The sequence below is a fragment of the Ruegeria sp. YTSC199 genome (genome assembly GCF_059609725.1).
Map to the genome: position 1 here is coordinate 1 of NZ_JBXWMF010000003.1, position 57,671 is coordinate 57,671.

Here is a 57,671-nt window from a genome sequence, read left to right on the forward strand (position 1 = left end):
TCTGATGGTTACGATGAGCCTGAAATCCTCCGCTACGCAATCAACCTAGTCTGTTCCATGGGTGCTGATGGCAGACAGTACCGGATAATCCGAAACCGTGTAGATACAACAGCCGAGCGTCAGGTAACAAGCACCGAAACCACCAGGGACAATTCCCCACCTGCTGCGAGAAAAGACCACTCGCATTTGCCAGGGCCGCTTGACTAACTGGATGCCTATCAAAACGTGGAAAAGTTCCTGATCGGAGACTGTCGCCAATCAGGAAGCACAATAAGACCGGTCCATTCAATCGGCTGGGCAGGTCTGGCGTGAAGACCAACTGCAATTGAACGATGCAACTGCCACTACGTTTTGCAGTCCCTCGCGTCCGGGCGATCTCGCCCACAATCTATGAGAGTTGGATAGGGTTTTTTGCCAGCTTAAAATTATTCGACATCCGCGCTCGATTTAGCATTCTGCACATTGGGTTATTGCTTGATCTAAGAGGCAACGCGGCATCCTGTAGCCAGGAACCCACCACACGGTTGTGAACGGCCAATGCCAGCCGTTCACTCACGGCGCTGGTGTCGCACTGCGACCCGTCATTCCTGACATTCGCTGCATCTGCACATTCTGGTCAAGTGTAAGTTCACACATCGATTCCACGTGGTCGATCCGGCTTTAAGAGTGGATTCCATTAATTCGAGTTCTCGGGTAATACGTACTGATGGATATCGTCGTCACTACGACCGTCATAACTTCTCTTTTTGTTGTAATCGGCGTGGCGGAACCCCTCGCCGCACGGTTGCGCCTGCCTTACAGCGTTATCCTCGCCGTCCTGGGGATAGTGATCGGTCTTGGCGCAACGTTCTTTCTCGACACTGACCTGACGGATGCATTGAACCCGGGGGCGCAGGCGATTATTGATCTGCCGATCCGGTCGGACGTCTTCCTTTATGTTTTCTTGCCAACGTTGCTGTTTCAAGCGACACTCGGCATGAACCTGCGCAGGATGCTGGATGACTGGATGCCCATCCTGATGATGGCCGTTGTCGCAGTGATTGTCGCGACCCTCTCCATTGGCTATGCGCTGAGTTGGGCAAGTGCGCTGCCTCTGGCCGCCTGCCTGCTGATCGGCGCTATTGTATCGACAACGGACCCCTCGGCGGTTGTCAGCATTTTCCGGTCGATTTCGGCACCGCGCAGGCTGTCGCGAATTATCGAGGGTGAAAGCCTTCTTAATGATGCTGCTGCGGTTGCTCTTTTCGGGCTTTTCATGAGCTTTGTCATGCTGGGCAGGCCCGATCCGCTACTAAGTGAAGCCGTAGGCCAGTTTCCGCTGTTGATCGTAGGCGGAGCACTCACCGGTTGGCTAATGGCGCGTATGGCGGTTTGGATGATGGCGTTTGTAGACCGTTGGGATATGGCGCAGATTTCCATTTCCATCGCGCTGCCATACCTCGCCTATATTGTTGCAGAACAAAGCGTCGGGGCTTCGGGCGTCATCGCGGTGGTGGCCGCAGGCCTTACGCTCAACCTCACAGGCCCCGGTCGGTTGTCACCGGTCGCCTGGACAAATCTGCAAGAAGTTTGGGACCTTTTGGCACATTGGGCAGGCGCGCTGATCTTTATTCTCGCAGCATTGCTGATACCGCGATTGCTGGAAGAGGTGCGGCCGTCCGACTTTGGCCTGCTGGTTGTGGTGGTTCTGGCCGCCATGTTCGCGCGAGCGGCAATTCTGTTCGGGTTGCTGCCATTGCTTACGGCAATCGGTCTGTCGCCAGCTGTCGAACGCCCCTATCGCACCGCAATATTGTGGGGTGGGCTTCGTGGCGCTGTGACGCTGGCGCTGGCGCTGGCAGTCACCGAAAGCACGCATATCCCGCTTGAGACAAAGCGCCTGGTCGGCATCCTAGCCACTGGGTTTACGCTGTTTACACTGATTGTGCAGGGAACAACCTTGCGCACGGTGATCACGAAACTGGGGCTCGACAGGCTTTCTCCGCTTGATACGGCTCTTTCACGCCAGGTGGTCGCGGTCGCCTTGCAATCGGTTCGCGAGGATGTGTCCCGCACCGCAGAAAACTATAACCTGACCCACGATATCGTCAGAAACGAAGCCAAACAGTTTAGCGAACGCCTCGACGAGGCTGTAAAGGCCGCCGAAGACAGTGCGCAGATCCTTGATCGTGACCGGGTCACGCTTGGCCTTATTGCGCTGGCAGGTGCAGAGCGGGATTCCGTCTTGGCGCGGATGCGGGAACGCACCATGTCATCGGTTCTGAGTGAGAAGATTCTGTCCGACGCCGATCGGCTCATTGAAGGCGCACGGACCGGTGGGCGGATCGGCTATCAGCGCGCATCAAATCGGTCCATTAATTACGGCAGATCTTTTCGGATCGCTGTGTTTCTGCACAACCGGCTTCGAATTTCGTTCCTGCTCACTCGTATAACGACGGATCGGTTCGAAAGATTGCTGATGCAACGCCTGATCCTGCAGGACCTCGATGGATTCGTCCGTGGCCGCATACGCCGGATCCACGGACGACGGGTTGCGGAGTTGCTTGATGAAGTGTTGGCACGCCGGTCCGAGGCGGTTGAGACAGCGCTGGACGGTCTGCGGCTACAATATCCAGGTTATGCCGAAAAGCTGGAGCGGCGATTCATCCGGCGGACCGCGCTGCGACTGGAGGAGCGTGAATACGCGGTCATGCGCGAAGACGGTCTGGTGGGCGAAGAACTCTATTCGGTGTTGATGCAGGAAGTGGCGGCACGACGCGCATTATCTGAAGGGCGTCCGGTACTGGACATTGCCCTCAAAGGACGGGATCTTGTCAGGCAGTTTCCGCTTTTCTCCGATCTCGACAAAGCTTCGCTGCGGAAACTCAGTAGAGCTCTGCGTACCCGCTATGCCAACGCGGGTGATACCATCATTTCCAATGATGAACTCGCCCGGAGTGTATTCTTCATTGCTTCTGGGGCAGTCGAAGTGGAATTAGGCAGACACACGACGCGGTTAGGGCGTGGCGAAATGTTTGGGCAATTGGCCATGCTATTGAAACGGCCCCGTCGCGTAAACGTGCGGGCGTTGGCACCCTCAACTCTGCTTATGCTCGACGAAGCGCGTTTTCGGCGATTGCTCCGGCGAAGTAAGGCCATGCGGAATTCTGTCAAGATGAGCGCTGACAAGCGTATGATCGACCCAGCGGTGCTGGACCTGGATGAGCCCGCAGGATCCTCTGAAAAAAGGGGCATTTCTTGAGAGATCACCAGTTGGAATGGAGCCGTGGAAACAACGGTGTTGTGTCACGGGCTCCAGACGGGTTCGGTTTTGTTGAATGCCTGCTCCCATCAGAAGCTTGGTCACTCGAAAAAACCGTCACTACTTTCAACATCTCGGACAATCGCCCCAGTTTCCGACCTCCCATTTTAACAGCGTCAATTAAAAAGTGCAGCTGCATGAGACGGCTGGATGCGCGACCGGCAATATATTCGGCCCAGAACCGACATCCAGCCGACAACCGAGATGCTGCGATCGCCGACCGCTTTGCCGCCATTCGCTGCACCGGCGAGATGGGAGGCCTGTAGAACCCACACATTGCGCATCAAAGCAACCGTTAGCTGCACCACAGCGGCCCGAAGCTAATTGCTCGTCTACTCTGCAGACAAATCCGACTTTATCCTTATCCATCCGAAAACCAATAAACGAGATGGTTGGAAATGGTTCAGCTTGATAGGACGGTAATCTGGCGGCCATAAGTGTGCCGCAAGAAAAACGACTTAGTCTGTTTGTCACGCGGGACGAAAAGCAATCACTGACAAATCATCCATGCGCTCTTCATTCTTCGTATAGTCTTGGAAGGCAGCGTCAATGGCCTTCGAAAGCTCTTCCGAGTTTGACCAGCTAGCTTGCTCACCTATCGCAATTAAGCTTTTGAAAGCCAAGGGAGAAACGCTTGTTGCCACCCAATTGGTCAATCAGGCCGTCAGTGGAGACAATCAGGTCCGTGACTTGATCCAATTGGACTTTGTGCTCGACGAACTCTGGCTCATTTGGGGTGTCCGCACACCCAACGCTCAGCCTGTCACCCCGGAATCGATCGACACCGGCCACCGATTTAACCAACAAAGACATGTGCGCTCCTGCAAACTTAGCTATCCCTTTCCTTGAATTGATCTGGCATATAGCGGCGTCTATGCCGTCATTAGAATTCGCGCCTTTAGTGTCCGGATTTAGGAGCGCGCGAGTAAAGTCGCTCAGCTTCGACAAAGCCGAAGCGGGGGTGAGCGTATCGTTTTCAAAGCAAAGCCGCTCGAGAGTCGCGATTGCTAGCATGGTCATGAAGCCTCTGGGGAAGCCGTGTCCAGTACAGTCAATTGCAGTGAGTGTCGAAATCCGGCCTTCTGATCTGACCCAGTAGTTGTCGCCACCAACTAGATCGCGAGGTTCACATTTAACCGCGAAATCGGCAAAGGCAGCTTGGCACAGTCTTGCTGCCGGCATTCATTCATGCTGTCGCGTACGTTTCACACTGCCTGCAAGCTTGACGTTCGTCTCATTCCGACACCCAATTATGATCGAAGGCATTGGAGGGGTCCGTATGAAATGGCGCCGAGTTCTTCCAACGATCCGCTTTGGCACCGAACGCTATCCAGAGAAGGTCGCGCGGCGGCTCCGCGTGGTGAACGCGACCGCATTTGCGCTCGTGGTGATTTCTTTGGGATTTGTCGTCGCCCATATGATCAACCCCAACCCCGGCCTGTGGCCGCCATCGCTCGTCCATCTCGGTGCCGCGCTCGGTTTTAGCGCTGTCCCGTTAATGCATCGGTGGGGGCCGTCGCTGGGAGCGTCCCTGCTTATCGCGGTCGGGTTGGCTGACATTTCCGGACTATGTCTGATCTTTGGAACCGGATCGGGTTTGCACTTCTGGGCCCTGCTGGTTCCCGCGCTTCTCATTCCGTTCTTCGGAGAGATACGCCTCCCGGTTGCAGTCGCATTGGTCGCGTTGGCCGCTACGGTCACGATCGTTCTGGAGGCCGTGACGCCGGTGAACACTGGGCTGCGGCCGCCGCACCAGGTCTTCGTTGCGAATTTTATTCCCTCTGTCGTACTGAGCTTTGCGATCCTGTTTTCGATCGTACTCTATGCGATGCGTCAGATCGCGCACGCCGAGGCGGCGGCTGAGCATGAGTTCGAGCGTTCCGAGGCATTGATCGCGAACATCCTACCTGTCAGTGTGGCTGCACGTCTCAAGGAGAGTGGCGGCGAAGTAATTGCCGACCGATACGATCAGGCCTCTGTTCTTTTTGCCGACATGGGGGGTTTCACCGCGCGGGCAAGCGACACGGAGCCAGAGGATCTCGTTCGATTCCTCAACGACGTCTTCAGCGATCTTGACACGCTCGTCGAGAAGCATGGCCTCGAGAAGATCAAAACCACCGGCGATGCTTACATGGTTGTAAGTGGCGTGCCCGAGCCGCGGCAAGATCAAGTTGAGGCACTCTCAGATCTCGCACTCGAGATGCGCGACGCGCTCTCTGACCTCGTTGATCCGAAAGGACGTGCGGTGCCAATTCGCATCGGTATCGCCAGCGGTCCGGTCGTAGCAGGGGTCGTAGGCAGGCAAAAGTTCTTCTACGACGTTTGGGGCGACGCAGTTAACATGGCGGCGCGAATGGAACAAACCGGCGAGCCTGGTCAAATCCAGGTGACATCGGACGTTCATGAACGCCTCATGAACCGATTCATCTTCGTCGAACGCGGTTTGATAGAAGTTCGAGGCAAAGGCATGATACGCACCTGGTTGCTGAACGGTAGGAAGAGTGGATGAAAGGACAGGACGAGCGAACTACTCCAGCATCGGTCTTTGTCTAAATGACGAAACTGTCATTGTGTCCGTTCCTGGCACGAGGCGAAGTTAGCCCCAAGGGCAACAATAGGGCTGGACCGGACCTTCGGAGTATTGTGCTAACGGCAGGTTTGTCCGCGTCTCGCTAATTGCTTGACGAAATTTCGCTGCGCCCGGCACGAATGGCCTCTCTTTATGCTGCTTTGCGTGCGCACAGAGAGAAAACCAAATTCACAGAATGGGCTCTTCGCGGCCATTCTCTGCGTGCTACACGAAGGATTGCTTGCCAATAGTTCAACTAGAAACTAGCGAATTTCAAAGTCTCAAAAATTTAAATCGCTAAGTATTTGATTTTGCTCCGACCGTAGTCTCAGCAATAAAGTGATCCGACATGACCTGTACAAACCTGTTAAAAATGAGACCCCTATTTTGAGGTTCGATACTACGTGCTTTATCGTCTGAAAGCTAAGCTGCTCAAAAAGATAAGAAAACGGCCATTGCTCTCCCTCGTTCAGCAGCATGGAAAGTGTTGAATGGATCCCTGAGGTGTTGGGATGCGTAGCCAACTCTACTTATGCTGGGAATTGCGAACTGTTCCAGACACAGAAAGTTTAGTATCTATAGAACTTCCCAGAGGATACGGTGTTTCTTGCCTTCGACTGATTTGACCCTCAACATTGTTTAAGAAACGCTTCGGACCGCGTCAGGTTCTGCCACGACCGATTCAGACTTGGGTTTTCCGATCAGCCCTTCGCATGGGCATTTCTGACAAAATCAAAACCGCGAATTGCGTCCAGGGGCGCGAAGCATTTGTGGCAGACCAACACCAGTTGTTTGCCGTATTGAGCAAGATCCGGGGTCGCTACGATACTAAAACAGGATTGGCATCGTTCAATCAAAGGTCTGGACTGGAATTTGCACATGGTGACAATGGACAGGGACCAATCGAGACGAAGATAACGATCCGAGCCCCCTGCCCTGTCCTCCATCGGACACAAAGGGCACCAACTATAGCGTAGTATTCCACTCAGAACAGTTACGAGCTTGTTATGATCATAGGCCATTCCCGTCCAGATTACATGCTGCTCGTCAAGCATCGGATATACCTGTGGGAGGATCATCCGGTTCCGATCATCCGCTGGTATCCATGATCCGACGAAGTCGAGAACCCACGCCCAAAAACTTTGGGTAAGAACAACCCGGCTGCAATTTTGTTCGGGATGCACGCGTTTGACAGGCGTTCGATCTCGCGATTGCAGCGAATGTCAGCTATGCGGGTGCCGATGCAACATCCGGCGCCGATGCCAGACGTTGGCTTCGGGCGGCCCCTGCAGGCCGCCCGAAGGACTAGTTTTCGATTGCTTCAGTAATAGCCAGCACTTCCTACAGTTCAACACCCAGATACCGGACAGTGCTATCCGTCTTGGTATGCCCCAGTAGGAACTCAACAACTCCAAGATTGCCGGTCTTCTTGTATATCTGGGTAACCTTAGTCCGCCGCACCGAATTCGTGCCGCATGCACTTTCCTCCGAACTAATTGACGTAAACCAGCCACGGAAAATCCGAGCATATTGACGCGTCGAGATGTGAAGGCGCTCTTGGAAGCGACCTGGCCGTGGTAACTCTGAGCCGGCCATGATCTCGCCCTCCATCCACCTCTCAACAAAGGCCCATGTACCTTCGGAAACCTCGAACCGCACCGGTTTCTGTTTCTTGCTCTGTAGGACCGATGCCCGTTCCTTGAATTGACCTGACGCCATGACGTCGACGACTTTCATCTTTACCAAGTCGCAGCCGCGCAACTAGCTGTCGATTGCCGTGTTGAACAGTGCGAGGTCACGAGAGCTCTCAGCCAATTCAAGCTGTACTCGGATTACCCAGACGTGCTTTGGTTTCAATGGTCGCTTCTGGCCGACAAGCCGGCCCTTGTTTCAAGCGGGGCGAAGCGCGCGAACGGCTGGTAAGTTTGGTGTTTCAATGACTTATCCTCCGATCCGCTATGCCCGCCAAAGCGACAACCCGACGTTGACCTGCCCACTGTATCACAAGATGTTGCGCCGCATCCGAGGTCAGCAATGAGTCCAGAGTGACAGATGCTGCACTAGCCGGGAATGGCAGCGGTGCGCCAATGTTGACTCTGCAAAGTTTAAACGAACGGCGACATTGAACTTAGACCACAGTCTCACCCACTGCGGCGCAGAATTCTCCAAACCGGTCGATGGTCGGATTCGCAGCTGGTAAAAAAATTTCAGGTTTTGACTGTCATTTGAGGCATTAGTCACTCGGTCAAAAGAGCCGAAAGCTCACTCGCCCCTTTTTGCAGAATGCCCAGAAACGACATCAGACTGTGTACGTCATGACGTTGTGTCGGCGCGTGCACCGAAAGCGTGCCCACCAATCGGCCTTGTCCATCCTGAACGGGTACTGCTAGCGCAGTCATTCCGGTCATGAATTCCTCGTCATCGGTGGAATAACTATTCTCAGAGATACGTTGGATCTCCGCTCGCAACGCCTTGGGATCGGTCAGCGAGCGTTCGGTTTGTGGTCGCAGATGTCCTGCCGAAAGAAATCCATCCAGCTTTTTCTGCCGTAGTGTGGACAGGTACAACTTGCCGCTGGCGGTGCAGTGGAAGGGCACCTGAGTCCCGACCGGGAGTTGAATTCGCAGAGGCCATTTGGTTTCCACCCGGTCGAGATAGATCATACCCTCGCGGTCTGGAATGGCGAGATTACAAGTCTCACCAACAGTTTCAGCCACACTGCGCAAGATTGCCAGCCGCGCAGTGCGTAGATGCTCGGACGACATGGTATTGACCGAAAGCAATCGCAACCGGTGTCCTGGGCCATATGATCTGCCATCTAGATCTCGCTGCAGGAAACCTTCGGCTTCGGCGGTTTGCAGCAGACGATGAATAGTTGGCTTGGCCAGACCCAATGCCTCAATCAGGTCCGATGGTTTGACGGAAACGCCCCGCCGCGCCACCTCCTCGAGGATCAGAAGAAGGCGCAAGTTGGTCGGGATTTGAGTTTCTCGATCTTGTGTTTCCGTCTCGGCCATCCTGCAACAGTCTAGTTATTTGGCAGCAGGATCAAGGCCAGATCAGGCACGAGCGACACTAAAATCCAAACCGACAGAAGCGCCACCAGATAGGGCACCGTATACCGAAGCAATCGGAAATAGGGTACACCTGTCACTCCCGAGGCCACATAGAGGTTTAGCCCATAGGGTGGAGTGATGAACCCAATGGACGCGCCCACAAGGAAGATCACCGAGAAATGGATTGGATCAATCCCAACCGAGGCCGCGATTGGTGCAAGAATTGGGGCGAGAATTATGGTTACAGGCAGGCTTTCCAAAACCATTCCAGAGAAGAAAACGATAACCATCGATGTGAACAATACCGCGTAGTACCCGCCCATCGAGGTTACGAAATCTCCAATGGTTTGCTGCGCGCCAAGCAATGACAGGATCTGCTGCATCACCACCGAAATTGCGATCAGCGGCGCAAGGATACCAGTGATCTGGGCCGAGCGGATCACGATCGAAGGGATCTCGGGGATCGTGAAGCCTTCAACCACGAACATCTCCGCGAAGGTTTTTTCTGTGGGCGGAATATCGTTTCGGGCACCCATGATCCGGTTGATAGGATAGCTGACCAATCCGGCGATTACGCAGAAACCTACAGTCACGCCAGCGGCCTCGGTGGGTGAGAATTTGCCGGTATAGATGCCCCATAGAACCAGACCGATGGCGAAAAAACCCAGCCACGCACCGAACGCGGTTTTCAGAACCCGGTTCAGTTGCAACGGGATAAGGTGGCCCCAGCCATTCATGCGGCAGATGATCCAGCAGGCGAATTGCATACCCATGACCATCAGCGCGCCGGGTAGAATACCCGCCACGAACAGCTCGGAAATGGGCAGGTTCATCAAAAACCCGTACACGATGAAGATAATGGACGGAGGAATAATGATCCCAACAGTACCACCCGCAGCCGCGGTCGCGGCACTGAAACGTTCGTCATAGCCGCCCTTGACCATCTCAGGGTGCAGCATCGACCCGATGGTCGCGGTTGTTGCCGAGTTCGACCCCGAGATCGCCGCAAACAACCCACAAGCTCCCAGCGAGGCCATGGCCAGCCCGCCGCGTATCCAACCCAGACAGGAATAGGCAAAATCGCTGAGCCGTCGCGCGATGCCTGATTTGTTAATCAGGTCTCCGGTCAGGATAAACAGGGGCATCGCCAGCAGCGCAAAGCCTTTGTTGAACACGTTCAACAGCTCGGCTCCCATATTATCCAACGTCAGTCCCAGGACAAAGGAACATCCGATAACCCAATAGCCGATAACCAGCAGGACCGGCACGCCCAGCATGAAAAGAAACGTGACGCCCAGCGAGATTAGTGTAACCCAAGTTCCATCAGCCATCAGTCCGCTCCAATCACGGCCTGCTTGATCAGAGGCTCGCCGGTTTTCCAGTTGTGTAAATCATCGGCCAGGTTCTGAAACACGCGCCCGACCATGAGGAAGAAAGACAGCGGCGCGGCCAGAAGGAACCACCACTGCATGATGTTGTCAGTGCCCAGAACGATTTGAAAGTTCGAAGCAGACAATGCCACCAGCCGTACGGTGGTCACGATGACGATGACCGCGAAGATATACCAAAGCACTGCATCCAGGATCAGGCAAGCCAGTTGTCCTCCGCGCGGCATCGAAGCGCGGAATTCGCTAAAACTCAGATGTGTGCGTAGCCGCACGTTATAAGACGCGCCGAACCATGCCATAACCATAAAGAGGAGTGGAGGAATGGTGGTGGACCAGGGTTCCTGATCGTTAAACACAAACCGATCGATCACCCCCCAGAATATGATGAAGGCAATCGCAAGGTAGGAATAAACCATCACGGCACGTTCAAAGTGACGTTCGACAAACGGCAACTTCCGATAAATCCACATAATGAGGAGCCCACCCAGGGCCGAGACGATTGCGCCCACCACCCATGTTGCGTCGGATTCCAGTGCGGATTGGATCTCGAACGAATCGAAGGTGAGTAAAGCACTGACTATAGCGCCGACATCTGCCCAAAATGACATGAACCCCGTCCTCCCAGTCGGTGTTGTGTGAAACCGGCCCACACGGGCCGGTTCGGAATATGCTTAGATTAGGCTTCGCCTCTCCACCAGCGGCGAGGTTCGACATTTTCTGGCAATGTATCAGCCGGAATCTCGCGCGCGATGTCGTAGATTTCCTGATAGGTGTCGATACCGCCTGACCACTTGTTCAGACGCTCGCGCCACTGCGCCCACGGCTCAGGGTTGTAGTTCGGAGCACACATCTCTTCAGCCAGCTTGATCTGGTCATCCGCCAGGAAGGCCGGGCGCACACCGTTTTCGGCAAAGATTGTGTTGGGCAGCTGCGGATCCGAGAAACCTACAGTGTTCAGCAGCGCAGCCTCGTTCGCACCTTGAATCAGAGCCTGTGTGAAGTACGAGGATTCCATGACTGCATCCTGCAGTTCACCGCCCAGCCCGTCGAAAACCTTGGCGGACATTGAGGTATGCTCGGTACCGCAGAAGAACTTCAGGTTTACCGACTGCGACACAACGGGCGACATGTTGGCGTAAGCCACGGCAGAGGCCCATGTCTCGGCGCCGTCGATCAGACCGGTCTTCAGCGCGTCCAGGGTTTCTTCCCACGCCACTGGAACTGGGTTCAGGTTCAGAAGCTGCATGGCGATACGACCCAGCTGAGTGCCCGTCACACGGTTTTTGGTGCCGAACAATTCTTCCAGCTTGGTGACGGTCGGTTTATCCGAAAAGGTAGAGCCCATTTGCAGGCCGCGCAGTTCACAATGGGTGAACAGGAATTTCAGACCGTGTCGTTTTTCCAGCGGCTCGCGCAGGATGCGCTGGCTCGCGGGGCTGTAAAAGAAATGATACTGCGCCGCACGGCTGGGGAACATATAGGCGTAGTCCAGCACGTTCAGATACGGCGCACCACCGGCCGAATTCTGGGTTGAGGCGGCATAGATATCGACAATCCCCTGTTGGGTTTTTTCGACGCAGCTCAGCTGGCCGCAGATCTGGTTGTCGCCGATAAATTCGATACGAATCTCACCGTCCGTGCGCTCTTCCAGATCACGCGCGAATTCGATGGCGCCGGCACGTTCGATCAGCAGGTTGCGAGTGTTAAAGCCCGATGCACCGAATTTCAGCGTGTGCTTCGGCTCTTTCGAAAAGCGTTTCTCATAAGTTGATTCGGCAGCCTGTGCCAGATTCGCCAGGCTCATTGCCCCGCCGAACCCGCCCGCGGCCAAAAGAGTTGAACTCATGCCGTAACGACCCGCCACACGGAAAAAATCCCGCCGTGAGATACCACTTAGTTTCCGTCCGATCTCCATCGCTTACCTCCCTGTTCGCAATTATTGAGACGTTTTGTATCAAAAAAGGCTAGTATATTTCTTGCATCTTGCATAGAGTTTTTTTCAGCGACGTTGTGAGGAGGCGGTCATGGAAGTGGATTATGCAGTTGTTGGCGCGGGGTCTTCGGGCTGTGTCATTGCCAATCGGCTGAGTGCCGACCCCAACACAACCGTTGCATTGCTCGAGGCAGGTGGCCGCGACACCAACCCGTGGATTCACATCCCCGTTGGCTACTTCAAAACAATGCATAACCCTTCGGTTGACTGGTGCTATCGCACCGAACCTGATCCGGGGTTGAACGGTCGGTCCATCGACTGGCCGCGCGGCAAGGTTCTGGGCGGCTCATCCTCGCTGAATGGACTGCTCTATGTCCGCGGGCAGAAAGAGGACTACGATCGCTGGCGGCAAATGGGCAATGAAGGTTGGGCGTGGGACGATGTCTTGCCCCTGTTTAAACGCAGCGAGGATCAAGAACGCGGTGAAGATGAGTTTCATGGCGTTGGTGGGCCTTTGTCTGTGTCGAACATGCGTATTCAACGCCCCATCTGCGACGCCTGGGTTGCCGCGGCACAGGCCGCAGGCTACCCGTTCAATCCCGACTACAACGGCGCAGAACAGGAAGGCGTAGGTTATTTCCAATTGACCACGCGCAACGGCCGTCGGTGCAGCGCTGCTGTGGCCTATCTTAAACCCATTCGAAGTCGTCAGAATCTGAACATCATCACCAACGCATTAGTGACACGCGTGGTTTTGGACGGGAAAAAGGCGACCGGGCTGGTTTACCGGGATAGGTCGGGGGTCGAGCAAACTCTGAAAGTTCGGCGCGAGATTATCCTGTCTGGCGGCGCGATCAACTCTCCGCAGATTTTAATGCTGTCGGGAATCGGCGACCCTGACCACCTGAAGAAAAACGGGATCGAACCGGTCCACGCCCTGCCCGGCGTCGGTAAGGGCTTGCAGGATCACTTGCAGGCGCGATTGGTGTTCAAGTGCAATGAACCAACACTGAATGATGAAGTCCGCAGCCTGTTCAATCAGGCGAGGATTGCTCTGAAATATGCTCTGTTCCGAGCCGGGCCTATGACCATGGCGGCCAGCCTTGCCACCGGGTTCATGAAAACGCGCCCCAACGTTGAGACGCCTGACATTCAATTCCATGTGCAACCCTGGTCTGCCGACAGCCCCGGTGAAGGCGTGCATCCGTTTTCAGCCTTCACCATGTCAGTATGCCAGCTGCGTCCGGAAAGCCGAGGCGAGCTTCGCCTGAACGGCCCGGATCCGTCCACACACGTCAAAATCGTCCCGAACTACCTTTCCACAGATACGGATTGCCGAACCATCGTCGACGGAGTGAATATCGCGCGCAGGATTGCCAAACAGAACCCTCTGGCCTCAAAGATATCGGAAGAGTTTCGACCGACGGCAGACCTGAGCCACGACGACTATGAAGGCACACTTGATTGGGCCAGATCCAACACCACATCAATCTATCACCCAACCGGCACTTGCGCGATGGGAAGCAATGACATGTCTGTTGTCGACGCAAAACTAAATGTACATGAAATAATGAATTTACGGGTAGCTGATTGCTCCATTATGCCGGAAATAGTCAGTGGCAACACTAATGCGCCAGCGATTATGATAGGCGAAAAGGCAAGCGACTTGATAAGTGCAGATGCCTGACAGGCCCTCCATCTTGACTGCGTGCCTTGCAGAATGCCCAAAACACTCGCAACCGATGGATCAGTGCGCCAGTCGCACAAGCTCAAACTGTTTTGTTGGTTTTGTCTGGTCGCAACTTGCACTTTGCCAAACTCTCGTCTCATGACTGACCGTGATCTGGGAGGGCGACCCCAGGCCAACGATCTGTGGGGCATCTAGCTCAGGTTTTGACGTCATACCTATCTCGCGAAACAAGCGTAAGCGGTCGCGGACACTATTTGCTTTTCCTATAGCTCAAATCGTAACGTCCGCATTCCTGTTTTTGGGCGTACAGGTACTTCACTTGCAGAGAGAGACATACACTGCCTTGGGTCGCGAGCCTGAATGCCCCAAATGGTCTGGCTATGGACACAGCGTCGATGAACGCTATTGGCTGCTAAGTCCCGCGCATCGTAAATTCAGCGACTCACAATTTGTGCTGCTGCAGCATTTGAAACTACGGGCTCTTCGCCGCCATTCTCTGCGAGTTGTACGAACGGCTGCTTTTCGACAGTTCAGGAAGAAAATCGTGATCTCTTGAGTCCCAGAAATTGAAGAACGTAGAAGCTTGATTTTGGTGCAACCGGAGTCTCACCAATTAGGTGATCTGACATGACCCGTCGCAACACTCTTGACTGAAACCGCTTTGCTGCCAGTGGCCACTGTTTCAGCTAGGTTGATTTTCTTAGTTTCGCTACTTTAACCTAGTCTAAGACTTCAATGCCGAATGGTATGTAGCTTCGAAGACCTAAATTGCGAAAATCACTGTGGAATCAAAACTCGCCACCACGATAATTGCAGATATCTCGGATAGCACTCCGTTCTATGAAGCAATGGGAGACGATCAGGCGCAGAAGCTGATACAGTTCGAGATTGACCGCCTGCGAGAAGTTGCAATTTCCCTGGGTGGCGTTCCTGTAGGGCAAAAGGGCGACGACTTCTTATGCTACTTTCTTGATCAGGACGCTGCGGTTAAGTCGGCATTGGAGATGATAAACAAGCCGCACGGCACTTTGTTGTCTGTTCATGCAGGAGTACATCATGGTCCAATCGTCTTCGCTGAGAATGGAATTTTCGGCGAAACTGTCAATTTAACTGCCAGACTAGCCGCGGCCGCGAACCCAGGCGAGGCTTGCGTCAGTGAGAGCGTCGCCAGTTACCTGAGCCCAGACATCAAACAGTTGCTCACTCCGATTGGGCCCCTTCACCTGAAAGGTGTGAGCGATCCTGTAAGAGCTTATTCGATGCGAGCCCTCACAGACGGGCTGAGCACGGTTGTGCATCCGCCGGGTCTGATTGATCGCGGCAGCAATCAAGTAGCCCAGAGCAATAATTTTGCACTTATTCTCTATCATAACGACCGCTCATGGCGTTGCAGAGAGGGTGGTGAAATAAAAATCGGCAGATCCAAACAATGCGACGTAGTCATGACACAGCCGTGGGTCTCGCGGTTACACGCTGTGCTGAACATGAAAAACGGCAAACTCATGCTCACAGATCGGAGTTCTTCTGGCACGTACGTAAAGTTCGAAAATGAAAGAGAAATTCAACTGAAACGAGAAGCCGTCATGCTTGCAGGCGGTGGCTTGATTTCGCTATCTCTTCCCACTCAACACGCCGATGCCCGACCTCTCGAATTTGAAGTCGTGCGTCGATAGCCGTTTTCAAAGTCAGTCTTCCGAGTTCTGTGGCGAAAGTCTCAGAAAGAAATATTCATTTCGTGCTAGGATCATCTTGCAGTGCTGATTTCAACAAGCTCAGGAGGGAAGCATGCAGTTTTTTTCTTTGAACCAAGTGTGTCGCAGTGGATTGATCCTTGGAGCGACCGCATTTCTGTCCCCTATGGAAGCTTCGGCACAATCAGATATGCCTAATGCCTGCCCTGTGGATGGCTGTGACGTCCGTATCGTTTCGGTCGAAAAAAATGGTGACGAACTTATAATCACCTACGAAGCAAACTTTAAACCGGACGTCTCCAAGAACCACCTACACGCTTGGTGGGGGGAAAGCTACGCTGTCGAGCAAGTCGGCAGGAATGCTCAAAGCGAGTTTAATGTCGAGCAAGGCCGATGGCACCGACACGACGATTACCCCGCCTATGTGACCAAGGAAGCTGCCTCAACGTCGGCACGAGATGGGGCCACAACCATGTGCGTCACTGCGGCTGACAGGGACCACAATATTCTGGACGCGACCAAGTATCATTGCTTGGACGTGCAGGAACATCTCTGAGGTAAGGGATGAATCATGAGTTTCCCCGCTTTTATAGGCCGGTATGCCGTAGAAAGGGAAATTGCTAGCGGCGGTTTTGCAGCTGTCGTTTTAGCTAGGGACGAAGAACTGGAAGTCCCTGTCACGCTCAAGATTCTTCACGCAAATCTAGCCAGCAATGACAAGGTCATTACTCACTTCCTAGAAGAAGCGCGGTTGCTGAGGCGCATTCGATCTCCGCGCGTTGTGTCCGTTCATGATGTGGGGCGGCTGGAGGACGGGCGGCCTTACTTTGTTATGGACTATGCAGATCGCGGTACTTTGGCGGAACGCCTGAAACGTCTGGAGCCAGCGTTGTTGGCTCAGCGTGATGGCGTGGGCATCTTGATTGACGCGCTGGCTGATGGCCTGACGGCGGTTCACGAAGCAAACGTTGTGCATCGCGACGTCAAACCGGCAAACGTGCTTTTGCAACGCATCAAACGCCCAAAAGATCCTGACATCGCAAACACTTTTAGTGCGCTTGTTGAGCCCGACGAAAGAGTGTTTCTGGCCGACTTGGGCATTGCAAAGGACATGGCGATTGACGTGACTGGTGCGACCATGATGGCCGGAACACCGCTCTATCAAGCGCCGGAACAGGTCGAAAGCGGGCAACCTGTTACCCCAATGACCGACGTTTACTCGGCGACGGCGCTCATGTGGCACGTTTTGACAGGTCGGGCGCCGCCACCGTTTCACCGCATCTCAGAGACCTTACCGGAGTTGCCAGAGATGTGGCGCGACTGCATCGAGCATGGAATGGCGCTGGACCCTGAAGCGCGGTTTCAGCAAATGGTGTCTTGGCGGGATTCAATGAATGATGCCTTGGACCGGGATCGACGAGAAGCCGCTTCCGAGGCAGTTACACAGTTTTCAGAGAGCCAGGTAGAATGCCCCTACAAAGGGCTGGCGGCATTTCAGTCCGAAGACGCAAGGTATTTTTTTGGTAGAGAAGACCTGGTCGAAGAGCTTGTCAACAGGCTTCAACAAGGCCGAATGCTGGTATTGGGCGGCTCATCGGGAAGTGGAAAATCATCAGTACTTCGTGCCGGATTGCTCCCTGCTTTGGCAGCAAATGCAATTCACGGAAGCGAAAACTGGCGTGTTTGCGTTTTCACCCCCGGCCGGGACCCGATGACGGATTTGTATTTCCAACTCATCGGGGACAATTCACATCTTACCGCTCAGGTCTCACTCAATGACTTTATCGCTTATCCCAGCGCAGCGCGTCGCCTCGCGACGGCCAATGAAGGCGAATTACTCATTTGCATAGATCAGTTCGAAGAGCTTTTTACCCTGGTCACACAAGAGCGCAGAATGAAGTTCATTGAAGCTTTGTCTGCAATGACCGACCCTGCAGACAGTCGCGTTCGAACTGTGATCACCATTCGCGCCGACTTTTATGCTTCATGTGCGGAAATACCTTGGCTTGCTGACCGGATATCGGAAAACCAACTGCTGGTTGGGCCGATGACCCGAGCGGAACTTCGCCGCGCGATCAGTGAGCCTTCTCGTGCAGCCGGGCTGCATATGGACAGGTCTCTGATCGACGCGATTGTTGATGAAGCAGGTAAAGAGGCTGGCTCGTTACCCCTAGTGGCACATTCGCTTTACGAAACCTACATCCGACGCAAAGGTGCAACCATGTCTCTGGACGGCTACAGAGAAGCAGGCGGCGTGACGGGTGCGATTAGCCAAACAGCCGAAACACTATTTTCAAACAGTTTTGATGAGGACCAGCAAACGGCCACGCAGCGATTGTTTTTGCGATTGGTAACACCCGGAGAGGGTACACCGGATACACGCAGGTTGCTTCCGATAGATGAGGTTGAACAAGACATTGAACCAAGCACAACGCGTAAAGTTGTTGAAGCCCTGACAGACGCACGCCTTTTGACGGTGGATGAAGACACCGTTCAAATCGCGCATGAAGCCCTTCTCCGCACTTGGCCAAGATTGAACTCTTGGATCGAAGATAGCCGAGACGATCTGCGAATGCGCCAACGTATTCAGCATGACGCCGCAGAGTGGGAACAGGATAGCCGCGAACCTGATTTATTGTATCGCGGAACACGTCTGTTGGCTGCGGAAGAATGGTCAGTGGACAACGAAAATGAGTTGGGAAGGCTTGAACGAGAGTTCCTCGGACAGGCGCGTAAGGCGCGCGAGGCAGCTCTGACGGCATCTAAGCGGCGCAAACGGCGGCGGCGTCTCTACTTCCAGATCGCTGCTTGTGCGCTGGCTGTACTGACCATTGGGGCGACAGGGGCTTCTATTCTGGCAATTCGTGCCTCTAACCTTGCTGAAACCAATCGCAAGATTGCAGTTGCAGCAACAGCAGAAGCCAATGAGCGGTTTGCGCGTGCACTCGGAGCGGCCGCAAATGGCCTATCTCAGTCAGACCCACTGCTCGCTCTTTCCCTAAGTGCAGAAGCCATCGCCCGAGCCAATTCAGCCAGTTCCACCTCGGAAGCGCGTTCTGCAATGCTGTTGGCGCGCCAGAAATTGAGCGAACCAGGCCTTGTTCCATTGGGAAGCCCGCTGACGGTCGGAGACGCTCAAACCATGGACCTTGATGCTGCAGGGCAACGGGTGGCCGTCGGATTAAGAGATGGCCGTATCGTGATCTACAGCACCAATTCGGATGAAGGTGTTTTGGCTGAACTGGTAGGGCACTCAGGGGGGATTCGAGACCTGGCCTTCTCACCGAACGGAAGCCTCCTCTTGTCGGCTGCAACTGACGGGGAGGTCCGTTTGTGGGATGTTGGTCCTTCACGAATTGGTCCGGTTACAACCCTGTTTGCCGGTGACGATGTCGCGTTTGGCGTGGCCTTCGATTCAATTAGCAGACGCGCCGCCTCTGCCACCGGAGATGGTACCGTACGCCTTTGGGATGTTTCGACCGGGATGCAAATAGGTCCACCCCTAGCGGAACGTCAGCTCGGTTTCAAAAGAGTCGCTTTTTCTCCGGCACTGGAAGGTTTGGTGGCCGGAAATGTTGACGGGTCCATCTACGGATGGGTGGACATAGATGCACGTCCTGCCTTTCCGCCGATACCGGGTGGTCCGCTGGGTCCCGATCCTGACCACCTTTCATTCAGCAGCGACGGCAGTCTTTTTGTCGTCTCCCATACGAATGGAAAGGTCACAACGATCGGATTTCCCTCAGGAGGTCCAATCGTTGATCGTTTTACCCACGCTGAGGCGGTTGTAGCAGCAGCGTTTTCCGGCCCTAAAAATGTTCTTGTGGGCGCCACGGTAAACGGAACGCTCATTATGGAAGATGCCAACTTGTTGCCTATCGGGGACGAAGTTCAAGCGCACAGCCAGAGCATCGTGGATATCAAAACTGCCACGCAGGTTCCCATCCTGGCGACACTTGGTCGGGACCAGCAGGTCCGTATTTGGCAGGTCGCTTATGAAACAAACAGCGACAATACCTTGACCTTTGAAGATGGGAATAAGGCTCTGGGCATTGCATATAGCCCAGATGGAAACAAGATCGCTGTAGGCGATGGCGAAGGCAATGTCTGGATTTGGGATGTAGGATCCAGCATGAAACCCATGTTGTTGAAGGGGCATCGAAATCAGGTTTGGGCCGTGGCGTTCTCGCAAGATGGTCGATACCTTGTCACGGGTGATCGGGATGGCAATATCCGGATTTGGGACCCAATTTCCCTGCAGCTTAATGAAGAATTCAGCTTGGGGCAGGCGCCGGTCTGGAACATTACGCCGACCGCCTCATCGTTGTTTTTTGCCGCCGCAGGGAATGGGGTTCATAGAATTGATGCTGCAGACACAAGTATAGTCGAAACGATTGGATTGCCCGAAACGGCCATAAACCGAGTAACCATTTCTTCGGACGAAGCCAGGCTTGCGGCAGCTTCCGCCAACGGAAAGGTCTATATCTGGAGTATTACTCATGATGAGTTGGAAAACGTGATAGACGCTGACGATAACACGCTCTGGAGTGTTGCGTTTTCGACTGACAATTCCAAAGTTGCATCGGCGTCAAGCGACGAAGTGGTAAAAGTCTGGGATTTAGAGAGCGGTGACGAACTGGCGTCGTATGGCGGGCACAAGGGCGGCGCGACGGATATTGCCTTTCTGGCGGATGGCGCGACATTGGTTGCAGTCGACAGATCAGGAGAGTTGCATTGGTGGGACACGGCGGTGAACCGACGTCTCATGCCTGTTCAGAAAGTGCACACAGCCCCAAGTTGGAGAATTGCACTAGCGCCAGATGGTCATTCCTTTGCGACCACAAATGAAGAGGGCGTGACCCGCGTTTGGGACAGATTGAGTTTGGAAATTGCCTGTGCACTGGGCAACCCGACTTTTGACAGAGAAAGACGAATTCAATTTTTAGGAAGTCAAAAGCCAGAAACCAGTTGTGATACTTTCCGTGAGTAGTCAGGAATTGCTACTGTAAAAGCCTTTGAGGCTCGGAACGTGTACCCGGTTTTGTTTCCATTTTTTTGCGACCGAAGACCAAGTTCCCTACTCCTTTGGACTGGAACAGTCCTATCAAGAGGATCCTGTTTCACCCCGTTCGTTATCGGAATCGGCGCTGGAGCCCACTTCGTTCCGGACATTTTAGTATCTGCCTGACCTGTCATGAGGAGCGCTCGTGTTCTTGAATCGCACTGGTTTCAACTGACATCACAATGATGGAAACATTGTCTGGTGCTCCTTGCGCAAGCGTAGCTTCGAGCAGTCGTCTCACGGCCGTTTCGTTTGAATGAGACAAAACCTGCTCGATGAACGGAATCGGAACAACGTCCGTCAGCCCGTCACTACAAATCAAGTACTTCGAACCATTGCTCACTGGCTCGATACCCGTATGAGGATCAATTTCATGGAAACTTGGTGTCCCTCCGAGGGATTGAGACAACGCAGGTTTTGCTAAGCTCGACAGGGATACCTCCGAGACTAGGTCATCCACACTTAACTGGTGCAAAATCTCATTGCGAAAACGAAAAACTCTACTGTCCCCCACGTTGAACCAGATCAGCTTGTCGGAGAAACAAACCACGCCGGCTACGGTCGTACCCATACCCTCGAGAAGCGAGTTTCCAACTGCCAAATCGTACAAATATCGATTTGTATTTCTTAAGAATTCAACAAGTTCGTAGGAACTCGTTAGTCTCGATGTACGTGAAAGAAATGCGTTTACGGCCATTTCACTCGCATACTCTCCGGCGCGATGACCTCCCAAACCATCAGCAATCAGGACCAGTTGTCCGGTGGGTTCAGAAAACTCAAACCTGTAGGGCTCGGTCATTGAACGCTGCTCTTTCCAAGATCCCGCCAAGATGCAGTCTTGATTGGAGGGACGAGCGCGTCCGGTGTTTGTAAGGGCCGATCCTAGAATCTTCATGTTTGTGTCAATTCAATATACTGTTTCGCGGCTTTCGAGAAATGCGACCATGATTAGACGGCAATGATAAGCCCAATTGTATATCAACGTATAACTGAAAACGTGATTGCCAGCTTGTTTGGGTGTTCTGCACAGGTCATGCATCATGCATTACAATACCGCCCAATATGCCGGGCCTGAAAGGTCTACGTTTTTCGCCTAAGATCATCGCCTATACTGTTTGGGACTGCTATCGCTTCGCGCTCAGTACTGCCGATGTTGAAGATCTGCTTGCGGAACGCGGAGTTGCGGGTCATTGACGCCTTCTGCCTGAAACAGATCGGCTACCCACCGCATACTCTGACGGTGATGGCACAGTTTATGCCCGCGTGAATCACGATCTGGAAAGCTTGGAATACCTTTAAGCGGTCTACAGCCGTGGAGCACGCCCTGATCTTCTGACGTATCCGGTGTTGAATTCAATTCACAGTTTGGCCGAAGACCGCAATTTTGCGCGCGAACTTCCCCGTTTTGCCTCCGGCCTTGATCGCGTTCAAAGCTGACTGAATGTCCGACGACCCCGCCGGTTCATCAGAGGCCACGCAAAGCTCGTAGAGCAGTTCTAGAATGCCGCCCAGATCCCGCGGAAGCACTGACGGCAGGTCGACCATCATGCTCGCCAACGCAGTTTTCACCGCCTGCGCATGGGTGTTGGATATTCCGGCCAGTTGGGTCAATCGCTTGGTCCACCGTCGCAGCGGCAGGCCCGCGTGAAACACAAGGGAATGCGCAGCTGATGCAAACGCGCTTGGGTCAAACAGCTGCTGAGCCATCAAAGTGGCCATTGCATCAATTGTCGTTGTTCCGACGCCCTCATCGGCACTGGCCAGATACCAGGAAAGCATGGCGTGTGCCATCGTTCCGGGTTTGGGATCGGGGCGAAAAAGCGGATCCAGGAACATCATACAATGATGGTTGGTCAGTTTCTGGTCCAGTTCCAGTTCAAAAATACCCGTGGCAAAGAACAACTCGGTATGCGCAGGACGGATTAACCCCACCCAGGAGTTTGGGTGCATCATCCAACTGCTGCCTGGATCGCTCAAAAAAGTATGCTCAGATTTTGCAGGCAGGGCAAAGCCCAATGCGGCATCGACATCATCGGGAATTGGCGGGGTGATCCGGATTTCCGGCCTCGGCCAAGTATATTGATCTATCCGCCGAATATCTGCGAAGAACTCAAAACGTGCCGGGTGGCCCACACCCGGCACTGGTCCACCAACAAGGGCCTCAATGCGCGGATCGGCACGCAGCGGCAGGGTCGACGACCACGCAATCGCCCATAGTAGTTTGTCCGCTTCAGGTGGCAAGTCAGCCCCCAAAGCATAAGCAAGCGCCCTTTCCGGTTCTGATAGCGGCTGCACGTCGTTAATCGCCGCTTCGCGCCCTTCGGGCGCCAAACGCATAAGCGCCAGTTTGATATCAGTGTCACCCGGTCGGATGCCAAGCTTTCGGTATTCTGCCAGCCGTTCAATCAACTGTCCCGCCGCCAGATACCCGCGGTTGTCACTGGGTGCCGACAGCATGGGTGCCATGTGCCCTTTCCGCGCAAGAGCCAGCAACTCTTGCGCCCTGACTGCAAACATCCCCTCAAAGCTGTTGCGTTCGATCCCAGGCGGCGTGTGCCCGGAATACCGAGGCGTAAGGAATGGCTGCAGTTCAGCTTCTATATCCGTCCCGTTGGCCCATGCCAGTGCGGTCGCCACTATTGGTTTTTCGAAGTTCCCTACGCCGCTAAACACGTCTTGCACCATGCGGTTTCTCAGTTGATTTGCCCGCTTCGCCAGCGGTGACAACAAGGAATCAGCCGTCGCCCCGAAGCGGGCCAAGCCATCAAATGCGCGTTCCGTCAAAAACGGATCGCTACCGTCTTCCAAAAGCTCAAGAAACACTGCCACAGCTTCTTCAGCCGACGCGACCGGACGAAGGACCTCGAGCTTTGCCACCAGATCATCCGCTTCAGGCAGCCGGGTCGGTTTGCCGCCTCCCATAATCTTAGCAAGCCTTTCCTGAACTGTCGGAGCAACTACATCCGCATAATCGCGTAGTTTGCCCTGAACCTCTGGTACGGAGTGCTGGCCCAAGGTTTCGATAAGATCCAGGGCCTTTGCCTGCACATCTCCGGCTTCGAAAATCAGGGCTGATGCGGCCGTCAGAGCCACTTCAGATGCCCTGTCGGGATGGCACTTGGCGCAGCTTTTCAGCAATTGCAGCGCCATGAGGGCACTGGATTTCTGGCGACCTTGCAATGCGGGTTCGATCGAAGCCAGCAGCTCGACAGGATCAATCCCGCTTAGTTTGTCGATCCTTTTCAACACCTTCAACGCAAAGGCCACAGTCGGAGGCGCAGAGCTGCCAAGCAAGTCCAGATACCGCGTGGTCCGGTGCAAAACCTCTGTGTCCGTAGGGCAAAGGCTGGTGTGAAACCGCGAGTACCATCCGGCACGAAACTGCCCGAAATCCCGTTCAAGCGCGTCCAGCGAGGCGTCCAACAGCCGGTCTCGGTCCAATGTGCCGTCATCACACAGACCGATCAGGAGGCTTGTCCAGGACACCCCCGGCCCGCTGTATTTGTCATGTGCGGCAAGGCTCAGATCACCACCGCCTTCAACCTCGAAGAACCGCCAGACGTCATGCGTCAGAAACCGGTCACGCGCAGGGCTCGGGATGGCCGCCTGATGGGCATAGTAGCCCAATATGTAGGCGTCCGTCTGCGGGATGCTGCACTGCCCTTGAGCATACAGTATATGGACCACTTCGATCAGGCGGGGGTTGTCTTCGACCGCCGCCACCGCCCAATCGTTAATCCAACTGAGGTCGAGGGCGCCAAATACATCCGTCAGAGGGATCGAACGCGGCAGAATACGCCAGTCTCCGCAGCTATACTCGGATGGGCGCGCTGTCGCCAGAACCGCGACTCCAAGCGCATCACCATCCTTGGCCAGTTCCGGGATCCGATTTCTGCCGTTAAATTGAGTGTCCCAATGTGCTTTGTCATATGCTTTCTGCGTTTTCAGCGCGATCGGAGCAAAGGCGCGACGGTCGGCTTCAGGGATGCCAGAAAGTGTTTTCAACACGTGACGCGCCCGCTTGGTTGAAATCAGTTTCACGAATTCTGCTTCGGTCACTGTAAGCGCTCCATTTCCAGTTCCGCGGCCAGAATGTGCTTGCAGGGGCCTCGCGCGTTTTTGTTTCTGGCATACCACGGGCAGGTGCAACTCGGCGCGCCATCGCCAAAACGCACACGATGAACTGCCCCGTTGCTGATTACCTTTGCACCTTCCTGTTCAAGTGTGACCGCCCTAGCATCCACCAGTTCCCGAGCCGCTTTCAGGCGGGGGTTCATTGCCTCGATCCGGTCCATGTCGAACGGAAGAACCCTGTGAAACCAAGTGGAATGAGCAAGGTCGAACCCCACAAGACCCAAGGCTGCCAGATGCGACATGCCCGTGCTGACCCGATCATGAGACAGTCCGCTGTTTTGGGCCAAAGACGACAGGTCCAGACGGTCCTGCCAGTGAAGCTGCGCCCGTAGGGCGGCAATATCCGCTTCGTTCCGCGCCAGATCTGACAGCAGCCGGCCATCGCCGGAAAACCCGCGCCAAGGTTCGGCATTCAGTACCAGAGTCAACCGCTGCGATACGAAATCGAGCACCCAAGCCGAGCTTTGCAAGGCGGGATTTTCATAGACATGAAGAGCCACGGCCCTGCCAACCAATGTTTCGAACACCCTTAGGCGATGCCCTCCACGCAACGGCACACTTCCGGGTGCCGGACGGGTCGTGGTTCTGACTCTTGGGCCCGTGGCCCCGACCCAGATCCGGTGATCCGACTTCGAGCGCGGCAAGCTGCGGAGAAACCGCTGGGCCGATACGGGGGGCAACGCGAACGCTTTCTCCATTCCTGACAGGTGCCCCTGCACTTCGCTAAAACCTTTGAGCCAACGCAAGGGCAGTGGAACCTTGCGCTCTGTGACACTGGCGCGTTCATGCGCCAGTCCAACCGCATGTGCCCCGATTGCAATCTCCAAACGGCTCTCCGGTCGGGTCTGAGCCAACAGCGCCCGCAACTCGGCCCCAAAATCCACGTTTGTGGTTCCTTTGCTGCGGTGTTCGACCTCAACGGCGTCTTCATCAATATCCAGACGGATATAGGCGCTGCAACAGGCTGAGAAACCTTCGAACCGGACTGTTGTCGGGCCAACGGTCGCAACGGGATCGGCTTCGCGCAATATCCGCGCCAACATGGACGGCGGGATGTAAAACCGTGACCCCACGATTTCAGAAACCGCACGCAACGCTCTGGCCGTCACGTCGGGTTCTTTCGCAACGGCCTTCAGAAAAGTATGCGGTTCATCGACACCAGTCTGATCTGCAACAAGAAACAATGAGCGGTCTTGATCCTGCCCGACCAGTGTCGAGCAGCCGGAATAGTGATAAACGTGGTCAACTCCGGTCATTCCGGCATTCCAGCATTCCAGCATTCCAGCATTCCAGAAATCTGGCTCAATGAACCATGGCTTTATAATGAACTCGGAAACAGATTGTCGGGGTAAAGATGTCAACAATGAGACCCTTTGCCGTCTGGCCCTCGGGCTGTGATCTTCGGGCATTCATGAGCACAATTGAATTCATCTGGGCAGTACATGTTCTGAGCCTATGTTGAAATCCGAACTCAAGTCCTTTCTTGCCGTTGCGACCTATAGCGGTTTTTTGGCTGCGGCCAACGAGCTGAACATCAGCCAGCCCACCCTGTCGACGCCGGTGAAGGATCTGGAAAACCGCTACGATGTTCAACTGTTCAACCGGGTCTGACGCGAGGCGCGGCTGACCCAAGCCGGGCTCGAATTGCTAACCACCACCTCACGCCTGCACAAGGCCGAGGTTGATGCGGAAACCCTGCTGGATTCGTCGCGCGGGTTTCACGCAGGTCAGCTCAGCATTGCCTCCGTCGGTCCGTTACTCGCCACCGACATGATCGTGGTCTTCAAGTCCAAATACTCCGCCATCGACCTTGAGGTCTGGTTTGGAATTTCCCAGCGGTGTTTGGATCGCATCATCTCTTACGAAGCCGACGTCGCGAGGCTGGCTTGACCACACGTGCCGCGATTAAAGCGGAAACCGAAAAGCGCGGCATCGAGGTTGAACCTATCCTCGAGTTGGGCAGCCGAGAAGGCAGTGGAACATGGTATCGGCATCTGGTTTGTCGCGGATTTCGAATTCGTCCCCCCCCCGATCTACGGGCGATTCCGATCACGGACACCAGTGTGGAAACCAGATTTTATCTGCCTCACCTGAACGGCGGGGCGGATTCCCGACTGTTTCCATCCTTTTGTGACACTGCAATAGAGACCAAATTGGGAGCGATTTGAGCGTCAATACACCCACCCGGCGATCATTGGCTTTACAGCAAGTAGCTTTCCGCCGATCCACTAACTCTCGCATTTTCAGCACCGCGCTATAGAATTAAGATGCGGCCCATCGAAAACGCCCAAGCCCTGTAGAGTAACAGTTACCAAAGGTTCCGTACGTGAATATTGAAAACCGCATGATGATGCCACCTCGCCACGAGCTGCGAAAAGTACGAAATCAGGGCATGACCTTTCTGGCGCTGGCCTTTCTGTTCAGCATATTTGTCAACATCCTGATGCTGACAGGGCCTTTGTTCATGTTGCAGGTCTATGACCGGGTGCTAGGATCCCGCGCAGTTGAAACCCTGACAGCGCTGTTCTTGCTGGTGGCACTGCTATACGCGCTCATGGCAATGCTGGATTACGCCCGCGGCAGAATCGTCGCGCGGTTTGGTGCCCGCTTCCAGTCACAACTGGACGAACGTGTGTTCGATGCGACCATGCGACGGTCGCTGTACCCGCAGGCACGATCAGCCCCGGCAACGGCGCTGCGCGATCTGGAATCGATTCAAAACCTGTGTTCCTCTCCTGTTTTGCTGGCGGTGATGGATATCCCGTGGACCCCCGTCTTTTTAGCGGCGATCTTCCTGTTCCACCCGCTGCTGGGCTGGCTGGCCGTTGTCGGCGGTTCCCTGCTGATCGTGATTGCGTTGCTGAACCAGGGCCTGACGCGCCACAAGGTGGCCTCGGCACAACAGGCCTCGGCGCAAGCCAATGCCTTTTCGGAACATGCCAGACAGGCCGCCGAGGTGGTGCGATCACAAGGCATGCAAGAGGACATCACCCAGCGATGGCAACGCCAGCGGACAAGTGCCCTGCGCCAGACCATCGCTGCCAGCGACTGGACCGGTAGCTTTACCTCGCTGACCAAGTCTCTGCGGTTATTCCTGCAATCGGCGATGCTGGCGCTTGGCGCCTGGCTGGTACTGCGCAACGAACTGACGCCTGGCGCTATGATCGCCGGTTCGATCCTGCTGGGTCGTGCGCTAGCGCCGGTCGAACAAGCCGTGGGCCAATGGGGTATGGTCGAGCGCGCGCGAACGGCCTGGACCTCGCTGAATCGGTTTCTGGATGCAACCCCGCCCGAAAAGCAACGCACCAAACTGCCCGTGCCCGAGGCCCGACTGACCGCCAAGGGTCTGACAGTCATCCCGCCGGGCGCGGACAAACCGACCCTGCGAAACGTGACGCTGCAGCTTGAACCGGGCCGCGCGCTTGGTGTCATCGGCAAAAGCGGGTCGGGAAAATCGACGCTGGCCAAGGCCCTGTTGGGCCTGTGGCAACCGGCCACAGGGGAAATCCGACTGGGCGGTGCGACGTTGGATCAATACGATCCCACTGATCTGGGCCAACACATCGGTTACCTGCCTCAGGCAGTGACCCTGTTCAACGGAACGGTGGCCGAGAACATTGCCCGCATGTCGGAAAACCCGGATCCCGAGGCTGTTGTGGCTGCGGCTAAAAAAGCCAAGGCACATGACCTGATCCTTAAACTCAGCAAGGGGTATGACACGTTTCTGGAAGGCAATGACAGCCAGTTGTCCGGTGGCCAAAAGCAACGGATCGCGCTGGCGCGTGCCTTGTACGGGGACCCAGTCATGCTGATCCTGGACGAGCCGAATTCGGCCCTGGATGCTGACGGAACCGAGGCATTGAATGCTGCTGTTCGAGGGCTGAAGGAGGCTGGCAAATCCACCATCATCATGACACACCGCCCGCAGGCGATTTCAGAATGTGACGATCTGGCGGTTGTCGAAAACGGGCAGGTAGTGAAAACCGGCAGCCGAGACGAGGTACTGGCTGCAATGGTGCAAAATGCCGGTGCGATCAAACGGGGCCTCAATCAGGTGAAAAAAGATGCAGGATAAGGTGTCTCAAGATACGCGCCCGGTGTGGCGGATCACCGTACCGGCTTTCGTTGGTTTTGCGGCGCTGATCATTCTTGTCGGCGGGTTGGGCGTCTGGGCGGTTCAGACCCGTCTGGCCGGGGCCATTATCTCGCAGGGGAGTATTGAGGTTCAAAGCAACCGGCAGGTCGTTGAACACCCTGATGGCGGTGTTGTCGGAGAGATTTTTGTCCGCGACGGAGATGTGGTCTCCGAGGGAGACATGCTGATCCGTCTGGACGATACGTTTTTGTCGTCAGAAAAGACCATCGTTGAATCTCAACTGTTTGAGCTGATGGCACGGCGGGCCCGTTTGGAGGCCGAACGCGACGGTGCAAGTGCCGAGGAGCTGGCAACTCAGTTGGCGATTGTTCAAGAGCAGGAAAGCATAAATGAAGATCTGATCGCAGGTCAGCGGAGCTTGTTCGAAGCCCGGCTGGAGACCCTAACGCAACAAACTCAGCAACTGGGCAAACAGCGGGATCAGATCGAAACAGAGATCGATGGCACAGAGGCACAACTTGTCTCTCTGCGGCGTCAGGTTGAACTCATTCAAGAGGAACTGGATGATCAAAAAAGCCTGCTAAATCGTGGCCTGACGCAGGCAAGCCGGGTTTCCGCCCTGCAGCGCGAAGAGGCCAGCCTGACAGGCGAGATTGGTCGGTTGGAGGCCACAGTTGCGCGCCTGGCTGGGCAAATTGCCGGAACAGAGATCGAAATTGTGGAATTGACCGCCACGCGACGCGAAGAGGCCATCACGGAATTGCGGGATGTTCAGACACAGATATTGGAATTGGCTGAACGTCGCCTGTCTCTGGATATACGGTTGTCACGGCTGGATATCCGCGCACCTGTCTCCGGGACGGTTTATGGCAGTCAGGTTTTTGCGCTACAGTCGGTGATACAACCTGCAGAACCGATGATGTATGTTGTTCCTCAGGACACACCTCTGCTTGTCGCTGCACGAGTGGACGCAATCCATGTAGATCAGCTATACGTCGGCCAACCTGTGTCCTTGCGTTTTCCGGCATTCAACCAACGTGAAACACCCGAAATTGAAGGGCAGGTAATCACTGTTTCGGCAGATACCTTCACAGATGAAAACACCGGCCAGACCTATTACCGTGCGGAAGTTGCTCCGGAAGACAGCGAAATCGAACGTCTGAACGGTCAAGCTTTGTTGCCCGGGATGCCGGTGGAAACCATGATCAAAACCGACGAAAGAAGCCCCCTGTCTTATTTGATCAAACCTATGGCCGACTATTTCAACCGGGCCTTCCGCGAGTAACAGCGACTGTTGTTTTCAGACCTGCTCGACGTTCCCTAGCAGGATCGCGGTCATGTCTGTGGCAATCACATTGTCGACTGCAGTCACGTTTACGCCTGTTTCGTAACTGACGTTGGTCTCTGTGATGCCGGACAGGTCTGCGTCCTTGTCAAGGAAAACCCATCCCGCGTCATGCCCCGTCGGCAGGCCAACAGATAGCTTAAGGATGGCCAAAGCGTCGAACGCATTGACCGTTCCATCCTGATTGACATCTGCCGCGATCAGGTTTTCTGGCGTTGCAGACCCCCATGTCGGGTCGAGCCCGACCGAGATCCGCAAAGCTTGCAAGGCGTCCAGTGCCGAGATTTTGTCACTGGCCAGAGAATAGGTTTTGATAATATCCAACTCGCCCTCAAACGTGCCAGAGGGTAAACCCAGATCAAAACGCCCTTCGTCATCCGCGCGAACGCTGATGGTCCCGCCTCCGTCCGGGGTAAAGCGAATCTCTGCGTCGGACAGGCCGGGATTCGCGGTTTCCGAGTTGATCGAGATATCGCCCAAGACGCCGTCCGAACTGCCTGGGTCCAACCCGCCGAAATCTCCGAAGTCCACCGGGATGTGATCCGGCCCGCCAAACCCCGCTCCGAACACTTCGGCGCTGGACAGAGGGCCTCCAGTCGCGGAGTTGATGACGATCACCTCGTCGATGTATTCGATCTGCGCCCCCTGCGCGGTGGCAGTAAAAGCTAACTGTCCGGGAGTGCGCAGCAGCGGATAGTCGAACAGGTCTAGCCGGTCGACCCCTGCCTGGAAGTCGTTAATGGTCGTAGGGTCGCTGCCATATTGCATGACAAAGATATCCGCCCCGGTTCCGCCATACATCGTGGTCGCCCCGACACCTGCGACCAGAATGTCATCACCTTCCCCGCCCATCAGGGTAGTGTTCAGTATGCTACCACTGAGTATGTCATTCTGCGCCGACCCGGTAACCGTCCCGAACCCGTCCCGCACGATACCCAGGTCATCGATTGAAACACTGAGCTGTGTCAGCCCCGCATCCTGTTGCGAACTGACGAGAATCTGCAGCTCGTTCCCAACATGAGCGACGCTCAGCGTTTCGACGTTTTGCAGGCCGCTTTGCACGGTGTCGGCAAAACTGTCCAGATGCACCAACTGGCCGTTCGGCGTCAGGGTAAACAGGGTAACACCGTCATCACCTCCGCCAGCCACGACAAACACATGCCCGTCGGCTTCGATCACGGCCAGATCCTGCACAGTTTCAATCCGTGTATGCAACGAATCCAGAACGTGGTCGGTTACAATCAGGCGCCCATCGACCGTTAATTCCATCACGCTGAGCGAGTTGCTGCCCGACCCAGCCACAACAACCCATGATTGGCCGAAAGCCTGCACCACCTCGACTGCCGTCGGCGTCGCAATTCCCAGTGTCGCCAGCGCGTCGCTGTTATCCACCGCGGTCAGAGCGCCGGTATCCTGGTCGACGTTGTAGGTGCCGATTGTGTTGCTGACAGAATCGGCCGCGATCACGAAGTGATCTGCCCCGACCCGCAACACCTGCATCGAATCAGCCTGCCCTGTGACCGAAGCTGCCAAGCTCAACGAACCATCCCCGTTAACGGTATACGTCGAGATCTGCCCTGTTCCCTCATGCGCGATAGTCAGCACATCGCCGAACTGAGCAATAGCCGAGATATCACCGCCACCGACCAGCGAGTCGGTTTCCTGCAAGGCGCCCACGGTCCCGTTTGGGTTGAGCTCATACCCGACCAGCCCGGTCGCCGTACGCACATCCAGAACAAGCTGATCGTCGCCGGCCAGCACCACGGGCAAGGCGCTGTCACCTACCTGATACGTGATCGTGCCACTGAAGTACTCGGTGTCCTGCAACTGCGGCAGAGCGCCCTCGACCAGCTTCCACACCGCAATTCCACCGCCCGGACCGGTCACGCTGAACAGATACACTTCGCCATTAAGCGTTTTTAAAGCCGTATCGCCGATACCTGAATCGAGCGCTGTGCTCCCCGTAGCAACCACTCCTTCGAACTGAAACACCATATCAAATCACCCCACGCCAAATTTGGCACCAACTACAGGATGATCCGATGCCCAGTCCGAAACCAAAGCGGGAATGTGGAGAAAACGAGGAGTTCGGCTTCAGTTTAACTCAATTTTTCTGGTCCGACCGCATGATTCACCGAAGGGAAAGACAGATGAACAAAACCTCGACCCCTCGGGCCGGTGCGGAAACCACATGTGAGGGCAAGATGACCAAAGAACCTGAAACCAAGATCAATCCGGCTGGTGATCAGCCCGATTTTGAGCGTAAACAGAACATCCGCAAGTGGATCGACGGAAAAATGCGCCGTTGGGCCGACCGTGGCATTGCTGGTGGGATCGGATCTTCAATTCTGGCCCTGCCTGCCTTGGCGCAGGCCACTATTGAAGAGCTTTATGCCTTTCAGTTCGCGGAAACGATTCACGGGGTGCGTTCGGTCAAGCTGCTGGATAATGGCGACGTTCTTCTGAAACTGGCCGATGGTCGACAACTGGTTGTTGCCGCCGAAAACGTGCAGGTGCTGGACAGCGGTGCTGTCATGATTGCCGAGGGCGTCGTATCCGAGATTGCTCAGTTCAGCCTGGCCGAAGCCGGCGGCGCCGCCGCAATCGGGGGAATCAGCGGAACCGGGGCTGCTTTGGGTGGTCTGGGTCTGGCGGGTGCCGCAGCCGCTGCCGGCGGCGGCGGCGGCGGTGGAGGGGACGACGATGCCGCCCCTGTGCCTGCGCCTACCCCCAGCTATCCCGTTCTCAACCTGGCGGGTTCGCAAGCCAACGCCTTGAGCAGCGCCAACATGAACCTCGCCGCGCCGGAAGGTACGGAAACTGTGGAAGTAACCATCGGCTCGGTCACAAAGACCGTTACGCCCGAAGATGACGGGTCCTGGAGTGTTTCACTGACACCGGCCGAAGCAGCCAGCCTGCCGCAGGGTGGGCAAACCGTGACCATTCGAAATCTCGATGCCGAGGGTACAGAACTGTCGTCTGAGACGGTCGCATTCGATGTGGATACTAGCCCCCCTACCCTGACAATCTCAGGGTTTTCCGACGGCGTGGTGATGAACGCGGCTGAACAGGCCACCGATCTGACCATTACCGGCACGACAACGGCCGAAGACGGACAAACCGTCACCGTCTCCCTCTACGGGCAAACCTACGAAGGTACGGTTACCGCCGGGCAATGGAGCGTAACTGTGCCCGTCGCTGGACTGGCTGTCATGCCAGACGGCGCAACGATTGCCGTCACTGCTGACGTCACCGATCAGGCGGGCAATCCGGCGACGCAAGCAGGTGCCAGTTTCGACACGGACTTTACCGCTCCGACAATTTCACTGGACCCGGTTGCCGGCGGATCGATTGAGTTGATCGATGTCAGCGCCGACCTGACACTGACGGGATCGACCACAGCGTTTGACGGCCAGCCCGTTAATGTGACGTTCGGTGGTCAAACCTATTCGACAACTGCCACCGGCGGCGGCTGGAGCGTGACGATCCCCAACACCGATCTCTCTGGCCTGTCGACCGGCGTACCAGCCGCGTTCAACGTGACTGTCTCCGATGCGGCTGGCAACTTCTCAGTCCCGGCCTCGGCATCCGTCCCGGTTGATCTGACTGGACCTTCCGTCACCATCTCTCCGCTATCCGTCGGCGCGGTTCTGAACGCTGTCGAAGTGGGGTCTGACCTGACGATCTCGGGGTCGACTGGCAATGTACAGGACGGCCAGCAAGTCACGGTCAACCTGAACGGTCAGACCTATACCGATACCGTCTCAGGCGGCACTTGGAGCGTGACCGTCGCGACCTCAGATCTGGCAGCCCTGCCAGACGGAGGGAGTTTTACCGTGACTGCGGACGTTTCCGACGCCGATGGTCTGGCGGCGCCTCATGCCAACGTACCACTGGGCAAGGATGCGACCGCACCGACGCTTTCGATCGACAGCTTCTCGGATGGTGCCATGCTGAACGCAGCTGAGCGGGGCACGGACCTGACCATCACAGGTTCGACCACAGCCGAGGACGGGCAGACCGTGACTGTTTCCGTGAACGGTCAAACCTACACCGGTGCTGCATCCGGTGGCGCGTGGACCGTTACCGTTCCTGCTGCGGATCTGGCAACCTTGTCGGACGGTGCCACCATTGCGGTCACCGCAGATGTGACCGATCAAGCAAGAAACCCGGCGGTCCAGGCCAGCAACAGCTTTGATACAGACTTCACGGCGCCAACGGTGAACATCACAAGCCTGTCGGATGGTGCGGTCATGAACGCTGCGGAACAGGGCACCGACCTGGTAATAACCGGCACCTCTGACGCCGCAGACGGCACAGTGGTGACGGTCGAAATCGCCCGCCCCGACGGAACAGTGGATGTTACCGGCACCACCACGGTCAACGGCGGCATTTGGAGCTACACGGCCCCATCCTCGGACTTGGGCGCGCTTCAGGATGGGGTCTCGTATGATGTCGATGCTTCGGTAGCGGATGCAGCGGGCAACAGCGCCCAAAACAGTGCAAGTTTTGACACCGATTTCACTGCTCCGACCGTTACACTCGATCCCCTATCCGTGGGCTCCGAACTGGACGTGACCGAACAAGGCAGCGACCTGACGATCACGGGCGCAACCAGCGCCGAGGATGGGCAAACCGTGTCTGTCACTCTAAACGGTCAGACATACACAGGCACCGCTTCAGGTGGTTCCTGGTCGGCAACTGTCCCCTCAGTCGATCTGGCCGCTCTGTCGGACAGCACCGGCTATCCGATCTCGGCCAGCGTAACCGATCAGGCTGGTAACCCGGCGACACCGGCTACGACTACGCTGACGACGGATTTCCGGCCAGTATTGACCATGAGCCCTGTCGGCACGAACAGCGCTATGTCGCTAGCTGATGCTCAAGCATCTGGCGTGACCGTTTCGGGAACTTCGACCGGCCTGAGCGCCGGCCAGGCGGTGGATGTTTTCCTCAACGGAAGCCCGATTGGCAGCGCGACTGTGGCTGTCGATGGCAGCTGGTCTTTGGCCGTCCCAGCATCGGATTTCTCGAGCATCGACGCGGGCGATTCCCTTGATTTCTCAGCAGATGCAACGGTCTCCGGTGGGCCGGACCCTGTAACCGCGACCGACGAGAACACCGCACACGAACCAGCAGCCTATGTCATCACTCAGGCCAGGATTTCCGGGAATACGGTGACCTTCGAAGTCTACGCGGATCCAGACACGGATATTTCAGGTGGCTTCGCCTTGGCTATGAATCTGGGCTTCGACCCTTCCGTTGCGACCTACGACCTCGGGTCTGAGGTCCGCGGTAGTGGTCTCATTAGTTTGGTTGCCAACCCGGACGGGGCCTCGGTGATCCGTTACTCCGGCATCTCAGGTATCCCCGATGGTATCAACCCCGTTATTGACCTGAGCCAGCCCGTTATGACCTTCGACATGACGGTCGTCGATGCAAGCAAACCCATTGAGCTGACGATCGCGACTTCGGTTGGCGGATATTCCGTCTTCCAACTCGGTACCAACGGTGGTGACACGCTGGTCGCAACCGACGTCGACAACATCATCCGCGGGCAGGACGGCAACGATGCGATTGATGTCTCGGCTGCAGGGCGAGACATTGTCGTGTTCGAGGCCGACCCGGCGGCCAACGGTATCGACACGGTAACAGGATTCACAATTGGCCCGGCAACTGAGGTTACGGATGCCATTATGTTCAGCGGCCTGAGTGTCGGAGCTCTGCGCGGTGACGGAACGGATGTCGAAACCCTGGCCATAGGCGATGTAATTGGCTCGGATACCGGTGTCGTTGGCCTGACAACGGTTTTGGGTGATTTGTCCCAAAACACGATCGAAACCGCTGTTGAAAGCTTTGCCGGTCTACATGCGGGCGACGAGATCTACGTTATGGCAACGGACGGTGCTGACAGTGTGTTGGTCAAGGTTGACTACAGCGCTCCAAACTCTGCGTTGGTTGAGACTGTCGCCCAATTCACTGGGCTAGATGATCTGACCGACCTGAGCGCGGACAACATCCTGCATACCGACCCAACCGGGGCAACGGCTTAAGCGACCAAACGGCTGTCGATCACAACGACCGGCGGCTATCCTTTATAACATGGAGCAATAATGGCGCAGAATGGCCTGGTTCCTGTCACCGCCGCCCGGCACGGGCATCGATACTGGAAACGTTTCACCTCTTACGAATTTGCAGCCAATCGCACCGAATGCGCGATTGTATTGCGGGAAGTTCCGCAGATTGCTGCCGCCTTTCCGATAGTGTTCAGGGAAACCGGCGAAGGTGTCGAACCCAGGGCCATTTTGTCCCCGTCAGACGATATGCCCACCCCTTTCGTATCACGACAGGGGCAGTGGTTGGCAGCCTATGTTCCTTCCAGCCTGCGATGCCATCCGTTTCAGGCACGGCCCCTGGGAGAAAACACGCCGGACGGATCCGCCCTGTTTCAGCTAAGCGTGGATGAGTCATCCGGGCTGCTAAGCACCAATCCAAGAGACGAGTCCTTCTTTGACGCTTCCGGGGATTTGTCGCCAGAATTGCGCGATGTGCGAAACTTTCTTCAAACCCGCGTTGCGGCCCGTGAGGCGACGCTGGAGCTTTGCCAGGCAATCAAGTCCGTGGGGCTTTTTGAACCCGTTAAACCCCTCGACGGGATCACTTTGCCCGCTGGGACTTTGTCCATATCAGCCCATCGTTTAAAGAAACTAACTCAGGCTGAAAAACTGGAACTGGTCGAAGCGGGTGCCTTTCTGCTGATCCACGCCCACCAGATCTCGCTTTGCCATTTCGCGTGGCTGGCGCGCGTAGAACAACAGCTGAAAGAGCAATACTCACTTAAAAACTACACTGAAAATTCAGACATTTCCGGTTTCCTTTGTGCAATGGCCAACGCGCAGAATGACGATGTCTTCGGAACCAGTGGGGTGTGAAACACCTATGCCAATACTCAATCGCAATCTCGGAATTGCACCTTATATCCTCTTCGCCGCAGTGTTATCGGCATGTACGCCTAAGCCCGATTTGACAGGGGTTGAGATGTCCCTGTCCAGCGGATCCGTCGGGGCCGGAGCAAACGCACCTTCACCCCAGCTGACGCAGAGCGCCTTTGGTCAGCGGATCAGAGCCGCCGTGGAAACAAACCCTGATCTGGCGCAAAGTGCGACACGGCTGGAGATCGCCGAAGCCAACGAAGATGCAGCCAAAGGGGCGTTTCTGCCCCGGCTCAATGTTGGCGTAAACGCCCGATCTGAACGCATAGAGTCCGATATTGCCGATGTCACACCATATCTGCGCATCTCGCAATTGGTGTATGACGGCGGGGCTGCGTCGAATGATCTGGCAGCAGCAAAGGCACGCGTGTTGCAAAGCCGCGGAGAACAGGTGCAAACGGCATCAGCGGTGGCGCTGTCGGCGATTGAGGCCTACGTCGTTGTACTGGACCGGCGAAAGATTTTGGAAATTTCCACCCAAAATGTCGCGGTTCATGAAGATTTGGTGCGTCAGATCACGGAACGCTCAGCGCAGGGCGCGGGATCAAATGCTGATGTTCTGACGGCACGCTCTCGTATGGCGGATGCACAGACACGGCTGGCAGATGCCAAAGCGCGTTTGGACCGTGCAGACGCCCAATATCGTGAATACTTTGGCTCAGCCCCCGGGGCACTTCCGCCACCTGTCACGGCTCCTAAACTGTCGCGAACCGACTCGCAGATCGTGATGGACAGCCCTCTGGTCAGGCGGGCGGATGCAGCCCTGCTGTCAGCTAAGGCAGAACAGGCAGCCGCCCATGCACGCCGTCAGCCCGGCGTAGAAATCGCCGCTTTTGCCGACCGGGATGACAGCAACGACGCGAATTTTGGCGTGGATCTGTCGTTCAACTACGAAATCGACAGTACGGGACAACGCCGGGCCGCAATCGCGGCGGCCGAAGCACAGGTCAAAGAGGCTGAGTTCACGCGGGATTCGGTTATCCGGGACATTCGCCGTGAATTGGAGTTCGTCCGTTCCGACCAGCAAGCCGGCGCGGTTCGCCTGCAGGCAGCCCAAGTTGCAGTGCAGGCCAACGCCGCAAGTGTTACCGCGGCGCGCGAACAGTTCACCATCGGCAGGCGCAGCCTGATCGAGATTCTGGACGCGCAGCGAGATTATGTAAACGCTCAGGAAAGATTGATCCTGGCCGAACAGAACTTTTTTCTGACCAACTACGCTGCGCTGAGTTTAACCGGTGACATTCTCGATCTGCTGGGTGTCTCAACGGTGAAGTGGGACGACGACCTATGACACAGCTTTTGCCTATTTCACATACACCTTCACTCACGCCCATCGAAGCTTGTCTGTTGCATGTCGCAGCCCAGCTGGACCGCCCTTTGACGGTGGCCGCCCTGCACGCGGCACAAACCGGCGCATCGGACGCACTTACCCTTCGCGATGCCATAGAGGTGGCGCAGAATGCCGGACTGCAAGCCGGATATGGCAAACGCAGGTTGCAGGACTTTGACACAAACCTATCGCCTGCACTGCTGATTCTGGAGGATGACAAAGCCGTTGTTTTCCACGGTCGCACACGGGACGGCAACCTAATGGTTTTCGATCCAGACCTCGGTGACGGGATCGGCGAAGTGTCCCAGGACAAACTGAGCCGCACTTATACCGGATTCGCAATCCTGTTTCGCCGGAACCATCGGGCCGAGGTCTCGGGCAGTGAGGTTCCCGCATCTGATCATTGGTTCTGGTCGGCGATGGCGGCGAACAAATGGTCCTATACGCAAGTACTCCTGGCCGCGGCGCTCGCGAATCTACTGGGCCTGTCCACCTCTATTTTCATTATGGTCGTCTATGACCGCGTACTGCCAAACGAAGCTACAGAATCTCTGATAGCCCTAACTGCGGGTGTCGCCCTCGCCCTGGGGTTTGATTTTCTTTTGAAACTGTTGCGCGCCGGGTTCATCGACCGCGCCGGGCAAAAGGCCGACATGCAGATGGGGCGGCGTGTTTTCGACCAGGTGCTTAACATCCGCATGAAGTCTCGTACCGGATCTACCGGTGCCATGGCAAGCACCGTGCGCGAGTTCGAAACCCTGCGAGAGTTCTTTACCTCGGCAACGCTGGTTGCATTGGTCGATCTTCCGTTCATTGCGCTGTTCGTGTTTGTCATCCATCTGGTCGGTGGGCCGCTGGCCCTGATCCCTGCCCTTGCGGTTCCGATTGTATTACTGGCTGGGGTGGCCGTGCAGCCCATATTATCGCGTCTGGCCGAGAAGAGCTTTTCGGACGGTCAATCCAAGCAATCTGTTCTGGTGGAAACCGTTGCTGGGCTTGAGACGATCAAGACCACGGCAGCTGCCAGGCCAATGCGAACCCGCTGGGAAAGCGCGATTGAACGCCAATCCTCGCACGGTACGCGCAGCCGTATGGTGACGCAGTTCGCCTTGAACCTTACCGGGTTCACCCAGCAGGCGGCACAGGTTCTGATCGTTTTCTACGGCGTGTTTTTGATTACTGACGGCCAGGCAAGTATGGGGGCTCTGGTTGCCTCGGTGATGCTGACCGGGCGTGCTCTGGCGCCACTGGGACAGCTCGCCCAGACCCTGACCCGCGTCAACCAAGCCCGCAGCGCGTATCGCAACCTGAACGCATTGATGCAGGCCGAAAGCGAAAGACCCAATGGGCGCAGCTGGATCAGCCGGAACAGCTTCGACGGGCACATCAGTTTTAAAAATGTCCACTTCACATACCCGGATCAGGCCGAGGACACACTGGCGGGGGTAACACTCTCGATCGAGCCCGGTGAAAAGGTTGCGATCTTAGGACCAATCGGTTCCGGAAAAAGCACAATCTCGCGCCTGCTGCTTGGGCTATATGAGCCGCAAACCGGATCGGTGATGCTGGATGGCGTGGATATTCGTCAGATTGATCCGGGTGATCTGCGTCGCAATGTCGGGTCCGTATTGCAGGACATTTGGCTGTTTTCCGGGACTGTACGCGAGAATATAAGTAGCGGCACTGTCAGACCACGCGATCAGGACTTGATCCGCGCAGGCAAGGTAGCCGGAGTTGAAGATTTTGTCGCCCGTCATCCCAACGGTTACGATCTGAAACTGGCCGAGCGTGGCGAAGGTCTGTCTGGTGGACAACGACAGGCCATTGCTCTGGCCAGGGCCTTGATTGGACGGCCCCCGGTTCTGTTGTTGGACGAACCGACCAGTGCGATGGATGTGAAAACCGAAGCTGAGGTGATCCGTCGTCTGAAGCAGGCAACGCAGAACACCACGATGGTTATCGTCACACATCGAACCAGCCTGTTGGAACTGGTGGACCGCGTGATCGTGATCGAAGGCGGGCGCGTGGCAGCTGATGGACCAAAGAGTATGCTCGCTCAACACGCCCGCAAGGCAGGGAGGCATCTGAATGTCGCGACATCCTGACCTTGCCACCCTCGCGCGCGAGATGCGCGGGCGCTCACCGATACGCGGATCCCTGCTTTTACTAGTGATCTCTTCGTGCCTGATCGCATTGGGCCTTTGGGCGCATCTGACCGAATTGGATGACGTGACCCGCGTGGACGGGCGGATTGTGCCCTCAGCCAACATACAGGTGATCGAAGCCACGGAACCCGGAGTTCTGCAGTCATTGAAAATTCGCGAAGGACAGGTGGTTGACAAGGGCATGTTGTTGATGGAGTTCGAAACAACACAAATTGACAGCCAATTCAGTCAGGAACAACAGCGCGCGTTCGGCCTAATGGCGCGAACTCAACGTTTGCAGGCGGAAATCGACGGCGGTGCCCTGAGTTTTTCACCAGACCTGATCAAAGGCGCGCCCGAGGTCGTGCGATCAGAGAGCGCTTTGTATCAGGGGCGGCAAACCGAACTTCAAGCAGAGATCGCCATCCTGGAACGTCAGCGCCAACAAAGGCAGCAGGAATTCGAAGAGGGCCTCGTGGATCGGATCACCGCCGACAAAACGCTCAGGCTTTTGGCGGAAGAGCGCGCGATGATGGAACCTCTGGTGCAAAAAAGGATGGAGCCCGCAACAACGCTTTTGACGCTACGCCGCGCTATGGCCGAGTGGGAAGGCCGGAAAACCCGGGCTGTTGCCGCGACCAACAGGCTAAAGACTGGTCTGGACGAGATAGACGACCGCATCCGCGCGACCCGTAGCCGGTTTCGCAGCGCCGCACTATCCGATCTGGCGGTGGTGACCACCGAACTTGCTGCATTGAAGCCGGTTTTGCCCGCGCTTCGGGATCGGGCCGACAGGGCGCAGGTGCGGTCTCCGGTACGTGGCATCGTCAACCGGGTACATCGCAGTACAATCGGGGGATTGGCCCGCAGCGGTGAGGAACTAGTTGAAATTGTACCCTTGAATGACACATTGCTTGTTGAAGCGTACGTTCGACCGGAAGACATCGCATTCCTGCATGCCGGACAGTCCGTCAAGGTCAAGATCACGGCTTATGATTTTGCCCGATATGGGGCGCTCGACGGCCAGATTATGCGTATCGGTGCCGACACGATTACACGTTCCGAGCGAAATGACGAGGAGGTTTTCGTGGTGGAGATTGAAACCAGCAATGCGATGCTGGATGCCGATGGTGTCGCCGTCGAAATCATCCCTGGTATGATTGCCGAAGTCGATATCCTTTCGGGCCGCAAAACGGTTCTCGAATACCTGCTGCAGCCCGTAGTCAAAATCAAGAATAGAGCTTTACGAGAATAGGAACCTCAAAAGTCGGCACAGGCCCTGCATGTACCGACTGCATCGCTCTGACGCCCAAACGCTATTGCGCAGAGGTTACCCCTTCGGACACTGGCTGTTTGAATTGATGGTCGAACAACTGACGGAACACCCCATCCTTCTCGATCAGGGTTTCAAGATTGCCTTCTTCAAGCACTTCGCCGTCCTGAATGACGACGATCTTGTCCGCCTCGAGCACGGTCGACAGCCGGTGAGCGATGACAATCGTCGTTACATTCTTGGTCAACCTGTCCAAAGCCTTTTTCACAAGCGTCTCGGATTCCGCATCCAGGGCACTGGTGGCTTCGTCCAGCAACAGGATTTCCGATTTGCGCAGAATTGCGCGGGCGATGGCGAGCCGCTGTTTTTGTCCCCCCGACAAAAACGAACCGTTTTCCCCGACCGGCGTGTCATAGCCGTATTCCAACTTGCTGATGAAATCATGGGCATGGGCGGCGCGTGCCGCCTCCATCACTTCTTCATCGGTGGCATCCGGGCGCGCGAATCTCAGATTGTCCATTACCGAGGCCGAGAACAAAAAAGTTTCCTGGCCAACATAAGATATCTTCTGACGCAGCGAGGCAAAGGTCACGCCCTGCAAGTCCTGATCATCAATCTCGACAGCCCCGGAGTCGGGGTCGTAGAACCGCATGATCAGGCCGAAGATCGTCGACTTGCCACCGCCGGACTGACCTACCAGAGCTGTCGTTTTGCCGGCTTCAAAAGTCAGGTTCATATTCGAAATGACCGGTGTGTCCCCTTTATACCCAAAAGTAAGGTCCCTAAGACGGATCTCACCCGGCCCCGTGACAAGGGTTTTGGCCTCGGGGCTTTCCCGCATGGTGTCTTCTTCATCCAAAAGCTCGAACATCATGCTGATCGGAACCAGCGTGGTCTCGATGACAACGCGCATCTTCGATAGACGTTTTGCCGGCTCGTATGCCATCAGCAAAGCTGTAATAAATGACATCAACTGGCCAGCTGTAGTTGGCTCGCTGCCTCCGAAGCCAATCGTGCTGATTACCAGAATACCCGCGATCGCAAGACCCGCCAGAAACTCCATCAAAGGGCTGGCAATCGACTGCAGCTTGGAAATCGAATTCGCCCGTTCCTCGACCGACCGGATCGCCCCGTTCATGCGGTTCGTCATGTGGTTTTCGAGGGCAAAAACTTTAATGATCGTGATCCCACCCGACGTTTCCTGAAGAACCTTGATGATTTCAGACAATGCCATCATCTCGGATTGCATGATCGCTTTCACGCGCTTTAGTAGGATGCGCACGCTGACCAACGCAACCGGACCAACGACAAAAAACAGCACCGAAAGCATTGGCTGCTGGTAAATCATGACGAAAAGCAGACCAACCAAGGTCAGCAGGTCACGAACAAAGCTTGTCACGACAACATCAACCAGCCTTCTTGCCGCCTGCGCACCCTGCGTGACCCGCAGCAACAGCCCCGAGGATTCATTTCGTGAGAAAAAGCCGACACCGCGCTTGATCAGCTTTGCGTAAAGGCGTTCTTGCTGAACCGCAATAATGCGGTTGCCGGCGCGCGCCAGAAAGATCGACTGAACGTAAGAAGCGAGCGCCTTGCCAAGAAACAGCCCAATAACGGCGGCGGCGATCAGTGCAACCTTGGATCGCATTTCGGGCTCGGTCATTGCGTTGACGATATTTTCCATCATCCACGCTGTACCCGCCGTTGTTCCGGCGACCCCAACCATGGCCACCATCGCAATCCCGTACAGCCAGCCCTGATTTCGGAGACTTTCGAACAGCAAGCGGCCAATATTACTCGACTTCCATTTGGCCCAGGTTCTTTTGATCATTCTATTCTCCAAAACCTTCAGCGGTTCCGATGCTTGCCAGCGTCACGGTCTTATTTTGTTCCCAACCTGCACCAGTGAGGCAGCGATTGAACGCGGTGTTGTTAGTTATGCGCGACCGCGCCAAGAATCCATAGGTAGCGCGCAGATATTGAAGCCGATGTGTCCCGGTTGACATCAGGTGTCACCATTGTTGGTTTGGATCTCGCATAACAATATGTAATTGCTTGTCTATTTCATCATTGCGGTAACAACACAAACCTTCCGACCGAACACTGATCGGCGTTTTATTGCCAATCGACATCCCCTAGAAAAATATATCCTGCCCCATAGATCGTCTTGATAAGGCGCGGATTTTTAGGATCTTCGCCCAGTTTCGTCCGAAGCCGGGATATTCGCACATCCATGGCCCGGTCGAAACTGTCACCGGCAGCACCGCCCAGAGCTTCCTGCATCTGGGCCCGGCTAATCAGCCGTTTGGGGCTTTCCAGAAACAGTCGCAAAACCTCGCCTTCGGCGTGGCTGAACGGTATTTCTGTTCCGCTACCATCCTCAAGAACATAGCGGTCAAAATACGCGGTCCAGCCATTGAAAATCGCCACATCCGACTGTGATACCTGCGTTCTCGGGGATCGCAGCCTTGCTCGGATACGGGCCACTACCTCAGCAGGATCAAACGGTTTGGTGATGTAATCATCAGCCCCAAGTTCCAGCCCCGTAACGCGATCCTGCACCTGCGCCCGACCCGAGATAATGATCACCGCCGCCCCCTGTTCCAACGCCAGCCGGTGAACAAGCGCCAAGCCGTCGGTGTCAGGCAAAGAAAGGTCAACAAGGCAAACGTCCGGCGTCACGCGTTTTAGCGCAGCTTCGAATTCCCGCGCGCGGGCAAAACTCTGGGTGCGGAAACCCGCCTCTTCCAGCGCATCGGTCAGAACACGCCGGATTTCGGGTTCGTCATCGACAATGGTGACCAGTGGTTGTGTCATCAGGCAGCCTCGGTTCGGATCAGGGCGGACAGTTGCGCCCGGGTAAACGGCTTGCTCAGCACGGGTGCCAGTGTCAGGGCCTGCCGGTGCAGCGGGTCGGAGTAGGGCAAAGAGGTCATCAGAATGCACGGCAATGCGGGTTTAAGCTGTGCAAGCAAATCCAATCCGGTCCCCTGCCCTTCCAGCCGAATATCCGACAGCACAAACACTATGTCGTCGATATCCGCGGTCAGCGCCAGCGCTTCGTCGACAGATGTTGCCTCGATCACCGAGAACCCAAGCTCGACTAGCATATCCCGGAATTGCCAGCGAAGGTTGTCATTGTCTTCGACCAGCAGCACCAAACCTTCCTGTATCGGCGGTGCCGGGCGATAGGGTAAACGCATGGCCACTGTCGCGCCCGAAGGGGTATTGCGAAGGTTCAGATCCCCACCGGCAAGTTTCACGGTGTCATAGACCATGGGCAGACCCAAGCCCGATCCCATGCTGCCTTTGGTGGTAAAGAACGGGTTCAGCGCTTTTTCCAATCCTTCCTGGGAAAAGCCCGATCCGGTGTCCGAGACCGCGATCTCGATCCAGATATCGCCGATCTTATGCGCACTGATGGTGATCTGACCGAACCCGCCGCAGGCATCGCGTGCGTTCAGAACCAAGTTCAGCAGCGCGTCCTGAACCATCCCCGGGTCCAGCATCAGCGCCTCGTTGGGCAGGGTGTTGACCACCGACAACCCCACGCCGCGCGGCAGAGAGGGCGAGGCCAGAACACGCAGGTCCTCCAGCAGACCACGCATATCGGTCGCTTTGGGCTGAAAGGTACGGTTACCGGTCATGTCCGCTATTCTGTTCAGCAATTGGCCACCGCGGCGGGCGGTTTGCTGGGTGGCGGCCACCAGCTCACGCGCCTCGGCGGATAGGTCCATCTTTTCCAGCCTGGACTGCATTCCCAGAATGATCGTCAGCAGGTTTGAGAAATCATGCGCCAACCCGCTGGTCATCTGCGCCGCCATGGCCCGGCGCCGGGTCTGCTGCAAGGCAACACGCGCCTGGGTTTCCTCGGTGATATCGACCGACATCACGTAGACACCGCCCTCGCCATCAGGAGAAAATGACACGCGGATGCGGCGGGAATCCTGATCTTCGGTAAACTCGAACACCGAGGCTTCGCCGCCATAGGCCTTTTGAAGATGCGGTTCGACACGCGGGAAGGCCACAGCCCCCAAAGCCTTGGAAACATGCATACCCAGAATTTCAGACGGGCGGCCCGGCATGACCGAGCTGAGACGTCGATTTGAATAATCATACCGCCCATCCGGGTCCAAATGGGCAATATGGGCTGGCATCATCTCGGTCGTCATGCGCGTGCGGGCTTCGATCTCGGTCAGCTGGCGCTTGGCCTCTTCCAGCGCAGCGTTGGTGGCGGCGAGTTTTCGGTTAGTGGCCGAAAGCTCTTCGGCCCTGTCCAGCAACTGGCCCGACAATTCCTCGGACCGGGCTCGCAACAGCGCCTCGGCCTGTTTGGTGTTGGTGATATCGGTATAGACCGAAACCCAACCGCCTTTGGGCAGCGGCGCCCCTTCGACCGAAATCACCCGCCCGTCGGCCCGAACGCGTTCCATGTAGTGCGGCTCAAAGGTCAGCGCCTGTTGAACCCGCAAGTCCACGGCGGCTTCGACGTCTGCATCCGTGCCGTATTCGCCACGCGCCGCAAGATAGCGGATCGTGTCCCGGAACTGCGCGCCGGGTCGGACCAGTTCATCCGGCAAATCGAACATCACCTGAAATGGCCGGTTACTGACAACCAGCCGCAACTGGCTGTCGTAAATCGAAAGCGCCTGCCCGATCAGGTTCAGACCGGCGGTCGTCATCTCTTTAACGTGCTGTTCTGTAATGTCCAAATTCGCCCTCCCCGCAAGACATGCGTAACATCGGATTTGCCACAGGTGTAGGGGGAACGGACGCGACAGATTGGGTCAGTATCGCGGTTTGGTCTTTGCCCCGTCCGAGGTCAGGGAACATAGGGACAGCGTGTGATCCATGTTACGCATCCGGTGCCGCAGCATCATCCGCCCCAGACGCGCCAGATCCGTGGCATAGTCGGGGTTTTTCGCAACGTTCTCCATTTCGCCTTTACCCTGATGATCGAACAGGAGCGGCGGCAGATCCGCGGCGAACTCGACCAGCGTAAACCGTTCGTCCCGCAAGATGCCCAGGCATGAGTCGCTGTTGCCGGTACCCAGCTGCTGTTGCCACATGCTCGGCTTTTCAGGGGCCGCGAAATCCAGTTCACTAAACGAATAGCTGCGCCAATCGTCCGGGACCTCTCCTTGCAGCAACGGTATCAGGGACCGCCCGTCCATAGCGTTCGGAACCGGCAGCCCCACCCAGTCCAGTATCGTCGGCGTAGTGTCGATAGACTCTGTTGGCACCGTCACTACAGTTCCCGCTTGATCCTGATTGCCAGGCATCCGAATGATCAGCGGCGTGTGATAGGCCGCGTCATAGACCGTCATCTTGCCCCAAGTGTGGCGATCGCCCAGCATCTCTCCGTGGTCGGCGGTAATCACGACAAGGGTGTCGTCATATTGACCGGTGTCCTTGAGGAATTGGATGACACGGCCAACATGGTGATCCACTTCGGTTGCCAGTCCCAGATAGACCGAGCGCAGCATTCGGACGTTTTCAGGTGTAGGGTCCAGGGTGTCGAACCCTTCGACGAAATCTTTCGCCGATTGCTTGTCCAACGCCGGGCCAAAGAAGGGATGCATCGCGCGTTCGTCGGCTGGATCAGCGAAACCTGCCGGCAGCGGCAAGGCACCCGGATCATACATGTCATTGTAGGGGGCCGGGGCGACCAGAGGCGGATGTGGCCGGATATAGGTCAGATGAGCGAACCAGTTCTGATCCTTGAACGGCGCTATGTTGCTCAGGAACGCGTCGGTCAGAAAGGCGGTGTCGCTGTCTTTGGCCCGATAAATGGCTGGGTCGTTCAGACGCGGCGCACCACCGTTTGGCGAAACCGGTTTGAACACGTCCCAATACTTGTCGAACTTGTACCCCTTTTGCATCAGGTACGACTGCCAAGGGTATGACTCCTCCAACCGCATTTCGATCACTTCATGGAATCCGGCCATCGGGTTTTCATAGGACTTCAGGATAGGGTCGCCCGGATCGAAGGCGCGCGGATCGGCAGAGGTATCGGTATAGCCGAACAGCATGGGCAGGTATCCGGCCTTACGCATCTCGCTCGCGATGCTTGGCGTGTCGTGCCGAAGAGGCGTGCCGTTACGGATTGACCTGTGGTTCATCGCGTATTGACCGGTCAGGATCGAGGCGCGTGACGGACCGCAGGGGTTGGTAACCGAAAAGTGCCTATCAAAGGTCACGGCCTCATTCATGAACGCGCGCAGGTTTGGCAGATCGACATAGGCCGCAAGGGTTCCGTTCAGGCAATCTGCCCGCAACTGGTCAATGATGATGAACAAGACTTTCCCGGGTTTGTGCATGTGACCTAACCTGATTCCACCGAAGCATTTCAGGTGTGATCTTTGTCGCGGTTCCCCCGTTCCGGCAACAAATTCCTGATGCAGTGTTTTGATCAGGCATAAAAACTGAACTTAAACGAAAAGCAGGCTTGATACATGCGATCAGTCGCGCCTAGGCAAGGTCGACCCGAAATTGTCACACTACTGCTATTGTACGGCGACAAATCCCGATGAGGCGCAAAAATCCGTTGCAGCACAAAGCGGTTTCACATCTCATACGGCCATGACGCAGCCCATGATACATTCGGACCCTGACGCCAACGGCGTCTGCCTGCGTGTTTCGGGCGAAATGCTGACCCAGTCGCTGGAAAAGGTGGAACAGGCATTCGCGGCGATTAAGCCGCAGGGTGGCAAGGTGACTTTTGACCTGTCCAAGGTCGAGGCGCTGGATACAGGAGGGGCTTGGCTGATTGCAGATCTGGCGCGACGGGTGCGCGCCGTCGGGGCCGAGGTCACGTATATAGGGCTGAGCCCCGCGCATACCGCACTACTTGATACCGTGGCTGAAAACATACCCGACGATCCGGGAACCGAGGCCGAACACCGTAGCTTTGTTGATTGGATCGCCAGCATCGGTGAGAGCACGGTCGGGGCTTGGAAGGATACGCTCTCGATGCTGGGTTTCCTGGGCCTGACGCTGCATCGCCTTGTCCGAACCATTGTCATGCCATGGCGGCTGCGCCGCGCGGCACTGGTGTCGCAGATGGAGGAAGTCGGGTTCAAGGCGATCCCGATTGTGGCCCTGATGGGGTTCCTGATCGGCGTCGTGCTGGCCTTTCAGGGGGCCACCCAGCTGAAACAATTCGGGGCCGAGATATTTGTGGTCGAACTGATCTCGATCTCGGTGCTGCGTGAACTGGGCATTCTGCTGACCGCCATCATCGTTGCGGGCCGGTCCGGGTCGGCCTTCACCGCGTCGATCGGTTCGATGAAGGTGCAGGAAGAGATCGACGCCATGCGCACGCTGGGTCTGGACCCGATCGAAGTGCTGGTGATCCCGCGGGTCGTTGCCCTGCTGATCATGCTGCCGATCCTTGGTTTTATTGCCGATATGGCTGCCCTTTTGGGTGGTGGCTTGATGAGCTGGATCGATCTTGACATCAGCCCCGGCATGTTCGTGACCCGTTTGAAAGAAAGCACCGGTATCTGGCACTTTGCCATCGGCATGATCAAGGCCCCGTTCTTTGCGCTGGTAATTGGCGTTATCGCCTGCTGGCAGGCGATGCAGGTCAAGGGATCGGCCCAGAGCGTCGGCCAGAGAACAACCGCCTCAGTGGTTCAAGCCATCTTCATGGTCATCGCGCTGGACGCACTGTTCTCGATCTTTTTCTCGGTGCTGGATGTCTGACATGGACGGGACCGTGCTGGAAAAGACCTCGAACACCAACGCCCAGCGAGAGGCCGTGATCCGCGTGCGAAACCTGACCAATCGGTTCGGGCCGCAGGTGGTGCATCAAAACCTCAATCTGGATGTCTGGCGCGGCGAAGTACTGGGTATCGTCGGCGGATCGGGCACCGGTAAATCGGTGCTGCTGCGGACAATTGTCGGGCTGAACACGCCTGCCGCAGGCAGTATTGAGGTGCTGGGCGTCGATGTTCTGAACGGCCCCGAAGAGGAGCGTCGTCGCATTGAAAAACGCTGGGGCGTCGCCTTTCAGGACGGCGCCCTGTTTTCCTCGCTGACCGTTTTGCAGAACGTCATGGCCCCACTGCGCGAGCATACCGGTATCAGCGAAAAACTGATGCAGGCCTTGGGCAGCCTGAAGATCAGCCTTGTTGGCCTGCCACAACTGAGCTGTGGCAAACTTCCTTCGGAACTGTCCGGCGGAATGCGTAAACGCGCGGCACTGGCCCGCGCTTTGGCGCTGGACCCCGAGATCGTTTTTCTGGACGAACCCACCGCCGGGTTGGACCCGATCGGGGCTGCGGCATATGACGAGTTGATCGGTGAATTGCAGCACGCCCTGGGATTAACTGTTTTTATGGTCACTCATGATCTGGACAGCCTTTACGCGATTTGTGACCGCATCGCGGTTCTTGCGGAAAAACGCGTTCTGGTTGAAGGACCGATTGAAGATATGACCAAAGTCGATCATCCTTGGGTGCAGGAATACTTCACCGGCCCCCGGGCGCGCGCGGCGCAAGAGAAGGGGTAGGACAGGTAGAGGCCATGGAAACCCGAGCGAACTATATCCTGATCGGCGCCTTCACCCTTGCGGGTATTCTGGGCGCATTTGGTTTTTTCCTGTGGCTCGCGAAATTCGAGGTATCGCGGCAATACGCCTATTATGATGTGCTGTTCGACAACGTCTCGGGCCTTTCGGCTGCGGGTGGCGTCAGCTATAACGGCCTGCCGGTCGGGCAGGTGATCTCTCTGCAACTGGACGATAACGATCCGTCAAAAGTGCGGGTCAAGCTCGAGGTCGACGCTGATATCCCTGTGACCGACGATACAATCGCACAACTGCAATCTCTGGGCGTGACGGGCGTCAGCTATGTAGAGCTGACCGGAGGTTCCTCGACCGGCACCAAATTGCCGGAAAACAGCGTGATCAAAAGCAAGCGCAGCGCAATCCAGTCCTTGTTCGAAGGCGCTCCGAAAGTTCTCGACGAGGCCGTCACTCTACTAGAAAACCTCAATGCCGTGGTCGATGACAAAAATCGCAAATCGGTCAGTGACATTCTGGACAACGTCGCTTCGGCGTCGGGCAAACTGAACAAGACCCTAACGGATTTCGAGAACCTGTCATCGGATCTGGGCGGCGCGGCCAAGAAGCTTGGCGATTTTACAGATCGGTTGGACAAGTTGGCTGATACCGCCGAAAGCACTCTGACGGCGGGCACAGATACGCTGAACAGCGTGAAAACGGCCTCGGAAACGGCCACAGCGGCTTTGGACAGCGCCAAGACCACTATCCAAACTGCCGACCGTGTCATTCAGCAGGATATCCGCCCGCTGATCGACCGGGTGACGACTTTGGCCGAAAACCTGAACGGCCTGTCGGGTGAGGCTGACGTGGCTCTGGCAACGATCTCGGAGACCTTCCTGAATGCCAACAAGACACTGGGGTCGATCACAGGCGCGATGGAGACCGCAAAAGGCACTTTGACCTCGGCAGAAAACGCCTTCGACTCGGCCAACAAGGTCATAAACGAAGATATCGGCACGGTAATGAACGACATCCGCACGGCTGCGAACGAAGTGTCCTCGACCGTGAAAAACGTCACCGAACGGCTGGACGATATCTCGAACGATATCCTGAGCGCGTCCCAATCCGCCTCAGAGCTTTTGGGCACCATTGACGGTATCGTACAGGCCAACCGCCGCCAGCTGTCGGACTTTCTGCGGGTCGGTCTGCCGCAGTTCACGCGTTTTGTAGAAGAGTCACAGCGACTGGTCATCAGCCTGGACCGGCTGGTGGACAAGGTCGAGCGTGATCCCGCGCGCTTCCTACTTGGAACCCAAGCATCGGAGTTTCGTCAATGATCAGGCTTTTTATTGTGGTTATTGCCCTTGTGTCGCTGGGGGCGTGCACGGGTTTGGAAACGCTCCGGCAAGCCTCAAAGCCAAACGACCTGTACCTGCTGACGCCCAAAAGCACGTTTTCTGCCTCGCTGCCGCGCATTCAAAGGCAGATTGTTGTACAGGAGCCAACCGCCACCGCAGCAGTCAACACCGACCAGATCGCTATCCAACCCACGCCGTTGCAGGTTCAGTATCTGCCGCGCGCACGCTGGGTGGATCGAGCCCCGCTTATCGTTCAGGCGCTGCTGGTCGAAAGCTATGAAAACAGCGGCAAAGTCGCTGCAGTCGGCCGATCAACTGTCGGACTGCGTGCGGATTATGTCATCGTACCTGACCTGCGGGAATTTCAGGGAATAGTAATCAGCGATGTTAACGGCAACCAAACCATCAGGGTGGAAGTGCGTATCAACATTAAGATCATTGACGAGTTCGAAGACAAGATAATCGCCTCGGACTCGTTTCAGGAATACGTGATCGCGGCCAGCGATCAGACACCGGATCTGGTTAAGGCTTTTGATGAGGCTCTGGGCAAAACCATGCGGGATGCAGTGGAATGGAGCGTGCGTAGAATCAACACCCACACCGCCAACACTCCACGACAATTCTAGGGTCCGGCGAACGGGGCGCTGACGGACGCCAGCACCCGCAAGCCAGTATTATTGCGCCAACGTTTCGGCCAGGCGCATCAGAGTAACGGCCTCGGCCCGGTAGCCGAACGGATCCTGACCTTTGGCTCCATTGGCCAGCGCGATCGCATCCACATAAGACCAACCACCCAGATACTCTCCGTCACGCAGCAGCTGGCCAAATCCTGCGATGGCATATGAGAACCGGACATCCCCGGACGCCTGTCCCTGCCCCGACAGGATGGGTTCCTCAATCAACTGGCTTTCGGTCGCACCGGGCTGTTTGTAACGCATCTTGAAGAACCCGATTTCGTCGGACCCATCGGCTGCCGGTTGTTCGGCATAGCGCAACGGACCATTTCGGATTGCATCCGAGCCGACGGGCGTTACCTCGTAGATCGCGGTCACGGTATGGCCGGCGCCGATATCCCCTGCATCCACCTTGTCGTTGGAAAAATCCTCGCGCCGCAAGGCGCGGGTTTCGTATCCGATCAGGCGATACTCGGCGATTTGCGTGGGGTTGAATTCGACCTGAATCTTGACGTCATTGGCAATCGGGAACAGGACACCGGTCAGCTGATCGACCAGCACTTTACGCGCCTCACCCAGTGTATCGATATAAGCCGCCTGCCCGTTGCCGTTCTGCGCCAGAGCCTGCATGGTCGCGTCGTCCAGATTGCCGCGACCAAAACCGAGAACGCTCAGGAAAGTGCCACTGTCGCGTTTGCGGGCAACAAAATCCTTCAGGGCCTCGGGATCCGACAAGCCGACATTGAAATCCCCGTCGGTGGCCAGAACGACGCGGGTTACTGCACCATCCTCAGCCATGCCTTCCGCCACCTGATAGGCTTGTTGCAGCCCGGCCTGTCCAGCCGTCGAGCCACCGGCCTCCAACTGATCCAGCGCGGTCAGGATTTTGTTTTTCTCCGACGCGGCCGTTGGCTCCAACACCTGTCCGGCGCTTCCCGCATAGGTGACGATCGAGACCTGATCCTCGGGCCGCAGTTCCGACAGCAACAGCCGGAAGGATTGTTTCAGCAACGGCAGTTTGTTCGCGTTGTGCATCGACCCGGAGGTGTCGATCAAAAAGACCAGGTTCAGCGGCGGGCGATCCTCAAGCTGCGGAAGCGCACCCTGAATGCCAATATGGACCAGTTGTGTACCGTCGTTCCAAGGCGTTGGTGAAACGGTTATGGTCGGCCGGAACGGCGCGTCTCCTTCGGGCACGGGGTAGCTGTACGGGAAGTAATTCACCATCTCTTCCACCCGCACCGCATCTTTCGGCGGCAACTGGCCTTGCATCAGCGACGACCGGACAATCGAGTAGGAGGCCGTATCGACGTCAATCGAGAAGGTCGACACCGGGTCTTCTGCCGTGACTTTCAGCGGGTTGGTGTCGGCATTGGCGAAAACCTCGGTGTTCTGTTCCGGAGCTACATAACGATCATCCTGAACAGGCGAAGGCGCAATTGACGCTGTGCCGCCGAACATTTCCGCACTCGCCATAGGCTCTGCGCTGGCACCCAAACCATTCGATTTCCGTTTGTTTAAGCCTTGGGAAAGCGGCAGTGCCGGAGTAGCTTCTTCAATCACCGCTGGCGTATCAAAAACTGGTTCCGCCGAGCCGTCCTGCAATGGGTCGTTTTCGACCGCTACTTCCTGATCCGCTTCCGCCGTTTGAACCGGTGCCTCGGCCCGGCGGCTTTCGGTCCAAGAAGTCGGGTTCACCACATAATCCCGAGTCTGCGGCAGGATCACAATCAGAGCCACAGCGGCGACGGCGGTTGTCGCGGTCAAAGCACCGCGATGCGAGAGGGCATTCAACATGGATTTCGCTCCTTCTGTCACGCGGACCATCAGGCCTCGCTTGACAGTCGGACGCATGGCGTCGCGCGATCCTTGGGCGCGGGCAAAAGTTTTTTTCACATGTTCCATGTTTTCCGCCCGCCGCCGCGCGTCCGGCGTGGGCGTTGCTGCGCGCATCAGCGTTTTGAGGTCTTCTAGATCATCTGTCATTGAGCCAGCTCCTCTTGCCGCAGAACTCGCAGGCGCTTGCGGATGTCCGACATGCGCCAGGACACAGTGCCCTCGGACACGCCCAGCACATTGGCGGCTTCGGCATGGGTCATCTCATCTTCCAGCGTCAAGGCCAGCGTATCCTGCAGATCCTGCGGCAGCGATCGCATGGCCCGTTGCAGCCAATCGACGGCTTCGGCGGTTTCCGCAGCCTCGGCCCGGCGCATCTGTTCGACATCGCCCCACCCTGCAGCGGCACGACTGTGGCTGGCCTGACGGCGACGCGCGTCTTCGGCGGCGTTTACGACAACCCTGTAAAGCCAGGTGGTAAATTTGGCCTGCGCCCGGAAACCGGTAATCTTGAGCGGCAGGGCCGCGCAGATGTCCTGCGTCAGATCCTCTGCCTGATCCGCGCGCCCGGTAAGGCGAAAGGACAGGCGAAAAACTCGGTCGTAGTGCCGCGCCAACAGGGCAGCAAACGCGTCAGCGTCCCCTTTTGTCGCGGCTTTGGCCAGATCCTCGTCCGAAGTTGTCATGCGCATCACGATGGGTAAGACGGATCGAAAAGGTCAATCCTTGGCGGTGTGGCAAAAAAATTAGAAATGATCTGCCGATGCCGTTTTCCAATCCGTTGCAAACTCATCCGGGATCGAGTCCGTCAAAAAGGCACCTTCGTCAATGAATGTGTACATTTCAGCGTAGGACCATTCCCTTTCATCCGCAGTGCGGCGGCGGATATCGCCCGGGCGCAGCTCCGAGACCTTTTCCTTACCCATCGCACCCAGAAGCTCTCGAAAGCTTTCCAGCGTAGCGTCGTGAAAGCGATGCACCCGTTTGCGTTTTTGCGGTACATGCACAGCCCGCCCACGGATCGGGTCCTGCGTCGCCACGCCCGAAGGGCAGCGGTTGGTGTTGCAGTGCAGCGCCTGGATGCAGCCCACCGCAAACATCATCGCCCGCGCCGCGTTGCACATATCCGCGCCAAGCGCGAATTTTTCAACCATGTCATAGCCGGTGGCGACCTTGCCCGAACAGATGATACGGATCTTGTCGCGCAAACCCACACCACGCAGGCAATTGTTGACGAAAATCAATGCCTCGTTCAGTGGCATACCCAGACGGTTGGTGAATTCAACCGGGGCTGCACCGGTGCCCCCTTCGGCCCCGTCGATGGTGATGAAATCGGGCAGGATCCCGGTTTCCAGCATCGCCTTGCAGATCGCCATGAACTCGGACGGCCTGCCGATACACAGCTTGAACCCGATGGGTTTCCCGTCCGACATCTCTCGCAGGTGTTGCACGAAATGCAACAGGCCGGCTGGCCCTTCAAAGGCCGCGTGGATGGGCGGGGAAATGACATCCTGATGTTGGGGCACGCCGCGGATTTCCGCGATTTCTTTATCTACTTTGGCCGCAGGCAGCACCCCACCGTGGGAGGGTTTCGCGCCTTGGGACAGTTTGATCTCAATCGCTTTGACTACGTTCTTTTTTGCCTTTTCGGCGAACAGGTCCTTGTCGAACCCCCCTTCAGGCGTGCGGCAACCGAAATACCCGGTGCCGATCTGCCAGATGATATCGCCCCCTTCGGCAAGGTGATGTGGGGACAGGCCGCCCTCGCCGGTGTTATGTGCAAATCCACCGTCTTTTGCCCCACCGTTCAAAGCCCGGATCGCATTGGCGCTGAGCGCACCGAAGCTCATGGCCGACACGTTCAGACGAGAAGCACTGTAGGGTTGACTGCATTGCGGACCACCCAGCATGATCCTCTTTTCGCTTTCCGAAACCTCCTTGGGCGCAAGCGAGTGGTTGGCACGGTGATAGCCGACAGTCAGGATATCGTATTGGGTGCCAAAGGCCTGAGTATCCACCTGCCCCTTGGCGCGAGAATAGATGAGATTGCGAATGATCCGGTTGTAAGGACGTCCGCTTTCGTTGGTTTCCACAAAATACTGACGAATTTCCGGGCTGACAAATTCCAGCATGTACCGGAAATGACCCAGAACCGGGTAATTGTTCAACACGTTGTGCTTGGTGGTCAGCATGTCATACAGGCCAACCACGGCATAGGGGATCAGAATGATCAGCAACCAATGCGCCGGCGGCCAGAAAAACCCGCACAGAAAGGTCAGAGGCAGACATACGTAACTGAGAATATAGTAGAGTCTGCGTACAACCATTTCGTGCTCTCCCAAAGTGGCGTTAAATCAACCTTGTAACAACCGTGGATCAAATCGGCGTTTGATTGCAAGCGATTGTACCCGACCTCACACGATCTGGCGCGTTCTCGAGGCAGGCAGAAGGGTTGGCCACAGTTGATCACCCTTGCAGCAATAGGTATGCCGAAACAGAGGTAAATTTGGGCAGGAAAACCGGCCGTGACACAAACCCGACCCGCCGTCCGAACCACGGCCATCATGTTCACCGCCGTATTCGTGGGCGGCGCCACGGGGTCGCTGCTGCGCGAGGCCTTCTCAGCCCAAATCCCCGGCGCACCGTTTTTGACCGCGACTTTCGGCATCAATGTCGTGGCCTGTTTCGTGCTTGGCTGGCTCTATGCGGTTCGGAACCGCGTCCACGCGCATGTGCTGCATCTGGGGGCGGTGGGGTTCTGCGGCGGGCTGTCCACATTCTCCTCTTTTGTGGCTGAGCTGGAACGGATGGCTGAAACACACCTTTGGAGTGCGATTTCAGCTGCGTCGCTGGAAATTGCCGTCGGCCTTGCCGCTGCAATCTTTGGCGAGGCCTTCGGACGACGACTTCAGCGGCCGAGGTCAACGGGATGAGTGCGCTTTACCTTCACGCCATGTTCGGGCTGGGCGGCGGACTGGGCGCGATGCTGCGGCACTGGATCGCTGTGCGCGTCCATCACGACCTGCCCTTTGCAACTCTGATCGTGAACGTCCTGGGCAGCCTGCTTCTGGGTCTTTGGGTCGGATATCTCGGCGGGCCGGTCGATCTGGGCGAAGAAGAAAGACGGCTGGTGTTCGGCTTCTGCGGCGGCTTCACCACTTTTTCCAGCTTTGCTTATCAATCGCTGGAACTGCGGAGGGAACGGACAATTGTGCTGGCTGCAGGGAATATTCTGCTGAGCCTCGCCCTGTGCTGGTTTGCCCTGTGGCTGGGTCTGGTACTGACGCGCT

At 56.3% G+C, this 57,671-nt stretch carries 38 protein-coding genes and 2 pseudogenes (2 of these 40 only partly in view); 22 read left to right on the forward strand and 18 right to left on the reverse strand.

All coding sequences use genetic code 11. The features are described from left to right. Positions 1-706: 706 nt before the first annotated feature. Positions 707-3,241, forward strand: coding sequence for a cation:proton antiporter (locus tag AC2FEE_RS03325; protein WP_496863040.1), 2,535 nt, complete (start codon positions 707-709; stop codon positions 3,239-3,241). 651 nt (positions 3,242-3,892) lie between these two features. Here the strand turns inward: AC2FEE_RS03325 and AC2FEE_RS03330 are convergent. Next, positions 3,893-4,483, reverse strand: a complete 591-nt coding sequence (locus AC2FEE_RS03330; protein WP_496863041.1) for a SpoIIE family protein phosphatase — start codon at positions 4,481-4,483, stop codon at positions 3,893-3,895. Between the two features lie 70 nt (positions 4,484-4,553). Here AC2FEE_RS03330 and AC2FEE_RS03335 point away from each other — a divergent pair, with 70 nt between their 5' ends. Further along, positions 4,554-5,810 carry an adenylate/guanylate cyclase domain-containing protein gene (locus tag AC2FEE_RS03335; protein ID WP_496863042.1) on the forward strand — a complete coding sequence of 419 codons (1,257 nt, stop codon included), beginning with the start codon at positions 4,554-4,556 and terminating at the stop codon, positions 5,808-5,810. A 1,401-nt stretch (positions 5,811-7,211) separates the two neighbouring features. On the opposite strand, the pseudogene AC2FEE_RS03340 reads toward AC2FEE_RS03335, so the two are convergent. The 5 genes and pseudogenes from AC2FEE_RS03340 to AC2FEE_RS03360 all read right to left on the reverse strand — a co-directional run bounded on the left by AC2FEE_RS03340 (position 7,212) and on the right by AC2FEE_RS03360 (position 12,229). After that, a pseudogene (locus AC2FEE_RS03340) lies at positions 7,212-7,808 on the reverse strand (tyrosine-type recombinase/integrase). Between the two features lie 299 nt (positions 7,809-8,107). Next, complete coding sequence (locus AC2FEE_RS03345) at positions 8,108-8,887, reverse strand: IclR family transcriptional regulator (protein ID WP_496863044.1); 780 nt, start codon at positions 8,885-8,887, stop codon at positions 8,108-8,110. An 11-nt stretch (positions 8,888-8,898) separates the two neighbouring features. Next, complete coding sequence (locus AC2FEE_RS03350; RefSeq protein WP_496863045.1) at positions 8,899-10,257, reverse strand: TRAP transporter large permease; 1,359 nt, start codon at positions 10,255-10,257, stop codon at positions 8,899-8,901. Continuing rightward, entirely contained in the window at positions 10,257-10,922 is a 666-nt protein-coding gene (locus AC2FEE_RS03355; protein ID WP_496863046.1) for a TRAP transporter small permease, read from the reverse strand. Before AC2FEE_RS03355 ends, AC2FEE_RS03350 begins: the two co-directional genes overlap by 1 nt. A gap of 68 nt (positions 10,923-10,990) precedes the next feature. Then, positions 10,991-12,229: a TRAP transporter substrate-binding protein gene (locus AC2FEE_RS03360; protein ID WP_480595269.1), complete on the reverse strand. Its 1,239-nt coding sequence runs from the start codon at positions 12,227-12,229 to the stop codon at positions 10,991-10,993. Between the two features lie 109 nt (positions 12,230-12,338). Here AC2FEE_RS03360 and AC2FEE_RS03365 point away from each other — a divergent pair, with 109 nt between their 5' ends. The 4 genes from AC2FEE_RS03365 to AC2FEE_RS03380 all read left to right on the forward strand — a co-directional run bounded on the left by AC2FEE_RS03365 (position 12,339) and on the right by AC2FEE_RS03380 (position 20,618). Beyond that, positions 12,339-13,934 carry a GMC family oxidoreductase gene (locus AC2FEE_RS03365; protein WP_496863048.1) on the forward strand — a complete coding sequence of 532 codons (1,596 nt, stop codon included), beginning with the start codon at positions 12,339-12,341 and terminating at the stop codon, positions 13,932-13,934. 785 nt (positions 13,935-14,719) lie between these two features. After that, the gene (locus tag AC2FEE_RS03370; protein ID WP_496863049.1) at positions 14,720-15,610 is read left to right on the forward strand and encodes an FHA domain-containing protein; all 891 of its coding nucleotides are present in this window, start codon (positions 14,720-14,722) and stop codon (positions 15,608-15,610) included. 112 nt (positions 15,611-15,722) lie between these two features. Then, positions 15,723-16,184 (forward strand): hypothetical protein, encoded by a 462-nt coding sequence (locus tag AC2FEE_RS03375; protein ID WP_496863050.1) that lies wholly within the window; start codon positions 15,723-15,725, stop codon positions 16,182-16,184. Between the two features lie 15 nt (positions 16,185-16,199). Beyond that, complete coding sequence (locus AC2FEE_RS03380; protein ID WP_496863052.1) at positions 16,200-20,618, forward strand: WD40 repeat domain-containing serine/threonine protein kinase; 4,419 nt, start codon at positions 16,200-16,202, stop codon at positions 20,616-20,618. A gap of 202 nt (positions 20,619-20,820) precedes the next feature. On the opposite strand, the gene AC2FEE_RS03385 is transcribed toward AC2FEE_RS03380, so the two are convergent. Next, on the reverse strand, positions 20,821-21,585 hold the full coding sequence (locus AC2FEE_RS03385) for a PP2C family protein-serine/threonine phosphatase (protein ID WP_496863053.1): 765 nt from the start codon (positions 21,583-21,585) through the stop codon (positions 20,821-20,823). Between the two features lie 167 nt (positions 21,586-21,752). Here AC2FEE_RS03385 and AC2FEE_RS03390 point away from each other — a divergent pair. After that, positions 21,753-21,872 (forward strand): annotated as a pseudogene (locus AC2FEE_RS03390) (IS6 family transposase); the annotation flags it as partial. 171 nt (positions 21,873-22,043) lie between these two features. Here the strand turns inward: AC2FEE_RS03390 and AC2FEE_RS03395 are convergent. Together AC2FEE_RS03395 and AC2FEE_RS03400 are read right to left on the reverse strand one after the other, a co-directional pair. Beyond that, positions 22,044-24,749, reverse strand: a complete 2,706-nt coding sequence (locus AC2FEE_RS03395) for a DUF6493 family protein (RefSeq protein ID WP_496863055.1) — start codon at positions 24,747-24,749, stop codon at positions 22,044-22,046. Continuing rightward, the gene (locus AC2FEE_RS03400) at positions 24,746-26,080 is read right to left on the reverse strand and encodes an SWIM zinc finger family protein (RefSeq protein ID WP_496863057.1); all 1,335 of its coding nucleotides are present in this window, start codon (positions 26,078-26,080) and stop codon (positions 24,746-24,748) included. The genes AC2FEE_RS03395 and AC2FEE_RS03400 overlap by 4 nt, the downstream gene beginning before the upstream one ends. Positions 26,081-26,279: 199 nt before the next feature. Here AC2FEE_RS03400 and AC2FEE_RS03405 point away from each other — a divergent pair, with 199 nt between their 5' ends. From AC2FEE_RS03405 to AC2FEE_RS03420, 4 genes are all read left to right on the forward strand, one after another. After that, positions 26,280-26,435: a helix-turn-helix domain-containing protein gene (locus AC2FEE_RS03405; RefSeq protein ID WP_496863058.1), complete on the forward strand. Its 156-nt coding sequence runs from the start codon at positions 26,280-26,282 to the stop codon at positions 26,433-26,435. Positions 26,436-26,468: 33 nt separating this feature from the next. Then, positions 26,469-26,714 carry a hypothetical protein gene (locus AC2FEE_RS03410; protein WP_496863059.1) on the forward strand — a complete coding sequence of 82 codons (246 nt, stop codon included), beginning with the start codon at positions 26,469-26,471 and terminating at the stop codon, positions 26,712-26,714. A 460-nt stretch (positions 26,715-27,174) separates the two neighbouring features. After that, positions 27,175-28,899 (forward strand): type I secretion system permease/ATPase, encoded by a 1,725-nt coding sequence (locus AC2FEE_RS03415; protein ID WP_496863324.1) that lies wholly within the window; start codon positions 27,175-27,177, stop codon positions 28,897-28,899. After that, a complete protein-coding gene (locus tag AC2FEE_RS03420; protein ID WP_496863060.1) occupies positions 28,889-30,205 on the forward strand; it encodes an HlyD family type I secretion periplasmic adaptor subunit in 1,317 nt (438 codons plus the stop codon). The genes AC2FEE_RS03415 and AC2FEE_RS03420 overlap by 11 nt, the downstream gene beginning before the upstream one ends. Positions 30,206-30,220: 15 nt before the next feature. Here the strand turns inward: AC2FEE_RS03420 and AC2FEE_RS03425 are convergent, their stop codons facing one another. After that, positions 30,221-32,260: a beta-propeller fold lactonase family protein gene (locus AC2FEE_RS03425; RefSeq protein WP_496863061.1), complete on the reverse strand. Its 2,040-nt coding sequence runs from the start codon at positions 32,258-32,260 to the stop codon at positions 30,221-30,223. A gap of 155 nt (positions 32,261-32,415) precedes the next feature. Here AC2FEE_RS03425 and AC2FEE_RS03430 point away from each other — a divergent pair, with 155 nt between their 5' ends. From AC2FEE_RS03430 to AC2FEE_RS03450, 5 genes are all read left to right on the forward strand, one after another. Further along, complete coding sequence (locus AC2FEE_RS03430; protein WP_496863062.1) at positions 32,416-36,318, forward strand: Ig-like domain-containing protein; 3,903 nt, start codon at positions 32,416-32,418, stop codon at positions 36,316-36,318. A gap of 60 nt (positions 36,319-36,378) precedes the next feature. Then, entirely contained in the window at positions 36,379-37,197 is an 819-nt protein-coding gene (locus AC2FEE_RS03435; protein ID WP_496863063.1) for a SapC family protein, read from the forward strand. 106 nt (positions 37,198-37,303) lie between these two features. Then, complete coding sequence (locus AC2FEE_RS03440) at positions 37,304-38,548, forward strand: TolC family protein (RefSeq protein ID WP_496863064.1); 1,245 nt, start codon at positions 37,304-37,306, stop codon at positions 38,546-38,548. Beyond that, on the forward strand, positions 38,545-40,692 hold the full coding sequence (locus AC2FEE_RS03445) for a type I secretion system permease/ATPase (RefSeq protein ID WP_496863065.1): 2,148 nt from the start codon (positions 38,545-38,547) through the stop codon (positions 40,690-40,692). Before AC2FEE_RS03440 ends, AC2FEE_RS03445 begins: the two co-directional genes overlap by 4 nt. Further along, the gene (locus AC2FEE_RS03450; protein WP_496863066.1) at positions 40,676-41,986 is read left to right on the forward strand and encodes an HlyD family type I secretion periplasmic adaptor subunit; all 1,311 of its coding nucleotides are present in this window, start codon (positions 40,676-40,678) and stop codon (positions 41,984-41,986) included. Before AC2FEE_RS03445 ends, AC2FEE_RS03450 begins: the two co-directional genes overlap by 17 nt. A 61-nt stretch (positions 41,987-42,047) precedes the next feature. Here AC2FEE_RS03450 and AC2FEE_RS03455 read toward each other — a convergent pair whose 3' ends face one another. The 4 genes from AC2FEE_RS03455 to AC2FEE_RS03470 form a co-directional block, all read right to left on the reverse strand. Then, positions 42,048-43,835, reverse strand: a complete 1,788-nt coding sequence (locus AC2FEE_RS03455; RefSeq protein WP_496863067.1) for an ABC transporter ATP-binding protein — start codon at positions 43,833-43,835, stop codon at positions 42,048-42,050. Positions 43,836-44,119: 284 nt separating this feature from the next. Continuing rightward, a complete protein-coding gene (locus AC2FEE_RS03460) occupies positions 44,120-44,821 on the reverse strand; it encodes a response regulator transcription factor (RefSeq protein ID WP_496863068.1) in 702 nt (233 codons plus the stop codon). Beyond that, positions 44,821-46,716 carry a PAS-domain containing protein gene (locus AC2FEE_RS03465; protein ID WP_496863070.1) on the reverse strand — a complete coding sequence of 632 codons (1,896 nt, stop codon included), beginning with the start codon at positions 46,714-46,716 and terminating at the stop codon, positions 44,821-44,823. Before AC2FEE_RS03465 ends, AC2FEE_RS03460 begins: the two co-directional genes overlap by 1 nt. A gap of 75 nt (positions 46,717-46,791) precedes the next feature. Next, a complete protein-coding gene (locus AC2FEE_RS03470) occupies positions 46,792-48,324 on the reverse strand; it encodes a sulfatase-like hydrolase/transferase (protein ID WP_496863071.1) in 1,533 nt (510 codons plus the stop codon). 262 nt (positions 48,325-48,586) lie between these two features. Here AC2FEE_RS03470 and AC2FEE_RS03475 point away from each other — a divergent pair, with 262 nt between their 5' ends. Genes AC2FEE_RS03475 through AC2FEE_RS03490 form a run of 4 tightly spaced genes read left to right on the forward strand, consistent with a single transcriptional unit; the run spans position 48,587 to position 52,497 of the window. After that, on the forward strand, positions 48,587-49,711 hold the full coding sequence (locus AC2FEE_RS03475) for an ABC transporter permease (RefSeq protein ID WP_496863072.1): 1,125 nt from the start codon (positions 48,587-48,589) through the stop codon (positions 49,709-49,711). Between the two features lies 1 nt (position 49,712). Further along, on the forward strand, positions 49,713-50,519 hold the full coding sequence (locus AC2FEE_RS03480) for an ABC transporter ATP-binding protein (protein ID WP_496863325.1): 807 nt from the start codon (positions 49,713-49,715) through the stop codon (positions 50,517-50,519). Between the two features lie 14 nt (positions 50,520-50,533). Continuing rightward, positions 50,534-51,850, forward strand: coding sequence for an MlaD family protein (locus tag AC2FEE_RS03485; protein ID WP_496863074.1), 1,317 nt, complete (start codon positions 50,534-50,536; stop codon positions 51,848-51,850). Then, complete coding sequence (locus AC2FEE_RS03490; protein ID WP_496863075.1) at positions 51,847-52,497, forward strand: ABC-type transport auxiliary lipoprotein family protein; 651 nt, start codon at positions 51,847-51,849, stop codon at positions 52,495-52,497. The genes AC2FEE_RS03485 and AC2FEE_RS03490 overlap by 4 nt, the downstream gene beginning before the upstream one ends. A gap of 48 nt (positions 52,498-52,545) precedes the next feature. On the opposite strand, the gene AC2FEE_RS03495 is transcribed toward AC2FEE_RS03490, so the two are convergent. From AC2FEE_RS03495 to AC2FEE_RS03505, 3 genes are all read right to left on the reverse strand, one after another. Next, positions 52,546-54,399, reverse strand: coding sequence for a vWA domain-containing protein (locus AC2FEE_RS03495; RefSeq protein ID WP_496863327.1), 1,854 nt, complete (start codon positions 54,397-54,399; stop codon positions 52,546-52,548). Between the two features lie 128 nt (positions 54,400-54,527). Next, entirely contained in the window at positions 54,528-55,067 is a 540-nt protein-coding gene (locus tag AC2FEE_RS03500) for an RNA polymerase sigma factor (RefSeq protein ID WP_496863329.1), read from the reverse strand. Between the two features lie 60 nt (positions 55,068-55,127). Further along, a complete protein-coding gene (locus tag AC2FEE_RS03505; RefSeq protein ID WP_496863077.1) occupies positions 55,128-56,708 on the reverse strand; it encodes an FMN-binding glutamate synthase family protein in 1,581 nt (526 codons plus the stop codon). 198 nt (positions 56,709-56,906) lie between these two features. On the opposite strand from AC2FEE_RS03505, the gene AC2FEE_RS03510 reads away from it, so the two are divergent. Beyond that, entirely contained in the window at positions 56,907-57,314 is a 408-nt protein-coding gene (locus tag AC2FEE_RS03510) for a fluoride efflux transporter FluC (RefSeq protein ID WP_496863078.1), read from the forward strand. Further along, positions 57,311-57,671 carry the 5' portion of a fluoride efflux transporter CrcB gene (gene crcB / locus AC2FEE_RS03515; RefSeq protein ID WP_496863080.1) on the forward strand. It continues 2 nt past the right edge of the window, so only the first 361 of its 363 coding nucleotides appear in the window; the start codon lies at positions 57,311-57,313; only part of the stop codon is in view: it crosses the right edge, with 1 base visible at position 57,671. Before AC2FEE_RS03510 ends, crcB begins: the two co-directional genes overlap by 4 nt. After that, positions 57,670-57,671: a 2-nt sliver of a DHA2 family efflux MFS transporter permease subunit gene (locus AC2FEE_RS03520; protein ID WP_496863081.1), read on the reverse strand. It continues 1,522 nt past the right edge of the window; a 2-nt sliver of its 1,524-nt coding sequence is all that appears in the window; its start codon lies beyond the right edge, outside the window; only part of the stop codon is in view: it crosses the right edge, with 2 bases visible at positions 57,670-57,671. The two genes, crcB and AC2FEE_RS03520, sit on opposite strands and share 4 nt — an antisense overlap.

Excerpts from the sequence above, each read along its gene's own strand:
- AC2FEE_RS03360 (WP_480595269.1), bottom strand. The coding sequence starts at position 12,229 with ATGGAGATCGGACGGAAACTAAGTGGTATCTCACGGCGGGATTTTTTC.
- AC2FEE_RS03330 (WP_496863041.1), bottom strand. The coding sequence starts at position 4,483 with ATGCCGGCAGCAAGACTGTGCCAAGCTGCCTTTGCCGATTTCGCGGTT.
- AC2FEE_RS03355 (WP_496863046.1), bottom strand. The coding sequence starts at position 10,922 with ATGTCATTTTGGGCAGATGTCGGCGCTATAGTCAGTGCTTTACTCACC.
- AC2FEE_RS03455 (WP_496863067.1), bottom strand. The coding sequence starts at position 43,835 with ATGATCAAAAGAACCTGGGCCAAATGGAAGTCGAGTAATATTGGCCGC.
- AC2FEE_RS03365 (WP_496863048.1), top strand. The coding sequence starts at position 12,339 with ATGGAAGTGGATTATGCAGTTGTTGGCGCGGGGTCTTCGGGCTGTGTC.
- AC2FEE_RS03495 (WP_496863327.1), bottom strand. The coding sequence starts at position 54,399 with ATGCGTCCGACTGTCAAGCGAGGCCTGATGGTCCGCGTGACAGAAGGA.
- AC2FEE_RS03500 (WP_496863329.1), bottom strand. The coding sequence starts at position 55,067 with ATGACAACTTCGGACGAGGATCTGGCCAAAGCCGCGACAAAAGGGGAC.
- AC2FEE_RS03380 (WP_496863052.1), top strand. The coding sequence starts at position 16,200 with ATGAGTTTCCCCGCTTTTATAGGCCGGTATGCCGTAGAAAGGGAAATT.
- AC2FEE_RS03350 (WP_496863045.1), bottom strand. The coding sequence starts at position 10,257 with ATGGCTGATGGAACTTGGGTTACACTAATCTCGCTGGGCGTCACGTTT.
- AC2FEE_RS03445 (WP_496863065.1), top strand. The coding sequence starts at position 38,545 with ATGACACAGCTTTTGCCTATTTCACATACACCTTCACTCACGCCCATC.
- AC2FEE_RS03480 (WP_496863325.1), top strand. The coding sequence starts at position 49,713 with ATGGACGGGACCGTGCTGGAAAAGACCTCGAACACCAACGCCCAGCGA.
- AC2FEE_RS03345 (WP_496863044.1), bottom strand. The coding sequence starts at position 8,887 with ATGGCCGAGACGGAAACACAAGATCGAGAAACTCAAATCCCGACCAAC.
- AC2FEE_RS03425 (WP_496863061.1), bottom strand. The coding sequence starts at position 32,260 with ATGGTGTTTCAGTTCGAAGGAGTGGTTGCTACGGGGAGCACAGCGCTC.
- AC2FEE_RS03325 (WP_496863040.1), top strand. The coding sequence starts at position 707 with ATGGATATCGTCGTCACTACGACCGTCATAACTTCTCTTTTTGTTGTA.
- AC2FEE_RS03420 (WP_496863060.1), top strand. The coding sequence starts at position 28,889 with ATGCAGGATAAGGTGTCTCAAGATACGCGCCCGGTGTGGCGGATCACC.
- AC2FEE_RS03470 (WP_496863071.1), bottom strand. The coding sequence starts at position 48,324 with ATGCACAAACCCGGGAAAGTCTTGTTCATCATCATTGACCAGTTGCGG.
- AC2FEE_RS03405 (WP_496863058.1), top strand. The coding sequence starts at position 26,280 with ATGTTGAAATCCGAACTCAAGTCCTTTCTTGCCGTTGCGACCTATAGC.
- AC2FEE_RS03460 (WP_496863068.1), bottom strand. The coding sequence starts at position 44,821 with ATGACACAACCACTGGTCACCATTGTCGATGACGAACCCGAAATCCGG.
- AC2FEE_RS03375 (WP_496863050.1), top strand. The coding sequence starts at position 15,723 with ATGCAGTTTTTTTCTTTGAACCAAGTGTGTCGCAGTGGATTGATCCTT.
- AC2FEE_RS03335 (WP_496863042.1), top strand. The coding sequence starts at position 4,554 with ATGATCGAAGGCATTGGAGGGGTCCGTATGAAATGGCGCCGAGTTCTT.
- AC2FEE_RS03440 (WP_496863064.1), top strand. The coding sequence starts at position 37,304 with ATGTCCCTGTCCAGCGGATCCGTCGGGGCCGGAGCAAACGCACCTTCA.
- AC2FEE_RS03385 (WP_496863053.1), bottom strand. The coding sequence starts at position 21,585 with ATGAAGATTCTAGGATCGGCCCTTACAAACACCGGACGCGCTCGTCCC.
- AC2FEE_RS03435 (WP_496863063.1), top strand. The coding sequence starts at position 36,379 with ATGGCGCAGAATGGCCTGGTTCCTGTCACCGCCGCCCGGCACGGGCAT.
- AC2FEE_RS03430 (WP_496863062.1), top strand. The coding sequence starts at position 32,416 with ATGAACAAAACCTCGACCCCTCGGGCCGGTGCGGAAACCACATGTGAG.
- AC2FEE_RS03485 (WP_496863074.1), top strand. The coding sequence starts at position 50,534 with ATGGAAACCCGAGCGAACTATATCCTGATCGGCGCCTTCACCCTTGCG.
- AC2FEE_RS03475 (WP_496863072.1), top strand. The coding sequence starts at position 48,587 with ATGACGCAGCCCATGATACATTCGGACCCTGACGCCAACGGCGTCTGC.
- AC2FEE_RS03450 (WP_496863066.1), top strand. The coding sequence starts at position 40,676 with ATGTCGCGACATCCTGACCTTGCCACCCTCGCGCGCGAGATGCGCGGG.
- AC2FEE_RS03490 (WP_496863075.1), top strand. The coding sequence starts at position 51,847 with ATGATCAGGCTTTTTATTGTGGTTATTGCCCTTGTGTCGCTGGGGGCG.
- AC2FEE_RS03505 (WP_496863077.1), bottom strand. The coding sequence starts at position 56,708 with ATGGTTGTACGCAGACTCTACTATATTCTCAGTTACGTATGTCTGCCT.
- AC2FEE_RS03415 (WP_496863324.1), top strand. The coding sequence starts at position 27,175 with ATGCCACCTCGCCACGAGCTGCGAAAAGTACGAAATCAGGGCATGACC.
- AC2FEE_RS03400 (WP_496863057.1), bottom strand. The coding sequence starts at position 26,080 with ATGACCGGAGTTGACCACGTTTATCACTATTCCGGCTGCTCGACACTG.